Raw genomic sequence first — 54458 nt, forward strand, 5'->3', positions numbered from 1 at the left:
TGAGGGGCTGAGCCATGGGTCCATGGGCCAACCGGGGGGGCCTCCGGCGGCCTGGCAGGGGCCTGATAGATCAACAGCCAGAAACCAGTTCACCAACCGCCTCACACACAGAAATACTGACAGCCCCACCTTGACGCACACCGCGCTGCCCGCGGGCGCATGCCGGTCGGCGTTGGCCACGAGGTTGCGCAGGGCGATGCGCAGCAGTCCGACGTCGGTGACGAAACCTTTGGCGGCATCCTCGTCCATGTGATACGTCACTCGCCCGGGGGGGAACTCTCCCGCCAGTCCTTCCAGCAGCGGCGGGAGGTCGCACGGGGCCGGCCGCAGTTCGGTGCGTGGTTCGCGCATGCGGTCCTCGGTGAGGTAGTCGTCCACCAGGGCCAGCAGGCGCTGGGCGGCGCCGCGGATGTTGCCGCAGCGCGCCAGGGTCTTCTCGGCGGGCGCCGACAGGTTGCGTGCCAGCTGCTGGGCCGAGGTCGTGATGACGGCCAACGGCGTGCGGAATTCATGCGAGACCAAGGCGACGAAGTCGCGCTGCTCGGAATGCACCTGCCGTTCATGGGCGAGCACGGCACGCAGTTCCACTTCGAGTTGCTCGCGCCGCACGATTTCGGCCCGCAGCTCGGCGGTGCGGTTCTCGACTTCCGTTTCCAGCCGCTGGCTGTGCTGGCGTTGCAGTTCCAGGGTTCTGCGGTCCTGGGCGCGCTCGCGCAGGCGGCGCCGGCGCTCATGGCTGCCGACGATCCACAGGCTCAGCAGAACCATGTGGATCATGGTGCCCAGGGCCGATGCATGCTGCGTCCAGGCGTTGAAGGCAAGGACATCCAGGTTGCGCAGAAAGCCGACCATCACTCCCAGGTAGAACACGCCGAAGACCGAAAGAAACAGCCGCGCCGGCCGCCAGCCCTGGCAGGCCAGCCGGCCGCCGGCCAAGCCGGTGAGCATCACGATGAGCAGCAGCGACAGCAGTTGCATCGGCAGCATGGCCCAGGCGTGGTGGAGGCCGGCCAGCAGCATGCAGGCGATGGCGGCTGTCCAGGCCGCGCGGACGAGCGTGCGCGCCAGCCGCGGCTGGAAGGAGGCCAGCGCCATCTGGCGGCAGCTGATCTGCACGGCGACGCCGAGGCTGGCCGACATGCTCAGGCCTTGCAGCAGATCGCTCCAGTGGCCGGGTATGCCGGTGATCTGCTGGACCAGGCCCAGGCCGATGGCCTCGTTGAAGACGCAGCCGCCGAGATAAGCCAGGGACAGGCCGCTGCCTGGCGCGCTCGTGACGCGCCAGAACAGGCTGTGCAGACAGATGAGCAGCAGGTAAAAACCGAAGTACAGGCCAAAGAACAGGCCCTCGCGTCGCGACTGGTTGTCGAAAGCGAGCCGGGGCCAGACCGTCAGCCGGCTGGCCAGATTGTTGCGGCTCTGCAGCCGCACGAGCAGGTCATGGCGGCCATTGGCCGGCAGCGAGAATTCGAAGGCCGGGCTCCGGTCGTCCACCGGCCAGTCGCTGCGCGGCACATCCTCGCCGCTCGTGCCCAGCCATTGTCAGGCGCCATCCTCCCCGCGAACGTAGACGCGAACATCGTCGAGCATCGCGTTGCTCAGGCTGAGGATCCAGCCCCCCGGCGATGCGGCCTGCACGTCCAGCGACAGGCGCCGCCAGGCGCCCGCTCCTAAGCTGCGCGTGCCTGCCACTGCGGCAGGCCGGCTCCGCGATGGTGCGGTGCCGTGCGACCACGACAGGAGTTGCTTGCCATGTACGGAATTTCCGCAGTACGCAGGAACGGCAGCCGCAGCGGCCGCATCGACGAGGTGCTGATGGGAATGCTGGCGCGCGACGCACGCGGCTGGGACATGGAGCCCACGCCCGCGCCGGTCAAGGAGGTCATCGACCGCATCCTCAACGGCGACGCGGTGGTGGCCGTGGTGCCGGCCGGCGACGGCTCGCTGGTGCACGGTCCGCGCGCGCAGGTCCGCCTGGTCGAGGAGGGGCCGGTGGAGGAGGAGTCCATCGCCTTCCCCGAAGCGCCGGGATCGCCGCGGCTCGACGAACTGTCGCGGTATTGAAGACAACTCCCCGAGCGGCTGCGCCGCTCTCCCTTCTCTCTCCGCGCTACGGAAAGGGGCGCCCCAAGCGGCTTGGCGAAGCCAGCTCCTCGGGGCCGCTGGCCTGGGGCCGCGCCAGTTCCATGGGCCGCGGGCAGTGCTTAACGCCATATGGATCACCGAAATGACGAACCCTGCCGGCATCCCCTCCGCGCCCCCCGCGCCCGATGACGACTCCGCCGCGGGCGAGGAAGACCCCGGCGCGGCGCTCGACCCGTCGGTGGACCGGCCGTTGCCGGTGCCGCCGCCCGCGCCCTGGGAGGACGAGCGCCAAAGAAAAAGGCCGCCGGAGCAATCCGGCGGCCCCGGGTGAGCCGCGCTGACCGACAGCGCGGCGGCCTGCGTTCAGGCGACCGCGGCGTCCTTGAGCTTCTTGAGCGCGCGCGACTTCACGCGCACCGTGGCGGGCTTGGCGTCGAACCAGCGCTCCTGCTTGGTGAATGGGTCGGTGCCGAAGCGGCGCTTGGTGGCGGGCACCTTCTGCGACGTGATCTTCAGCAGGCCGGGCAGGGTGAACTCGCCCAGGCCCTTCTTGTTGAGCGAGGCGACGATGGTCGCTTCGAGCGAGGCCAGCACGGCCTTGACGGCCTTGGGCTCGACGCCGCTGTGCTCGGCCAGGTGCGTGGCCAGGGCCGCCTTGGTGAAGCTGGCCTTGATCGGCTTGAGCGCGGCCGGTGCGGCGGCGGCCGCCTTCGGTGCGGCGGCGGCCTTCTTCGGAGCAGCAGCCTTCGCAGGTGCCGCGGCCTTGGGAGCGGCCTTCTTTGCGGGGGCCTGGTTCGGTGCTTTCTTTGCAGTTGCCATGTCGATGGAATCCCTCAATACGCGTGGATATTCGGTGACGGGTGTGCGCAGCGAATCGCGCGCGCGACCATTCTATGCCGCAGGTCGCGCCGCGGCTCGTTCATGCGGTGCATAAGCAAGCGTGGCGCGTTGCATCAACCCTGGGCCGTGTGGTACTGCGTGACGCGCTCGACCTCGTTCTTGGAGCCCAGCACCACGCTCACGCGCTCGTGCAGCTTCGACGGCTGGATGCCGAGGATGCGCTCGCGGCCGTTGGTGGCCGCGCCGCCGGCCTGCTCGACGAGCCAGGCCATCGGGTTGGCCTCGTACAACAGGCGCAGCTTGCCGGGCTTCTCGGGCTCGCGCTTGTCCCAGGGGTAGAGGAAGATGCCGCCGCGCGTGAGGATGCGGTGCACGTCGGCCACCATGCTCGCGATCCAGCGCATGCTGAAGTCCTTGCCGCGCGGGCCGTCCTTGCCCTGCAGGCATTCGTCGATGTAGCGGCGCACCGGCGTGTCCCAGTGGCGCTGGTTGCTCATGTTGATCGCGAATTCCTTCGTGTCCTCGGGAATGCGGATGTCCTCCTGCGTGAGCACGAAGCTGCCCTGCTCGCGGTCGAGCGTGAAGGCGGCCACGCCGTCGCCCACGGTCAGCACCAGCGTGGTCTGCGGGCCGTAGACGCAGTAGCCGGCGGCGACCTGCTGGCTGCCGGGCTGGAGGAAGTCCGCTTCCTGCACGCCCGGGTGGCCCTCGGGCTTCTTCAGTACGCTGAAGATGGTGCCGATGCTGACGTTGACGTCGATGTTCGACGAGCCGTCCAGCGGATCGAAGAGCAGCAGGTATTCGCCCTGCGGATAGCGGCTGGGAATGAGGTGGATGCTGTCCATCTCCTCGCTGGCGAGCGCGGCGAGGTGGCCGCCCCATTCGTTGGCCTCGATGAGGACGTCGTTGGAGATGATGTCGAGCTTCTTCTGCACCTCGCCCTGCACATTCTCGCTGCCGGCGGTGCCGAGCACGCCGCCGAGCGCGCCCTTGTTGACTGCGTGGCTGATGCCCTTGCAGGCACGCGCGACGACTTCGAGCAGCAGCCGCAGCTGCGCGGGGATGTGGCCGGTGGTGCGCTCCTTCTCGACGAGGTAGCGGGTGAGGCTGACGCGGGTGGTCATGGGAACTCCTTTTGTTCTGCGAGGGCGCGGGTCACGACCTCGCGCACGTCGTTGGAAAGGCCCGGCTTCGCCGCGACGCGCGCGATGGCTTCGCGCGCCGCGTCGCGGTAGGGCGCGGCCAGCTTCTTCCAGCGGTCCAGCGCGCGCGCGAGGCGGGCGGCGACCTGCGGGTTGATGGCGTCCAGCTCGATGACGCGGTCGGCCCAGAACTGGTAGCCGGCGCCGTCGGCGCGGTGAAAGGCGCCGGGGTTGGCGCTGGCGTAGCTGAAGATCACGCTGCGCGCGCGGTTCGGGTTCTTGATGTTGAAGTCCGGGTGGGCCAGCAGCTTCCTGACCGCCGGCAGCACCTGGCCGCCGCGGTCGGTGGCACCGGCCTGCAGCGCGAACCACTTGTCGAGTACCAGGGCCTCGTCCTTGAACAGCGCGTGGAAGCGTTCCAGCGCCTGTGCGGCCAGCGCGTGGTCGGCGCCGACCAGGGCCGACAGGGCATGGAAGCGGTCGGTCATGTTGCCGGCGTCCTTGAAGCGCTGGAGCGCCTTGCCGGGCCAGACGGTGTCGCCGCTGCGGCGCGCATCGAGCACCAGGAAGGCCAGGGCCAGGCCGGCGAGCGCGCGGCGGCCCGACGACACCGGGTCGGGCGAATAGGCACCCGTGTCCTCGTGCGCATCCCAGGCCCACTTCCAGTCCTCGTGCAGGGCCCGGGCGAGCTGCTCGCGCGCAGCCTCGCGCACCGCGTGGATGCGCTGCGGATCGACCACGTCGAGCTGTTCGGCGATGTAGGTCTCGCCGGGCAGCGTGAGCACCAGTTCCTTGAAGGCCGCGTCGAGCGACGGGTCGCGCAGCACGCCGCGCAGCGCGTCGACAGCGGCCGTACCGAGCACGTCGGCGGGCACGTCACCTTCGGCTTTCACCGCGGCCAGCGCGGCGCGCAGCGCGAGGCGCTGGGCGGCCTCCCAGCGGTTGAACGGGTCGCTGTCGTGGGCCAGCAGCGCGAGCAGCTGGGCGTCGCTGTAGTCGAAGTCGAGGATGACCGGCGCACTGAAGCCGCGCAGAATCGAGGGCACCGGCTCGGCGTCGACGCCGACGAAGGTGAAGCTCTCGCGCTCCTGCGTGAGCACCAGCGTGCGCGTGCCGCCCGCGACCGTGTCCTCGCCGAGCAGCTGCAGCGGCAGCTCGCGGCCGTGGGCGCCGAGCAGGCCCACGCGCACCGGGATCACGAACGGCTCCTTGGCCGGCTGGCCGGGCGTGGCCGGCGTGCGCTGAGTGAAGGTGAGGGTATAGGTGCGCGCGGCGGCGTCGAACGCGGCCTCGGCACGGACCTGCGGCGTGCCGGCCTGGCTGTACCAGCGCTTGAACTGCGGCAGCAGGCGGGCCAGGTCGCTGCCGGGGTTGGCGTCGGCGATCGCCTGGGCGAAGTCGCCGCAGGTCACGGCCTGGCCGTCGTGGCGCTGGAAGTACAGGTCCAGCCCCTTGCGGAAGCCGTCGCGCCCGACGAGGGCCTGCTGCATGCGCACGACCTCCGAGCCCTTCTCGTAGATCGTGACGGTGTAGAAGTTGTTGATCTCGATGTAGCTGTCGGGCCGCACCGGGTGGGCCATCGGGCCGGCGTCTTCGGGGAACTGGGCGCTGCGCAGCACGCGCACGTCCTCAATGCGCTTGACCGCACGCGCACTCGGCGTGCCGGCCATGTCCATGCTGAACTCCTGGTCGCGGAAGACCGTGAGGCCCTCCTTGAGGCTCAGCTGGAACCAGTCGCGGCAGGTGACGCGGTCGCCCGTCCAGTTGTGGAAGTACTCGTGGCCGACGACGGACTCGATGTTGGCGTAGTCCACGTCGGTCGCGGTGGCCGGGTTGGCCAGCACGTACTTGGTGTTGAAGATGTTGAGGCCCTTGTTCTCCATCGCGCCCATGTTGAAGTCGCTGGTGGCGACGATCATGAAGCGCTCCAGGTCCAGCGGCAGGCCGAAGCGGGTCTCGTCCCAGGCGATCGCATGGACCAGCGAGTTCATCGCATGCTCGGTCTTGTCGAGGTCGCCGGCGCGCACGAAGACCTGGAGCAGATGGTCCTGGCCCGAGCGCGCGCGGATGCGCTGCTCGCGCGCGACGAGCCTGCCGGCCACCAGCGCGAACAGGTAGCTGGGCTTGCGGAACGGATCGACCCACTTGGCGAAGTGGCGGCCTTCGGGCAGCTCGCCTGCGTCCACGAGGTTGCCGTTGGACAGCAGCACCGGGTAGGCATCCTTGTCGGCGCGGATGGTGACGGTGTAGCTCGCCATCACGTCCGGCCGGTCGAGGAAGTAGGTGATGCGGCGAAAGCCCTCCGCTTCGCACTGGGTGAAGAACGTGTCCTCGCTCACGAACAGGCCCATGAGCTTGGTGTTCTTCGCCGGCGACGTGGTGGTGAAGATCTCCAGCGCGAACGGCTCGGTGCCCTCGGGCAGGTTCTCCAGCACCAGCCGGCCGCCGTCGAGCTTGAACGAGCTGCCCTGGCCGTTGACCAGCACGCGCGCGAGGTTCAGTTCCTCGCCGTCGAGGCGCAGCGGCTGCGCCGGCACGTCGGGATTGCGGCGCAGCGTCATACGGTTGAGCACGCGCGTCTTGGCCAGGTCGAGGTCGAAGGTCAGGTCGACGGTGTCGATCCAGTAGGCCGGGGCGGTGTAGTCCTCGCGCCGGACGACCGGCGGGGAGATGTCTGCGTCGCGCAGTGGCTGCATCGGTTGCTCCTGGGTATTCCCGTAGGGGTATAGGCTGGAGGCGGGCGCACAGCGCCCGCCGTGGGGTCATACTCCCTGCTTGAGGGAGGCTTCGATGAAGGCGTCGAGGTCGCCGTCGAGCACCTTCTGCGTGGCCGAGATCTCGACGCCGGTGCGCAGGTCCTTGATGCGGCTGTTGTCCAGCACATACGAGCGGATCTGGTGGCCCCAGCCCACGTCGATCTTGGTGTCCTCGAGCTTCTGCTGCGCCTCCTGGCGCTTTCGCATCTCGAAGTCGTAGAGGCGCGAGCGCAGGCGCTGCCAGGCGACGTCGCGGTTGCTGTGCTGGCTGCGGCCGTCCTGGCACTGCACCACGATGCCGGTGGGGATGTGCGTCAGGCGCACGGCCGAGTCGGTCTTGTTGATGTGCTGGCCGCCGGCGCCCGATGCGCGGAAGGTGTCGGTGCGCACGTCGGCCGGGTTGATGTTGATCTCGATGGAGTCGTCGATCTCGGGGTAAACGAAGACGCTCGCGAAGCTCGTGTGGCGGCCGCCGGCGCTGTCGAACGGCGATTTGCGCACGAGGCGGTGCACGCCGGTCTCGGTGCGCAGCAGGCCGAAGGCGTATTCGCCCTCGATCTTGATCGTGGCGCTCTTGATGCCGGCCACGTCGCCGGGCGTCTCGTCCTCGACCGTGGCCTTGAAGCCCTTGCGCTCGGCGTACTTGAGGTACTGGCGCAGCAGCATGCCGGCCCAGTCGCAGGCCTCAGTGCCGCCGGCGCCGGCCTGGATGTCGAGGAACGCGTTGAGCGGGTCGGCCTCGTTGCTGAACATGCGGCGGAATTCGAGCGCCTCGACGTCGGCGCGCAGCGCGGCCGCGTCGGCTTCGATCGATTCGAGGCTGGCGAAGTCCTGCTCCTCCTTGGCCATCTCGTAGAGCTCGCCGCTGTCGGCCAGCTCGCGGTCCAGGCGCTCCAGCGTGAGCACCACGCCGTCGAGCGTCTTCTTTTCCTTGCCGAGTTCCTGGGCCTTCTTCGGGTCGTTCCAGACGCCCGGGTCTTCGAGCGATGCGTTGACGGTCCTCAGGCGGTCGGCCTTGGCATCGTAGTCAAAGATACCCCCGTAGCTCGCGCGTGCGCGCGGCGAGGTCGGAGAGGGTGTTGCCGATGAGATTGACGCGTTCTGCTTCCATGGTGATGAGTCCGGTGGTGTTTCCGTGGTGAACCGCCGATTTTCTCATGCGGGCGCCAGCGGCAGGCGCACCACGAAGGCCGCGCCCTGGCCCGGCGTGCTCTGCACCGCGATGCTGCCGCCGTGGGCCGCGGCGATCTCGCGGGCCAGGTACAGCCCCAGGCCCAGGCCGGGGCCGGCCTGCTCGCCGGCGGCGCGCTCGAACTGGCCGAAGATGCGCTCCTGGTCGGCCGGGTCCACGCCCGGCCCCTGGTCGCGCACGACCAGCTCGGCCTGGCCGTCGGCCCGGTAGGCCGCGATGGTGACCGGCGTGGCGCCGCCGTGGCGCAGCGCGTTGTCCAGCAGGTTGGTCAGCAGCTGCTCGATGCGGAAGGTGTCCCAGGCACCCTGCACCGGCTCGGTCGCATCGACCCGCACGGCCACGCCGGCCTCGCTGGCGCGTAGCGCATGGGCGTCGGCCACGCGGCGCACCAGGGCCGACAGGTCGGTCGGCCGGGTGCGCAGCGGCAGGCGGCCGTGGCGCAGGCGGGCCACGTCGAGCATGTCGTCGATCAGCCGCACCATGGCCTGGATCTGGCGCTGGTCGCTCTCGATGGTGGCGCGCGGGTCCAGCCCGGCGCCGCCGTCGCGCTCCAGGTGCAGCTTGCGGGCCTGCGTTTCGAGGAAGAGGGCGTTGAGCGGCGTGCGCAGTTCGTGGGAAACCAGCGACATGAAGTCGTCGCGCATGCGCACGGCGCGCTCCAGCGCCACCTGGGCCACGCGCAACTCCTCCAGCAGGGCCTCCTGCCGGCGGCGGGCCGCCTCCAGCGCTTCGAGCTGCAGGCGGATCGCATTGCGCTGCTGGTAGAGGTCGACGAACACGCTGACCTTGCTGCGCACCGCGTGGATGTCGAGCGGCTTGTGCAGGAAGTCCACCGCGCCGGTCTCGTAGCCCTTGAAGGCGTAGTTCAGGTCCTGGCCGGCGGCGGTGACGAAGATGATCGGGATGTGGCGCGTGCGCTCGGTGCCGCGCATCAGCTCGGCCAGCTCGAAGCCGTTCATGCCGGGCATCTGCACGTCGAGGATGGCCAGCGCGAACTCGTGCTGCAGCAGCAGCGCCAGCGCCTCCTCGCCCGAGCGGGCCTGGAAGATCGCACGGCCGTCCTGGCGGATCAGCGCATCGAGCGCCAGCAGGTTCTCCTGCAGGTCGTCGACGATCAGGATGTTGGCGGGGGCGTCAGGAGGAAGGGGCATGGTTCGGGTCCAGCGCGGCGATGAGTTGATGGATGTCGGCCAGGCGCAGGATGTGGTCCGGCGCCTGGCGCGCGATGGCGGCTTCGGGCATGACGGCGATCTGGGCTTCGGCCGGGTCCTGCACCACGGTCAGGCCGCCGGCGGCATGCACCGCGGCCAGGCCTTCCGCACCGTCCTCGTTGGCGCCGGTGAGCAGGATGGCCGCCAGCCGGGGGCCGTAGGCGGCGGCGCCCGAATCGAACAGCACGTCGATCGACGGGCGCGAGTAGTGGACCTCGGCCTCGCAGCTCAGCGACACGCTGGCGTCGGCCTCGATCAGCAGATGGTAGCCCGGCGGGCCGAAGTAGATGGTGCCGGGCGCGAGCCGCTCCTTGTCGGCCGCTTCGTGGGCGCGCAGCGGCGTGCGCGCGGCGAAGACATCGGCCAGCACGCTGTCGCCCTGCGGCGGCAGGTGCAGCACCGCGACGATCGGCAGGCCGAAGCCTTCCGGCAGGCCGCCCAGCAGCTGCAGCAGCGCGTCCACGCCGCCGGCCGACGCGCCGATGGCGATCAGCTCGATGCCGCTGGCGCGGGCTGGGGGGCGAGGCCCTTCGGACGGCCGGTCGGTGTTCATGCGGTCTTGCGGAAGATGCGCTCGCGGTGGGCCAGGCGTTCGAACTTCGAGGCCCACTGCGAGAAGTCCACCGTCTCCTTGGTGCCCAGGCCCAGGAAGCCGCGGTGGCACAGCGAGTCGTGGAACAGGCCGAAGGCCCGGTCCTGCAGTTCGCGGTTGAAGTAGATCAGCACGTTGCGGCATGACACCAGGTGGGTCTCGGCGAACACGCTGTCGGTCGACAGGCTGTGGTCGGCGAAGGTGATGTTCTCGCGCAGCGAGCGGTCGAACAGCGCGCCGTCGTAGGCGGCGGTGTAGTAGTCGGAGAACGCCTTCATGCCGCCGGCGGCCTGGTAGTTGGCGGTGTAGGCCTGCAGCTGCGCGAGCGGGAAGATGCCCTGGCGCGCGCGGTCGAGCGAGACCGGGTTGATGTCGGTCGCGTAGATGATGGTGCGGTCGAGCAGGCCTTCCTCGCGCAGCAGGATGGCCATGGACCAGACCTCCTCGCCGGTGCTGCAGCCGGCGATCCAGACCTTGATCGACGGGTAGGTGCGCAGCACCGGCATCACCTGCCGGCGCAGCGCGAGGAAGTACTCGGGGTCGCGGAACATGCCGCTCACGGGAATGGTGAGCACCTGCAGCAGCTGGGCGAACGCGGCCGGATCGTGCAGCACGCGGGCCTGCAGCGCCGAGATGGTGTCGCAGCCGAAATGGTTGAGCGCCACCTTCACGCGGCGGCGCAGCGAGGCCGGCGAGTAGTTGCGGAAGTCGTAGCTGTAGCGCAGGTAGAGCGCATCGATCAGCAGGCGCAGCTCGATGTCTTCGACGGAGAAGGTCGGCAGTCCGGGCGCCACGCTCAGAGCCGCTCCATCTTGGGCATCCACACGCGCAGCAGCGAGAACAGGCGGTCCAGGTCGATCGGCTTGGCCAGGTAGTCGTTGGCGCCGGCGCGCATGCACTGCTCCCGGTCGTCCTTCATGGCCTTGGCGGTCACGGCGATGATCGGCAGCTTCTTCCAGCGCGCGTCGGTGCGGATGCGGCGCGTGGCCTCCAGGCCGTCCATGCCGGGCATCATCACGTCCATCAGCACGATGTCGGTGTCGGCATGGCGGTCGAGCTGGTCGATCGCCTCCTGGCCGTTGCGGGCCACCTCGATGACCGCGCCCTTCTGTTCGAGCGTGCTGGTCAGCGCGAACAGGTTGCGCACGTCGTCGTCCACCAGCAGGATCTTGCGGCCCTCGAACACCTTGTCGCGGCTGCGGGCGGCGCGCAGCATGCTGCGCCGCTCGCTGGAGAGGCCGCTTTCCACCTTGTGCAGGAACAGCGTCACCTCGTCGAGCAGCCGCTCGGGCGAGCGCGCGCCCTTGATGATAATGGAGCGCGAGTAGCGCAGCAGCGCCGCCTCCTCGTCGCGCGTGAGGTTGCGGCCGGTGTGCACGATGACCGGCGGGAAGGAGCAGATCTCGCCCACCGACATGCGCGCCAGCAGCTCGCTGCCGCTCATGTCGGGCAGCTTGAGGTCGATGATCATGCAGTCGTAGACATTGCGGCCCAGCAGCTCCAGCGCCTCGGCGCCAGTGGCCACGGCGGTGATGTCCACGTCGTCGTCGCGGATGAGCGCGACCACGCTCTCGCGCTGGAGGTCGTCGTCCTCCACCACCAGCACGCGCTTGACGGTCTGGTCCAGCCGCGCCTCGACCTTCTCGAACACCTGCTTCAACTGCTCGCGCGTGGCCGGCTTGATCGCATAGCCGACGGCGCCCAGGTGCAGCGCGGCTTCGGACTGGTCGTCCACCGAGACGATGTGCACCGGGATGTGGCGGGTGCGCGGCTCGTCCTTGAGCTGCTGCAGCACGGTCAGCCCCGAGCCGTCGGGCAGGCGCATGTCGAGCAGGATGGCGTCGGGCACGTACTCGGTCGCGAGGCCGAAGCCCTCCTCGATGCCGTGGGCCACCAGGCAGCGGTAGCCGCGCTCGTGGGCCAGGTCGTAGAGGATGCCGGCGAACTGCGGCTCGTCCTCGATCACCAGCACGCAGCGGCCGGCCGCGTCGCGCGGCGCGGCGCGGTCGTCGGCCACGTGCGGCGCGGCTGAGGGCGCCGGCGCGCCCGCGCCCGGCGGCGGCACGCGCGGCGCATGGGCCACGGGCGCGGGCAGCGGCGTGGGCGCGGCCTGGGCCGTGGCCTCGTCGTATTCGCGCGGCAGGTCGAGCGTGAAGCGCGAACCCTGGCCCGGCTGGCTCTGCACGTGGATGTCGCCGCCGAGCAGCCGCGCCAGGTTGCGCGAGATCGACAGGCCCAGGCCGGTGCCGCCGTAGCGCCGGCTGGTGCTGCCGTCGGCCTGGCGGAAGGCTTCGAAGATGGTCTCGTGCTGGTCGCTGCGGATGCCGATGCCCGAGTCCTGCACGGTGAAGGCGATGCGCCCGCCTGCGGCCGGCGCGATCTGCAGGGCGACGCGGCCGGCGTCGGTGAACTTGATCGCGTTGGACAGCAGGTTCTTCAGGATCTGCTCGATGCGCTGCACGTCGGTATACACGGTGGCCGGCGCGTTTGCGGCGATCTCGATGGCGAACTCCAGGCCCTTCTGGCGGGTCTGGGGCTCGAACAGCATGCGCAGCGACTCGCCCAGGCGCGCCAGCGGGATCTCCTGCGGATGCACTTCGAGCTTGCCGGCCTCGACCTTGGAGATGTCGAGGATGTCGTTGATCAGCGCCAGCAGGTCGCGGCCGGCGGCGTGGATCGACTCGGCGAAGCGGATCTGCTCGGCGTCGAGGTTTCCGCGCGGGTTGTCGGCCAGCAGGCGTGCCAGGATCAGCGTGCTGTTGAGCGGTGTGCGCAGCTCGTGCGACATGTTGGCCAGGAACTCGGACTTGTAGCGGCTGGCGCGCTGCAGCTCCTCGGCGTGCTGCTCCAGCTCTTCCTGTGCGATGTTGAGGGCGGCATTGCGCTGGTCGAGGAGCTGCGCCTGCTCGGAGAGCTGCTCGTTGGTCTGCTCCAGCTCGGCCTGCTGGCCTTCGAGCTGGGCCTGCGACTCCTTGAGAGCGCGCGACTGTTCCTCCAGTTCCTCGTTGGCGGTGCGCAGCTCTTCCTGCTGCACCTGCAGTTCCTCGTTGAGCTGCTGGGTCTCGGCCAGCGCGTCCTGCAGGCGGGCGCGGTAGCGGGCGGCCTCGATCGAGGCGCCGAGCGAGCCGGATGCGGCCTCCAGCAGTTCCACGTCGCGGTCCTGGAGCGGGCGCAGGAAGCCCAGTTCGATCACGCCGGTCACCTGGCCCTCGTGGAAGACCGGCGCCAGCAGCACGCCCTGCGGCGTGCCGTCGCCCAGGCCGGTGACCACCTTGAGAAAGCCTTCGGGCACGCTGTCGAGCCGCATGACGCGGCGGGCCAGCACCGCCTGCGCCACCAGGCCGCGGGCCTGGTCGTCCTGGCCCAGCGCCTCGTCGGCGTTCTGCGCGGTGCGCGCGAGACCGTAGGTGGCGATGCGGCGCAGGCCGCCGTGGTCGTCGCGCACGTAGAGCGCGCCCACCTTGCTGCGCAGGTAGCTGCCGAACTCCTCCAGCACGCGGCGGCCCAGGTCGGCGAGCGACTGGCTGCCGACCTGGGCCTCGGACAGCCGGTTCTGGCCGGTGCGCAGCCAGGCCTGGTGGGCCGTCGCCTCGGCATGGCGGGCCTGTTCGTCGAGCAGGCTGCCGTAGGTCGCGGAGAGGTTGACCAGTTCGCGCCGGCCGAACAGCGCGATGACGCCGCTAAACAGCAGGCTGACCACGACATAGACGGCGACGACGGCGACGGTGGCGTTGGTGGCCGTGTTGCCGCGCTCGAAGCGCAGGTTCTCCTCGACCTGGAGGAATTCGCCGAATTCGCGCCGGATGTCGTCCACCAGCCGCTTGCTGCAGCCCGAGCCGACCACGCTGGTGAAGTCCGCGCCGGTGCGGCGCTGCGCGATCAGGTTCTCGGCGCGCTCCTTCCACTGGCGCTGCAGGTCGATGATGCGCTGCACCCGGTCGACCTGGGCCCGGTTGTCGCTCACGAGCTGCTGCAGCGCAAGCAGGTTGCGCTCGATGTGCGCGCGCGCGTCCTCGTAGGGCTGCAGGAAGCTGTCGTCGCCGGTGATGAGGAAGCCGCGCATGCCGGTCTCCAGCTCGATGCTCTCGCGCGCGGCGGCGTTGGCGCGCGCCATGACCAGGTCGGTGTGCTCGACCCAGCGCATCACCGACAGCAGGTAGGCCACCAGGGCCACGAAGAGCACCGCGCCGAGCACGCCCAGGCCGAGGGGCAGGGCGACGTTGCGGGTCAGGATGCGGCGAAAGCTGCTTTGGTCCATGAGGCGGGGTCGGTCGTTCCGGTTCGTCGTTCGGCGCAGGCGGTGCCGTCGCCGCCGTCCTCCGTCCTCCGTCCTCCGTCCGCCCCGCCGCCGGCCTCGTGCCGGCTTCCGGGCTCGGCGGCTTCCCTCAGGCTGTCTCGACCAGGCCCCGTCCTCGCAACCGTGGGAGTGTGCCGGAAAGACCGCGCCCGCCGGGGCATGCCCGTAGCGGGTCGCGCAGAAATGGATGCCGTCCTACAGAGGCGGCCGCGGCACGCGCCGCGCTGCCGGCGCTTTCATCCGCGGGAGTATAGGCCCACAGTGCGATGGCTATATACGCTGTGAGCCTATACTGGCAGGTTCACAGGGCTTTGCCGCCGCGCCACAGGGCGGGGCCGTACAGTTCGTCGCCGAAGTCCGGCGGCACGTGCGCGCGGATGCGCTGCTCGTGCAGGTCGAGGTCGGCCAGCACCAGGTCGCGGCTGATGCGCGCGACCAGCGCCGGCACGTCGCGCCGCAGGCTGGGGACGTCGCCCAGCGGCAGGCCGACGCTGGCGAAGCCGGCCGGGTTGTAGATGTGGATGGCGCCGAGCCAGGGTGCGGTGCCGGGCGTCTTCTCCAGGTATTCGAGTCCGCTGCCGAGGTAGGGCGAGGCGGCCAGGTCGTCGTCGCGCTCGTCGGCTGGCGCGTCGTAGCGGTCGCGCCAGCGGGCGATGAGCGGCGCGATGTCGGCCAGCTCGGCGCGGTCGGCCGGGTCGGTGGTGTAGCCGGTGCCGGCGATCACGAAGTCGAAGCGGAAGTCCTCCCCGCCGACGGTGGTGGCGACCTGCCTGCCCTCGGTGCGCGCGGCGTCCCAGGGCGCCGACAGGTGCAGATGGAAGTGCGGGAAGGCCAGCACGCGCTTGACCGAGTCGGCCGGCGGCGTGGAGCCCGCGCGGCGGTAGCGCACGGCCTGGTGCCAGCGCGTGGCATCGGGCAGGGCGGTGTAGTTGTCGTAGATGCCGGGGTAGGACCGCACGCGGATCACCGGCGTGGACGGGATGTGGGCGCGCCGCGCGAACAGGTGCACGGATGCGGCGCCGGCCTCCAGCGCCGTCGCTGCCGCATCGAAGGCCGAGGCCGCGCCGCCGACCACGGCGACCGTCCTGCCTGCGAGCGCTGCGAAGTCGATCGTGTCGGCCGTGTGGGCGCCCAGGCCGGCGGCCAGCGCCGGGCGCAGCGCCTCGGGCACGAAGGGCTTGCCGTTGTCGGCCACGCCGTTGGCCAGCACCAGCTTGCGCGCGGTCTCCACGCGCGGCTGGCCGTCCACCTCCAGGTGCAGGCGCAGGTGCGGCACCGGCGCATCCGCGGGCGACGGCTCGATGCGCACCAGGCGCGTGCCGTAGCGCACCGCGATGCCGAGGAAGCTGCGGTACCAGTCGAGGTAGTCGGCCCAGACGGTGCGCGGGATGCGGTCCAGCGCGGCATAGGCCGCGCGGCCATGGCGCGCCTCGTACCAGGCCTGGAAGCCCAGCGCGGTGATGCCGAGTTCGGGTCCGACCAGGCTCTTGACGGTGCGCAGCTGCGTCATGCGCGCGCGGTTGCGCCAGACGCCGGCCTTCTCCTGCGTGGGCGCGGCGTCGATCACCGAGGTGCGTGTGATGCCGGCGCGGCGCAGCGCGAAGGCGATGGCGCTGCCGGTCTGGCCGCCGCCGACGATGAGGACGTCGTGGTCGATGCCGTCGTGCGCCGGCACCCAGTTGTCGGGCTGCGCGCCGAGCAGGCGTAGGGTCTCGCGGGCGAAGGCGTCGGGGTCGGGGGTGGTGGTGTCTGTCATGGTTTGTGGTCGTTTCACTTCAGGAGCGCAGCGTGGCGGTCAGGCGCCTGGGATGCAGCAGCAGGTCCAGCGCGACGGTGGCGCCGGGTGCCACGGCGTGCGCGCTCGCCAGCGTCTCGAAGGCCGCGCCTTCGCCTTGCAGCAGCGCGATGCCCAGCGCGGCGGAACGCAGCAGCAGCCGGTCGTTGCGTCCGTTGCCGAAGGCCGCGACGCGATCCGCGCCCAGCTTCAGCGCCAGCGCGCGCTTGGCCTCGGCCTGGCCTTCGGGCGCCAGGATCGAGAGCTCGACCGGCAGGCCGGCCAGCTCGCCCGCGGCCACGCCGAACGTGTCGGCCGTGACGACGTGGATGTGCAGATGCTGCGACAGCGTGTGCAGCCGCTCGGTCACGCCCGGCAGCAGCCGGCCGTCCACGGCGAGCGTGCCGTTGTAGTCCGATACGAGATGGTCGAGCTGGAGCCGGCCGAAGCCGGGAATGGTGATGTCGAGGCTCATACGAGTTAAGAAGGGAGGGTCGCGGCGCTTGGCCGGCGCGCGGCCCAGGCCAGCGGACGCAGCCTTGGGCCGCCCCGCAGCGCCCGCGTCGCCCCCCTTCCCGCAGCGCGGCAGCGCGGAGAGAGAAGGGGGGAGCGGCGCAGCCGCTCGGGGGGTGTTCTCAGTGCACCTTCGGGAAGCCGTGGCGCTCGGCCAGCAGGTCGAGGATGCGTCGCGTGTCGGTCACGAAGCGCTTGTCGCCCAGCGTCTGCGCATCGGCCGGCGCGGGCTGCTCGCTGCCGAAGATCAGCACCGGCAGGCCCTGGTGCTCCTCGTCGAGCGCGGCGATCACGGCCTGGCGCGGGCGTTCGAAAGGCACGCGCTGCACATCGAGCCGGCCGGCGCGCGGCGGGTCGCTGGCCAGGAGGCCCTCGATCGGGTTGCAGTCGGGGCAGACGAAGCGCTCGCCGGGGTGCTTGGAATCGGTGAAGCCCGGCTGCAGCAGCAGGAGACGGTCGCGGCTCATGGAGGAGGTCTTTCTTGCGGGGGAGGGAGATGGCACGCCGTGGGCGGCCGCGGAAGCTCGCAATCTAGGTGGCGGCTGCGCTGCCGCGGAAAGAATGTTTCCGCGCATCGATATGTCGAGGGTGCATGAACTGCGCAGGCCGTCGTGCCGCCGGCTGCACGATCGTGCGGCGGTTTGTACACTCGCCCGGCAGCCCCGCGCCGCTGTGCCGGCCCTTCCTTCACCCCTGTGCCTCCGCACATCCCAATGGATACCATCGCCCTCGGCCGCAGCGACCTGCGCGTCACCCCGATCTGCCTCGGCACCATGACCTTCGGCGAGCAGGTCGACGAGGCCACGGCCCACGCCATCCTCGACCGCGCGCTGGAGCGCGGCATCGATTTCCTCGACACGGCCGAGATGTACTCGGTGCCGCCGCGGCCCGAGACCTACGGCGCCACCGAGACCATCCTCGGCCGCTGGTTCGCGAGCCGCCCCGGCGCGCGTGGGAAAGTCGTGCTGGCCACCAAGGTCGCCGGCCCCTCGCGCGACGGCCGCGGCTGGATCCGCGGCGGCAGCCCGAACCTCACGGCCGAGGACATCGTGCGCGCCGCCGACGACAGCCTGCGCCGCCTGCAGACCGACGTGATCGATCTCTACCAGCTGCACTGGCCGGTGCGCAACGTGCCGGCCTTCGGCGCCATCTACTACGACCCGGCCAGGGAGAAGGAGGGTCTGTCGTCCATCCACGAGCAGCTCGAAGGCTTCTCGCGGCTGGTCAAGGCGGGCAAGGTGCGCGCGATCGGACTGTCCAACGAGACGCCCTACGGCGTGCACGAATTCGTGCGTCTGGCCGAGCAGCACGGCCTGCCGCGCGTGGCCACGGTGCAGAACGTCTACTGCCTTGTGAGCCGCGCGGTCGACAACGGCCTCGACGAGACGCTGCACCGCCTGGGCGTCCCGCTGCTGGCCTATTCGCCGCTGGCCTTCGGCCTGCTGACCGGCAAGTACGATGCATCGGGCATCGCAGGGCCGGACGCGCCGAAGGGCGCGCGCATTGCGAGCTACGAATCGGTGCGCCAGCAGCGCTGGGGCCGGCCCGACGCGCTCGCGGCCGCGCGCCGCTACAACGCGCTCGCGCGCGACCACGGCCTCACGCCCACGCAACTCGCGCTGGCCTTCTGCTACACGCGCTGGAGCGTGGCCAGCACCATCATCGGCGTGACCTCGGTCGCGCAGCTCGACGAGGACATCGACGCCTGGGGCACGCAGCTCTCGCCCGAGGTGCTGGCCGAGATCGACCGCATCCGCTGGGAAAACCGCGACCCGGCGGCCTGAGGGCGGCGCATCAGCGCGCGCAGCGGCCCGCCAGGGCGTCATGCGCCAGGAACGGCAGGTTGAGCAGGCCGCGCGAGCTGCCGGGATGGCCGCCTTCGCCACCGTGCAGGCAATTGCCATGTGCCGCGCTCCGTATGGCGTTGGCCAGCGATGATGGCTCCTGCGCGCCTTGCATGGGAGCCAGCTGCCTGCGTGCGCGCTCTGCCAGCGATGGAATGGCCGCCTCCGTGCCGCGTGTCCGGGGCAGATCCAGGCGCAGCGCCGGCGACTCGCCGGCCGCGGCCGCCGGTAGTGGGCGCGGGGCCGCCTCGGCGTTGCCGGGGCCGGCGGCCGGCAGGGGCTGTGGCGCCGCGCGTCGGGGAGAGGGCCTGGCCGGCGGCCTTGGTGCCGTAGCAGCCGTGTCCGGCGGGGCTGCGGCCGGAGGCTGGATGGGGCGCGTCGGCACCACCAGCAGCATGGCCTCGCGCGGCCGGGCAGGCGCAGCGGAGCGCGGCGGCTCGTGCAGTAACAGCCAGAGCACGATTGCGTGCAGGGCCGTGACGGCCGCCAGCACCCGGATCACCGGCCGCCGCATAGAACAGGTTTACCGCCACGCAGCGCTCGCCCGGTGGATTGCCCAGGCTGGCCGCCACCGACATGAGTGCGCGCGTCAGGGGCAGCGCCAGCGCCAGTCCGCACACCGCGCGGGAGAAGCGCAGCAGTGCCCGCTACGCATGGCTTGACGGCAGCCTGCCGCAGGACGGTAGAATCGTCTTACCGCTGTCTTACCGGAAAGTCGCCATGCCCGCCGCTGCCACCACCATCCGTCTGTCCAGCAAGGGCCAGGTCGTGCTGCCGCACAGCATCCGCCGTGCGCACCAGTGGCACGCGGGCACCGAGTTCGCGGTGCAGGAGACGCCCGAGGGCCTGCTGTTGCGCCCGCTGGGACCGGGCGCCGATGCCGGCCTGCGCGTCGAAGACGTGGCCGGCTGCCTCAAGCCGCGCCGCCCGGGCGCCGTGAGCCTGGCCGACATGGACGCGGCGGTCGCGCGCGAGGCCCGGGCGCGCCGCGCCCAGGGCCGCTACTGACGGGCCTGCGGTCGTCCATGCTCGCGGTCGATACCAACGTCGTCGTCCGTTTCCTGGTGGACGACGAGCCGGCCCAGCACCGGCGCGCCGTGGCCATGCTGAGCGGGCATGTCGTCTGGCTGTCCAGGACGGTGCTGCTCGAAACCGAATGGGTGCTGCGCGGCGCCTTCGGCTTCGAGCCGGGCGAAATCGCCGCAGCGCTGCGCCAGCTGACGCGCCTGTCCGGCGTGCGCTGCGAGGACGCCGCCGCCGTCGATGCGGCCATCGGCGCGCTGGAGGCCGGCATGGATTTCGCCGATGCCCTGCATTTCGCGGCCAGCGCATCGGCCGACGAGGGCTTCGCCACCTTCGACGCACGCTTCGTCCGGCGCGCCCGCAAGCACTGGCCCGGGGCCAAGCTGGTCACGCCCTGAATCGGCAGACAGGCATGGCCAGGAAGAACGCCTCCATCAGCGAAACGCCCGCCACCGCCTTTTTGAAGGCGCACAGGGTGGAGTTCGCCGGCCTGCCCTACGAGTACCTGGAGCACGGCGGCGCCCAGCACAGCGCGGCCGCGCTGGGGCGCGACCCGTACGGCGTGGTCAAGACGCTGGTGATGCAGGACCAGGAGGCCAAGCCGCTGATCGTGCTGATGCACGGCAACCGCAAGGTCTCGACCAAGAACCTCGCGCGGCAGATCGGCGCCCAGTCGGTGGAGCCCTGTGCGCCCGAGGTCGCCCACCGCCACAGCGGCTACTTCGTGGGCGGCACCTCGCCGTTCGGCACGCGGCGGCGGATGCCGGTCTACATCGAGGAGACCATCCTCGGCCTGCCGAAGATCTGCATCAACGGCGGGCGGCGCGGCTTTCTCGTCGAGATCGCGCCGCAGGTCTGCGTGGACCTTCTGGGCGCGAAGCCGGTGCGGTGCGCGATCGACCTCGACTAGCAGCGAAGCGCCCTCGCAGCGGGAGGTCTGTCTGCTGCACCACGCGCGCCATCGCCGGCCGGGCGAGCCGTTGCGCGCTGGCAGAATGGCCGCCGCCCCTTCACGGGGGCGCTTTCCAAGGAAATTTCGCCGTGCTGCCCACCGTCCTCGCCACCGTCGCCGCCTACCTGATCGGCTCCCTCTCGTTTGCCGTGCTGGTGAGCCGTGTGCTCGGCCTGTCCGATCCGCGCAGCTACGGCAGCGGCAATCCGGGCGCGACCAACGTGCTGCGCTCGGGCAGCAAGCTGGCGGCGGCGCTGACGCTGCTGCTGGACGCTGCCAAGGGCTGGCTGCCGGTCGCGGTGGCCGCGACCTATGGACCGCAGTGGGGCCTGGGCGCGGGTGCCGTGGCGCTCGTGGGCCTGGCGGCCTTCCTCGGGCATCTCTATCCGGTGTTCTTCCGCTTCCAGGGCGGCAAGGGCGTGGCGACGGCGCTCGGCGTGCTGCTGGGCATCAGCGGCTGGCTGGCGCTGGCGACGGCGGCGACCTGGCTGGTCATCGCGGTCTTCCTGCGCTATTCGTCGCTGGCGTCGCTGGTGGCGGCCGTGTTCGCACCGGCCTTTTACTTCTTCGGCGGCGGCATCGGCTGGGACTGCGACGCGCGCATCCTGGCGGCCGTCGTCGCCATGTCGCTGCTGCTGGCATGGCGCCACCGCGCCAACATCGCGCGCCTGCTGGCGGGCACGGAATCGCGGCTGGGCAGGAAGAAGGCGGCCTGAATACCCCTGGGGGTTGGTGGCCAAAGCGGTCGTGGGGAAACGCCTGGAGGCTATACTCCTAGATTTGACAGAGTCCCGTGTCCGGCGGCTCGATGCCGTCGGCATGCAGCGCGGCATAGCGGCCCAGGCGCAGCATGGTGCGGTGGTCGGGCTCGGTGCGCAGGGCCGGGCGGGCCAGGGCGGCGCGGATGCGCGGCGTGCCTTCGGCCGTCGCATGCAGGCGCGGCTGGGGCAGGGGCTCGCCGCGGCGGTCGAGCAGGCTGGCGACGATCGGCAGGTTGGGCACGGCGCCGCGGCGCAGCACCAGGGCGGTCTGGCCGTTGTCGAGCAGGACGAAGGTGCCGGGCGGGCACAGGCCCACGGCGCGCACCAGGGCATAGCCGATCTCGTCGCGCGGCGCATTGCCGCCCATGATGGCGCGCATGCCGTCGGCCGCGCTGCGGCCGGGGCGCGACTTGCGCGGACTGATGACGGCCGCATAGCGGTCGATGGCGCCGAGCAGCCGCACCAGCCGCAGCGCCGGGGCCGGGCGCTGCGCCGCGGCCAGTCCGGCGGCGTCCGCATGGTGGTTGCCCACGGCGTCGAGCCAGAGCGGGTTGGCGATGCCCAGCAGCCGCAGCATCTCCTGGCCTTCGATCGCGTGGCGGCGGATGGCATCCCGCTGCGCGGCGCTGGGGCGTTCGTATTGCAGCGCGAGCTGGTCCTGCAAGGCGGTCATGGCGACGTTCATCGTCATGGCGGCGGGCACCAGCGCGTCGCGCTCCGCGGCCGGCAGGCCGAGCTCGGCCGCGGCGATGTGGGCCAGCGTGGCGCAGACCAGGGCGTGCGACGCGCTGTAGCCCACGGTGGAGGTGCCGGCGAGCTGGAACATGAGATAGAGCGCGGCGTCGGTGTCCTGCTGCACCAGGCTGCGCAGCCAGCGGTCGAGCTGGGCGATCTTGGCCGGGAACTCGCGCACCCGCTGCGGATGGGCCAGCACCATCGACAGGCTGGCCTCCAGGTCGAGCCAGAGGCCGAACAGCTCCTCGTAGCCGCCGTCGGCGTCCGTCTGCGGCGCGCCGCCGGGGGCGGACGCGGCAAGGCTCATGGCCCCAGCTCCAGGACCATCCGGTCCCGCTGGCGCGTCATGTGGAACTGGTTGAGGAAGGTGTTGCCCAGCAGCATGAAGGACAGTTCCTGCGCGGTGACGATGGCGTCCACGCCATGCACGTCCACGTCGGCCACGCGCACCGTGTCGAGTCGCACGCGCCAGCCCTGCGCGACGCCGTTGGCGGTGCCCACGCGCACCGCTTCGCCGCCGCGGTAGTCCAGGCCCAGGCGGTCGGCTTCGGCCGCGCCGAGCGCGACCGCGGTGGCGCCGGTGTCGACCAGGAACGGGACCGCGCGGCCGTTGATCAGCGCCGAGCCCAGGAAGTGGCCGCGCGCGTCGGCCAGCAGCACGATGCGCCTGGGGCCGCCGCGGCCGGCCACGCTGACCGGCGATTCGCCCAGCCGCAGCGTGCGGCGCTGGCCGGCGATCTCGACCACGGCCTCGTCGCCGGCCACCGACAGCACGCGCACGCCGCGGTGGCTCTCGCCCGCGGCCACGCCGCGCGGCGCGGCGCCGTCGACCACCAGCAGCGCCTTGTTGCCGAGCACCCCGGCCAGCGCCGCCGTCTGCGCCGCCGCGGCCAGCGGCGCCAGCTCGAGCAGGGCCGCCAAGAGGCGGGCGCAGGCAGGGGCGCGCATCGGCAGGGCGGGAAGGGCGGCGGTCAGTCGCGGAAGTTGTTGAAGGTCAGCGGCACGTCGGCCACGTCCTTCTTCAGCAGCGCGATGGCGGCCTGCAGGTCGTCGCGCTTGGGCGCGCTCACGCGCACCGTGTCGCCCTGGATGGAAGCCTGCACCTTGAGCTTGCTGTCCTTCAGGGCCTTCTGAAGCTTCTTGGCGAGCTCGGCCTCGATGCCGTTCTTGACGGTGACGACCTGCTTGACCTTGTCGCCGCCGATCTTCTGGGCCTTGCCCACGTCGAGGTAGCGGACGTCCACGTTGCGCTTGGTGAGCTTGCCGCGCAGGATGTCTTCGACCTGCTGGAGCTGGAACTCGGCGTCGCCGAACAGGGTGATCTCCCTGTCCTTGAGCTCGATGGCCGCCGAGGTGCCCTTGAAGTCGAAGCGCGTGCCGATTTCCTTGGCGCTGTTCTCGACGGCGTTTTTCACTTCGACGAGATCGGCTTCGCAAACAATGTCAAAAGAAGGCATGGTGAATGGGTCCTGGAGATGTGGGTGTCGTCGGGCCACGGCGCGGGGCCGGCCCGGTGGGCTGGTTCATGGTAGTCGAGAAATCCGGCCGCGCACGGCAGCGCGCGGGCTGCGCCGGATCAGCCGGGCCGTGCGCCGCGCGCACCTGGAATCCAGTACGCCAGCGAGCCCGCGGCCGCGAAGGCGATGAGCCCGATGGCGGCGATCCCCGTGGCCAGCGACAGGCTGCCGGCCAGGAAGGACAGCAGCGCCGGCCCGCACGAGGAGCCGATGTCCGACATCAGGCGCCACACGCCGAGGAAGTGCGCGCGCCCGTGCCGCGGCGCGTTGTCCGCGCCCAGCGTCATGATCATTCCCGAGCCGATGCCGTTGCCGAAGCCGATGGCCAGCGATACCAGCAGCAGCGTGCCCAGGCCCGCGGTGAGCGGCATCAGCAGCATGCCCGCGCCCATGATGAGCATCGACGGAACCACGACCCAGCGCCGGCCCTTGCGGTCCATCACCTGGCCGGCCGGGTAGAAGACCAGCATGTCGATGCCGCCGGCCAGGCCGTAGACCAGCGACGCCAGCGCCGGCGCCAGCATCAGGTGGTCGGCCCACAGCGGAATGACGACCTGGCGCGAAGCCCGCACGGCGCTGACCAGCACGACGCCCACGCCCAGCGTGAAAAAGACGCGGCGGTGGTCGCGCAGCGTCGAGACGATGGTGACCGAGGCGTGCCGGCTCTGGCCGGGCGGCAGCGCAGGCGGCTCCAGGTCCGGCACGCGCGCGCCGACCGCGGCCGCGCCCAGCACGGCCGCGATGCCGATGCCGAAGGCCGCGGTCAGACCGAAGGCATGGACGGCCGCGGCCCCGAGGAAGGGGCCGCAGAACATGCCGATGCGCATCACCCCGCCCAGGGTCGACAGCGCCCGCGCCCGGAAGGCCAGCGGTACCGCTTCGGTCATGTAGCTCTGGCGCGCGAGGTTGTAGACGGCCTGCGACATGCCCACCATGAAGCAGCCCGCGGCGAACAGCCCCAGGTGCGAGGTCAGTATGCACAGCGCCATGCCCAGGCCGCTCCAGATGCCCGCGGCCACAATGGCCCAGCGCTCGCCCCAGCGCGTGGTGATCAGCGACGCCGGGATGTTGTTGAGCAGCGAGCCGATGCTGATCAGCGCAACGACGAACGCGGCCGTCGGCACCGAGGCGCCCAGGTCGCGCGCCAGCAGCGGAATGACCGGGAGAACGGCGCCTTCGCCGAGCCCGAAGAGCAGCGAGGGACCGAAGGCCGGGACGGCGATCCGCCGGAGGGAGAACTCGGGTACGGGGGAGGATGCGGACATGGCAGGCAGGTGCGGACGAATGGAACGGGCCGCGGCCAAGGCGGCCGGCGCGCCGGGGGACATGGTCCCTCCCCCGGGCCGGTCCCGTCAGGACGGCCGGATGAGAAAATGACCGCCGTGCAAGTCGAACACCAAGCCCCCCTTCAACGCTACAACACCTTCGGCATCGTCGCCAAGGCGCAGCGGCTCGCGCGCATTCGCAGCGCGGCGGACATCCTGGCCGTCCTGGCCGATGCGGAACTGGCCGCGCTGCCGAAGTTCGTCCTCGGCGGCGGCAGCAACATCGTGCTGACCGGCGACCTGCGCGCCGTCGTGCTCAAGGTGGAAATCCGCGGGCTGCGGCTGGTCGAGGAAACCGACCGCGCCTGGATCGTCGAGGCCGGCGCCGGCGAGCGCTGGCACGATGCGGTGCAATGGACGGTGGACCACGGCTACCCGGGCCTGGAGAACCTCGCGCTGATCCCCGGCACCGTGGGCGCCGCGCCGGTGCAGAACATCGGCGCCTACGGCATCGAGCTGCAGGACCGCTTCGAGTCGCTCGACGCGGTGGACCTGCAGACCGGCCAGCCGTTCACGCTCAACGCGGCGCAGTGCGCCTTCGGCTACCGCGACTCGGTCTTCAAGCACCCAGCGGCCGGACCGAACGACCTGGGGCTGGCCGGCCGGGCCGTCGTCACCCATGTGCGCTTTCGCCTGCCCCGGCCGTGGAAGCCCGAACTGGACTATGCCGACCTGGCGCGCCGCCAGGCCGAGAACAGCGGCGTGCCGACGCCGCGCCAGATCTTCGACTGGGTCTGCGAGATCCGCCGCGCCAAGCTGCCCGACCCCGGCGTGGTCGGCAACGCCGGCAGCTTCTTCAAGAACCCGACCGTCTCGCCGGAGCAGTGCGCCGACATCATCGCGCGCGAGCCGCGCATCGTGCACTACCCGCTGCCCGACGGGCGCATCAAGCTCGCCGCGGGCTGGCTCATCGACGCCTGCGGCTGGAAGGGCAAGTCGGTCGGCAAGGCCGGCGTCTACGAGAAGCAGGCCCTGGTGCTGGTCAACCGCGGCCAGGGCGCCGACAGCGTGACCGGCGGCGAGGTGATGACGCTGGCCCGGGCGATCCAGACCAGCGTGTACGAGCGCTTCGGCATCCGGCTGGAGCCGGAGCCGGTCGTGGTCTGAAGGCGATGGTCCGGGGGTATAGGCTGGCAGCGCTTGCCCGGCAAGCGCTACAGGCTATTACTCCCCGATGTTTGTACCGTCTTTGAGTTGCGGCAGTGCCGCGTCGGTGCCGCGCGCGAGCAGCCCGGCCTGGGTGTAGATGCCGAGCTTGGCGCGCGTGTCCACGATGTCGAGGTTGCGCATCGTCAGCTGGCCGATGCGGTCGGCCGGCGAGAACGGCGCGTCCTCCACCTTCTCCATCGACAGCCGCTCGGGCGCGTAGGTCAGGTTGGGCGACTCGGTGTTCAGGATCGAATAGTCGTTGCCGCGGCGCAGCTCCAGCGTGACCTCGCCGGTGACCGCCCTGGCCACCCAGCGCTGGGCGGTCTCGCGCAGCATGATGGCCTGTGGGTCGAACCAGCGGCCCTGGTAGAGCAGGCGGCCGAGCTTCCTGCCGTTGACGCGGTACTGCTCGATCGTGTCCTCGTTGTGGATGCCGGTCACCAGCCGCTCGTAGGCCGCGAACAGCAGCGCCAGGCCTGGGGCTTCGTAGATGCCGCGGCTCTTGGCCTCGATGATGCGGTTCTCGATCTGGTCGCTCATGCCCAGGCCGTGGCGCCCGCCGATGCGGTTGGCCTCCAGGAACAGCGACACCAGATCCGGGTACTCCACGCCGTTGAGCGCGACCGGGCGGCCTTCCTCGAAGCGCACGGTGACTTCCTCGGCCTTGACCGCGACCTCTTCCTTCCAGAAGGCCACGCCCATGATCGGGTTCACGATGCGGATGCCGGAGCCGAGGCTTTCCAGGTCCTTGGCCTCGTGCGTCGCGCCGAGCATGTTGCTGTCGGTGCTGTAGGCCTTCTCGGCGCTCATCTTGTAGCCGAAGCCGTTGGCCGTCATGAAGGCCGACATCTCCGAGCGGCCGCCCAGCTCGTCGATGAAAGTCTGGTCGAGCCAGGGCTTGTAGATCTTGAGCAGCGGGTTGGTCAGCAGGCCGTAGCGGTAGAAGCGCTCGATGTCGTTGCCCTTGAAGGTCGAGCCGTCGCCCCAGATGTGGACGTCGTCCTCCTTCATCGCGGCCACGAGCAGGGTGCCGGTCACGGCGCGGCCCAGCGGCGTGGTGTTGAAGTAGGTCACGCCGGCCGTGGAGATGTGGAAGGCGCCGGCCTGCAGTGCGGCGATGCCTTCGGCGGCCAGCTGCTGGCGGCAGTCGATCAGGCGGGCCAGCTCGGCGCCGTAGGCCAGGGCCTTGCGCGGGATCTCGTCGTAGTCGGGCTCGTCGGGCTGGCCGAGGTTGGCGGTGTAGGCATAGGGCAGGGCGCCCTTCTGCTTCATCCAGAGCAGGGCCGCGCTGGTGTCGAGGCCGCCCGAGAAGGCGATGCCGACCTTCTGGCCGACGGGAACGTTTTGCAGGATGGTGCTGGACATGATGGCGTGCGCTTTTTTCCTGCTCAGGCGTAGTGGCAGATGTAGTGGTACGCCTCGTCCACGCGGATGTCGAACGACGAGTGGGCCGGGACGCTGAACTTGTCGCCCGGGCCCGAGCGCAGCCATTCATCGGTGCCGGCCAGCTTGTATTCGCAGGAGCCGCCCACGCATTCCATGATCTCGGCCGCGGCGGTGCCGAAGGTCAGCGTGGCCGGCAGCACCACGCCCACGCTCTTCTTCGTGCCGTCGGCGAGGGTGAAGCCGTGGCTCACGCACTTGCCGTCGAAGTAGACATTGGCACGGGTCGTCAGGTCGACGTTGGCGATTTTCTCGGTGGTCATGGAGGAATAGGCAAAGAGAGGGAGGTGCGGTGCGCCCCGGGCGCGGAGCCCGCGATTTTAAGCAGGCATGAAAATGCCCCCCTCCACGCTCCCTGCTTCGCGAGGTCCGCTGCCCCCTGCGGGGCGCTTTTCATCTTGGGCCGGCCCGACGATGAAAAAGGAGCCCCGCAGGGCTCCCGATGCAGCGACAGTCGCGGGGAGCGGCTCAGCGCCAGTGGCGGTGGCCGCCGCCGATGTAGCCCAGGCCGATCGAGAAGCTGATCGGCGAGACGCCGTAGTAGTAGGGCGACTGCGGGTAGTAGACCGGCTCCGCTGGAGCATACACCACGGAGGATGGGTCGTAGGCGCCAACCACGACTCCAGGCTCGGCGTATACCCCCTGGGTTGTGCTGGAATATGACTGCGCCGGCGCGGCATTGGCCGGGCCGACCTGGATCGGGATGTAGGAGCCCGGGTCGTTGGCCATCTGCGTGGTGTACTGGCGGCCCGCGTATTCGTAGGTCACGTTGTAGCCCACGGTGCGGTTCTGGTAGGTGGTCTGCGTGCCGCAGCGCTGCACGTTCTGGTAGTAGGGCTGGTTCGGCGCCTCCGCGCTGTCGCCCAGGGCCGCGCCGCCGACCACGCCGAGCGCGGTGGCCGCCGCCCGGCCGCCGCCGTGGCCGATCGCGTTGCCGACCACGCCGCCGGCTACGGCACCCAGCAGTGCGCCGACGCCGCTCTTGGGCTGCTGCACCGCGACAGTCTCGTTGCCGCAGACCTGCTGCGGTACGGCGACCTGCTGCACGATGGGTGTGGAGGAAAGCACCCGCCCCTGTTCCTGTTGGGCGAGCGCCGCGAGCGATGCGCCCGCGAGGACGGTAAATACGACGAGTTTCTTCATGGAAATAACCTCTTTCAGGATGGCTGCATAACGCGCCAGCCTGTGGAAAAGTTTATCGGGCCCGTGTAAAGAGCCCGGCCAGGCGGCGTAAGGCCATGTAACTTGGAGCCGTCAGCGCGCCGCAAGTTCCGCCCACCGTTCGGCCGAGAAGCCGACCGTGACCGGGCCGCCTTCGCTCCATTCGACGACCGGGCGCTTGATCACGCTGGGCTGCTGCCGGGCCAGGTCGGCCGCACCGGCCGGGCCGTCGACGGCGGCCTGCGCCTCGGGCGCCAGCCTGCGCCAGGTCGTGCCCTGCCGGTTGATGAGTTTCTCCCAGCCGACCTCGGCAAGCCAGCGCCGCAGGTGGTCGGCCGGCACGCCTTCCTTCTTGAGGTCGTGGAAGCGGTGGTTGATGCCCTGCGCCGCGAGCCAGGCGCGGGCCTTCTTCACGGTGTCGCAGTTGGGAATGCCGTAGACGGTGATGGTGGTGCTGCGCATGCCTGCATCATGCCGCAGCCTCGTGGGCGACAATCGCCGCACCATGGAAACGACCGACCCGCACACGCTGGAAGACTGGCTCGCCTACTGCGAGCGGCTGCATCCGAAGAACATCGAACTCGGTCTGGAGCGCGTGCGGGAAGTGGCCGAGCGGCTGGCGTTGCGCTTCGACTGCCCGGTCATCACCGTGGCCGGCACCAACGGTAAGGGCTCGACCTGCGCCATGCTCGAGGCCATCGCCGAGCAGGCCGGCTGGCGCACCGGCGTCTTTACCTCGCCGCACCTGGTGCGTTTCGAGGAGCGCTGCCGGGTGCGCGGCGCCACCGTGGCGGCGGCCGACCTGCTGCCGCACTTCGCCGCGGTCGAGGCCGCGCGGCGCGCGCCCACGCCGGTCGCGCTCACGTATTTCGAATTCACCACGCTCGCCATCCTGCGGCTGCTGGCCAAGGCCGGGCTCGACGTCGCGATCCTGGAGGTGGGTCTGGGCGGCCGGCTCGACGCCACCAACATCATCGATACCGACTGCGCCGTCATCACCAGCATCGACATCGACCATGCCGAATTCCTCGGCAACGACCGCGAGAGCATCGGCCGCGAGAAGGCCGGCATCATGCGCCCCGGCCGGCCTGCCATTGTGGGCGACCCGGTGCCGCCGCAGAGCGTGCTCGACCATGCCGCGGCGATTGGCGCCGACCTCTGGCGGTTCGGCCGCGACTTCAACTTCTCGGGCGACCGCCAGCAGTGGGGCTGGGCCGGCCGCGGCCGGCGCTATGCGGGCCTGGCATATCCGTCGCTGCGCGGCGCCAACCAGCTCATCAACGCTTCCGGCGTGCTGGCCGCGCTGGAAGCGCTGCGCGACCGGCTGCCGGTCACCGCCCAGGCGGTGCGCGCCGGGCTCGGCCTGGTCGAACTGCCGGGCCGCTTCCAGATCGTGCCGGGCCAGCCGGTGCTGGTGCTCGACGTGGCCCACAACCCGCATTCGGTCGCGGCGCTCACGGCCAACCTCGACGCGATGGGCTTCTATCCGGTCACGCATGCGGTCTTCGGCGCCATGGCCGACAAGGACCTCGGGCCGATGCTCGCCAAGATCCAGCCGCTGATCGACCGCTGGTACTTCACCGACCTGCCGACGCCGCGCGCGGAGACCGCCTCGGGCCTGCAGCAGAAATGGAACGCGCTCCAGATCGTGGCCGGCGGCCGGCGCGACGTGGTCTCGGCCACCTTCCCCAACCCCCAGGCCGCGCTCGACGCCGCGGTCGCCGCCGCGGGGCCGGCTGATAGAATCGTCGTCTTTGGCTCGTTCTTCACGGTGGGCGGCGTGCTGCAAAACGGTGTGCCCCGCCTGCATGCCGAGCACGTCGGCGCCTGACACGCTCGTCACTCCGCTCCCCCATGGCATTCTTCAAGATCCGCTGGCCCGGCTCCCAGGAGCCCGACAAGCAGGCGCCGGCCGGCAGGTCGCGCAAGTCGGCACCTGCCGAAAGCGTCGAGGCCATGCGCCGCCGCGCACGCCACCGCCTCGTGGGCGCGGCCGTCCTGGTCCTGCTCGGCGTGGTGGGCTTCCCGCTGCTGTTCGACACCCAGCCCCGCCCGGTGGCGGTGGACATCCCGATCGAGATTCCCGACCGCAACAAGGCTGCGCCGCTGCCGGCGCCGGTGCCGGCGCCTGCTGCGTCGGCCGCCGCGCCGGCAGCGCCCGCGCCTTCGGTGGCCGGCCTCGACGCCGGTGAAGAGGTTGTTGCCTCGACCCGCCCGGCGCAACCGCACCCTGCTGCGGCCGCGGCGCCCGCGGTCGTGCCGCCGCCCGCGCCGGCTGCGGTACCGCCGGCACGCACGCCGCCGCGGCCCGAGCCGCCCAAGTCGGCCGAAATATCCCGTCACGACACGGCGCGCCACGATCCTCCCGCGCGGCCCGAGCCCAAGCCCGAATCCCCGCGCGCAGAGCAGGTCGCCAAGGTCGACGACGCGGCCCGGGCCCGCGCGCTGCTCGAAGGCAGGACACCGGCCGCCGCGGCGCCTGCCACGGCTGCGGACGGCCGCTTCATCGTGCAGGTCGGCGCTTTCGGCGACGACGGCAAGGCCCGCGAGGTGCGCGCCAAGCTCGAACGCGCCGGCCTCAAGACCTATACCCAGACCGTGGACACCAAGGACGGCAAACGCATCCGCGTGCGCGTTGGCCCGTTCGCCGGCAAGGCCGAGGCCGACAAGGCTGCGGCGCGGATCAAGGGCCTGGATTTGCCGGCGGCCGTCCTCACGTTGTAAGACGGGTTCCGGGCCGAGATGGCAACGCTGGATTGGGTGTTCGCGAGCGTCCTCGTGGCCTCCACGATGGTCGGAGCGTGGCGGGGGCTCGTGTTCGAGCTGATGTCGCTGCTCGGCTGGGTGTTCGCCTGGTTCGCGGCCCGCTGGTTCGCGGTGGACGCGGGGCACTGGCTGCCGATCGACACGGCCGACGAGACGATCCGCTTCGTCACCGGTTTCGCTGTGGTCTTCATTGCCGCGCTGTTCGCCTGGGGCGTGGTCTCCTGGCTGGCGCGGCGGCTGGTGGAAGCCGTAGGCGTTCGCCCGGTGGATCGGGCGTTGGGGGCCGTCTTCGGCCTGGCGCGCGGACTGCTGCTGCTGCTGGTGGCCGCGGCGGTCGTGCAGGGCATGGCCTGGGAGGCCACCCCGTGGTGGCGGGCGTCGCAGGGTGCGCCGCTGCTGGCCCGGGGGCTGGAACAGTTGAAGCCGGCATTGCCGGAAGGCTGGGGAAGGCATCTTCCTTCGCCGCCGTCGTCGTCTTTGAGTCTTTGAATTCTTGTCGGCCCCGACACGGGCCGGTGATGGGGCATCTCTATGTGTGGAATCGTCGGCGTCGTCAGCAATGCGCCTGTCAACCAGCTGATCTATGACGCGCTGCTGCTGTTGCAGCACCGCGGCCAGGACGCTGCGGGCATCGTGACGCAGCAGGAACGCAAGTTCTTCATGCACAAGGCCAAGGGCATGGTGCGCGACGTGTTCCGCACGCGCAACATGCGCGCGCTGCCGGGCAACGTCGGCCTGGGCCAGGTCCGCTATCCCACGGCCGGCAATGCCTTCAGCGAGGAAGAGGCCCAGCCCTTCTATGTGAACGCACCGTTCGGCATCGTGCTGGTGCACAACGGCAACCTGACCAACGCCTATTCGCTGCGGTCCGAGCTGTTCCTGACCGACCACCGCCACACCAACACCGAAAGCGACTCCGAGGTGCTGCTCAACGTGTTCGCCCACGAACTGGAGCGAGCCACCCGCGACGTCTCGCTGCACGTCGACAACGTGTTCGATGCGGTGGGCGCGGTGCACAAGCGCATCAAGGGTTCGTATGCCGTGATCGCCCTGATCGCCGGCCACGGCCTGCTGGCCTTCCGCGATCCGTACGGCATCCGCCCGCTGTCGATCGGCCGCGCCGCCGACGGCAGCGCGATGGTGGCCAGCGAGTCGGTCACGCTCGAAGGCACCGGCCACGCGTTCGAGCGCGACCTGCTGCCGGGCGAGGCGGTCTTCATCGACCTGCAGGGCCAACTGCATTCGCGCCAGTGCGCGCAGTCGAGTTCGCTGCACCCCTGCATCTTCGAATTCGTCTACCTGGCCCGCCCGGACTCGGTGATGGACGGGATCTCGGTCTACCAGGCCCGCCTGAACCTTGGCGAGTCGCTGGCCAAGCGCGTGATCTCCACGCTGCCGCCGACCGAGATCGACGTGGTGATCCCGATCCCCGAATCGAGCCGCCCGAGCGCCACGCAGCTCGCGCACCTGCTCGGCATCCCGTACCGCGAGGCTTTCGTCAAGAACCGCTACGTCGGCCGCACCTTCATCATGCCGGGCCAGGGCGTGCGCAAGAAGTCGGTGCGCCAGAAGCTCAACGTGATCGCCAGCGAGTTCAAGGGTCGCAACGTGCTGCTCGTGGACGACTCCATCGTGCGCGGCACCACCAGCCGCGAGATCGTGCAGATGGCCCGCGACGCCGGCGCCAGCAAGGTCTACCTCGCCAGCGCCGCGCCGCCGGTGCGCTACCCCAACGTGTACGGCATCGACATGCCCACGCCGTCCGAACTGGTGGCCCACGGCCGCACGGTGGAAGAAGTGCGCCAGATCATCGGCTGCGACGCGCTGATCTACCAGGACGTCGAGGGCATGAAGAAGGCCATCCATTCGCTCAATCCGTCGCTGGCCGGCTTCGATGCCTCGTGCTTCGACGGCGTGTACGTGACCGGCGACATCGACGCCGACCGCATCGCCGCCATCAACGAAGGCCGCGCGAGCGTGACCGAGGACAGCGAGGACACTTCACGCCTCGCCCTGCCGAATTCGCAGGAAGCCTGATCCGCCCCGCTGCACCTCCAGAACGACCACGCCGCATGACCACCGCTCCCGCCAGGACCCGCACCCGCTTCGCCCCGTCGCCCACGGGCTTCATCCACCTCGGCAACATCCGCTCGGCGCTCTATCCCTGGGCGTTCGCGCGGTCGACCGGTGGCGACTTCATCCTGCGCATCGAGGACACCGACCTCAAACGCTCGACGCAGGCCGCGGTGGACGTGATTCTCGAAGGCATGCAGTGGCTGGGCCTGGACCATGACGAAGGGCCGTACTACCAGATGCAGCGCATGGACCGCTACAAGGCGGTGCTGGCCGACCTGCAGGCGCAGGGCCTGGTCTATCCGTGCTACATGAGCGTGGCCGAACTGGATGCGCTGCGCGAGCGCCAAATGGCCACCAAACAGAAGCCGCGCTACGACGGCACCTGGCGTCCGGAGCCCGGCAAGACGCTGCCGGCCATTCCCCACGGCGTGCAGCCAGTGCTGCGCTTCCGCAACCCGGCCGACGGTGTCGTCGCCTGGGACGACAAGGTCAAGGGCCGCATCGAGATCCGCAACGAAGAACTCGACGACCTAGTGATCGCGCGGCCCGACGGCACGCCCACCTACAACTTCTGCGTGGTGGTCGACGACATCGACATGGCCATCACCCACGTGATCCGCGGCGACGACCACGTCAACAACACGCCGCGCCAGATCAACATCTTCCGCGCGCTCGGCAAGGAGCCGCCGGTCTACGCCCACCTGCCCACCGTGCTCAACGAGCAGGGCGAGAAGATGAGCAAGCGCAACGGTGCCAAGCCGGTTACGCAGTACCGCGACGAGGGCTACCTGCCCGACGCCATGGTCAACTACCTGGCCCGCCTGGGCTGGAGCCACGGCGACGACGAGATCTTCAGCCGCGCCCAGTTCCTGCAATGGTTCGACCTGGACCACCTCGGCAAGAGCGCCGCGCAGTTCGACGAGGCCAAGCTGCGCTGGGTCAACGCCCAGCACCTCAAGGCGACGGACGACGAAACGCTCGCGCGGCTGGTCGCGCCGCGGCTCGCGGAACACGGCATCTCCGCTGACGAGCTGGCCGACGGACGCCTGCCGCGCATCGCTGCGCTGTTCAAGGACCGCTGCGACACGCTGGTCGCGCTGGCCGACTGGGCCTATGCGCTGTACCGCGACGTCGAGGCGTCGCAGGAAGAGCGCGCCAGGCACCTGACGCCGGCCATCGCACCGGCCATCGACGCGCTGGCCGAAAGGCTGTCGGCCACCGCATGGGACAAGGCATCGATCGCCCTGGCCTTCAAGGAGGTGCTTGCGGCGCAGGGCCTCAAGATGCCGCAGCTGGCGATGCCGGTGCGCGTGCTGGTGGCCGGCACGGCGCACACGCCGTCGGTCGACGCGGTGCTCGAGTTGGCGGGACGGCAAAAAATCCTCAGGAATTTGCGAAACCGTTCATAAACGCCCTATAATCCAAGGCTCAGCAGTTGACGGCGCCGAGCGAGAAATCGCGCAGCGCAGGATGCAGATCGGGGGTATAGCTCAGCTGGGAGAGCGCTTGCATGGCATGCAAGAGGTCATCGGTTCGATCCCGTTTACCTCCACCAGATCTGTTGCTGGGATTGAACGGAAGTTCTTAGGTTGTGACCCTATCGTCTAGAGGCCTAGGACATCACCCTTTCACGGTGAGTACCGGGGTTCGAATCCCCGTAGGGTCGCCAAGTCATAGCGCTTGGCCTGTGTCGAAGATGCAGGCGAAAGCTATCTGCCAGGAGTGGTAGTTCAGTTGGTTAGAATACCGGCCTGTCACGCCGGGGGTCGCGGGTTCGAGTCCCGTCCACTCCGCCAGATCCAACGGGTTGCAGTGCAAGCTGTAGCCCGTTTTTGTTGAGAAGCAAGTCGGGGGTATAGCTCAGCTGGGAGAGCGCTTGCATGGCATGCAAGAGGTCAGCAGTTCGATCCTGCTTACCTCCACCAGACTTGCTGAAGCAGTTTGAACGGAAGTTCTTAGGTTGTGACCCTATCGTCTAGAGGCCTAGGACATCACCCTTTCACGGTGAGTACCGGGGTTCGAATCCCCGTAGGGTCGCCAAGTCATAGCGCTTGGCCTGTGTCGAAGATGCAGGCGAAAGCGATCTGCCAGGAGTGGTAGTTCAGTTGGTTAGAATACTGGCCTGTCACGCCGGGGGTCGCGGGTTCGAGTCCCGTCCACTCCGCCAGTGTCTCGAAAGAAAGGACCTGATCCACCGCGATCCGGTCCTTTTTTTCTGCCCGCCGGCAACACTAGGTCCAGGACATTGCGCACAGGTCGTTGACCGCGACCGGCATGTCCTTCCACAGCCCCTTGATCCCCTTGTCCGCGATGGTGAGCGCCTGGGGCTGGAAGAGGAAGCCATGCACCGCCTCCTCGGCCAGCAGGCGCTGGATGTCGCCGAGCAGCCGCGCGCGGTCGGCCGGCCGGGGGGTGCGTTGCAGTTCACCCCACAGCGCATCGAACCGGCCGGACCGGTAGCCCCAGTAGTAGCCAGGCTTGGCGAAGTTGCCCAGGTCGAACGGCTCGACGTGCGAGATCAGCGTCAGGTCGTAGTCGCCGCGGCCGTAGGTTCCGCTGAGCCACTGGGCCCATTCGACATTGCGCGGGCGCGCCGTGATGCCGGCCTGCGCAAGCTGGGCGATGACGATCTCGCCCCCCTGGCGTGCATACGACGGCGGCGGCAGCGTGAGGTCGAGCGTCAGGTTCTTCACGCCCGCTTCGGCCAGCAGGCGCCTGGCCTTGGGCAGGTCGTGAGGGTTCACGCCGGTGGTGTCCACGTAGCCGAAGGCGCCGGGCACGTAGTGGCTGCCGATCGGCACGCCCAGGCCGTCGGCCGCTCCGTCGATGAGTGCGCGGCGGTCGAGCGCCGCGCAGATCGCCCGGCGCACGCGGATGTCCTGCAATGCCTTGCGGCGGTGGTTGAAGGCTAGGATGGTCTTGGCGCGTGAGCCGCCTGCCAGCGTCTGGTAGCGCGCGTCGGCTTTGAACTGCGGCAGGCTGCGCGGGGCCGCGCGGGCGAATACATCCACGTCGCCTGCGAGCAGCGCGGCCACCTGTGCCGCAGCATCCGGGATGAAAAGGAAGGTCGCCTGCCTGATTGCCAGCCGGCCGGCATCGCGGTGGCCGGGCCAGGCTGCCAGCGTGAGCGATGCGCCGCGACGCCAACTGCCGAGCCGGTACGGGCCGCTGCCCACCGGCTTGCTCGCGTTGGTGGCGGCGCTGCCGGGTTCGACGATGGCGGCGGTCGCCTGGCCGAGCAGGAAAGGAAGGTCCGGCTCGATCTGCGCGTGGGTCACGGCCACGGTCAGCGAGTCCGCCACACGGGTCGTGAGGTTGGCAAAGGTGGCGCGGTCCTTGTTGGCGCTCTTCTCGCCCCCGGCGCGGTCGAACGAGAACTTCACGGCTTGTGCGTCGAGCGCCTTGCCGTCCTGGAATTTCACGCCCGGCCGCAGCCTGAAGGTGGTGGTGCGCAGGTCCGCCGAAGTCTCCCAACTCTGCGCCAGCAGCGGGCCGACGCTGCCGTCCTCGTTGATGCGGGTGAGCGTCTCGAACACGTTGTAGAGCACGATCTCGCCGATGGCCGAGGCGGCACCGGTGGTCGGATCCAGGGCCGGTGGCTCCAGCGCCATGCCGAGCGCCAGGCGGTCGCTGCGGCGGTCGCGGGCGATGGCCGGCAGGTCGGTGAGCGCGCCGGATGCGGCGGCGAGAGAGGTCAGGACATGGCGGCGCGAAGGCATGGCGGTGGCAGGAAAGTGGGATCTTGCGCAGTGTGCGGCGGTTTTTCCGAGGCTTTGTCGAAAACCGTATTTCCAAGCGACGAGTCCGTCTTTGTCATGGTTGTAGCCGTCGGTAACATCCTTCGTATCGACCGGTGCCGGGCTGGAGCCGGACGGACCGATTCATCCAAGAAACCGAGGATTCCACGCCATGACCCTTCCTACATCCATGCGCACGGCACTGCGCGCCACGGCGGCGGCAGCTGCCATCACCGTGCTGCTCGCCGGCGTGGCCCAGGCGCAGTCATCGGCCCCGGCCGACACCGCACCGCAGGCCGCCACGGCCGATCTCGGCACCGTGGTCATCACTTCCCAACGCCGTGAAGAAAAGGCGCAGGACGTGGGCATCGCCCTCAGCGTGGTCTCGGGCGACAGCCTGGCCGAGCGCGGCATCCAGAAGGTCTTCGATTTGCAGTATTCCGCGCCCAACGTCGAGATCGACCCGCTGTACGGCAGCGACAACGTGCAGTTCCGCATCCGCGGCGTGGGCCTGCGGGACTACGCGAGCAACAACACCGCCACCGTCGGCGTCTACGTGGACGACGTGGCCTACCCGTTTCCGGTGCAGACGCAGGGCCTGCTGTTCGACGTCGATCGCGTGGAGATCCTGCGCGGCCCGCAGGGCACACTCTACGGCCGCAACAGCACGGGCGGCGCAGTGAACTACGTGACCAAGCGCCCGACGAAGCAGTTCGAGGGCTTCGTCACCGGCACCTGGGGCTCCTACAACGCCAAGACGGCCGAGGGCTACATCTCCGGCCCGTTCAGCGAGACGCTGCGCGGCCGCCTCGCCTTCGCCACCCAGCAGGACGGCGCCTGGCAGCGCAACCGCGTCACCGGCGAGAAGCTCGGCGACCAAGACACTCTCGCGCTGCGCGGCCAGCTCGAACTCGACGCCACGCGCGACCTGAACCTGCGCCTCGCGTTCCACCACGGCTACGACAAGTCCGACAGCCGCGGCCTGCGGCTCTACCAGGGCCTGACGCCTGCGGCCGCGGGCCGCGCTTACTCCGGCACGATCGCGCCCGACACCGACTACGCCGCCACCGGCTGGAGCCTCTCGCCACGCTTCGCGGCGCTCACGGGCCTGTCCGTGGGCGACAAGCCGCACAAGGACAATACCTCCGACGGCGTTTCGCTGCACGTCGATTGGGACCTCGGCGCCGTCAAGCTCACGAGCATCACGTCCAAGGAGAAGTTCGACCGCTTCGAGTTCATCGACTGGGACGGCTCGATCATTCCGCAGTCCGACGAAGTGTTCAAAAGCAAGATCAACGTCTTTTCGCAGGAACTGCGCCTGTCCTCGCGCGGCGGCGAGCGGCTGAACTGGGTGGGCGGCTTCTACTATTCCGACGAAAAGCTCGACGAGAAGTTCTACTCCGACTTCACCGGCAACGGCGGCTACGGCACGCTTACGCAATACGGCCAGAAGGCCCGCGCCGAGGCCCTGTTCGGCCAGGCCGACTATGCGCTGGCCGAGCGCTTCAAGCTCGTGGCCGGCCTGCGGCAGGAGCACGAGAAGCGCAACCTCAACAACTTTACGAGCGGCTATACCTTCAACGACAACAACGCGGCGCTGGCCAACACCCAGTTCTTCAGCACGCCGCAGAACCGCCAACTCTCGACCACCGAAACCTCGGGCAAGCTAGCGCTCGAATACAAGCCCGAGGCCGACAAGCTGGTCTATGCCAGCATCAGCCGGGGCGTGAAGTCCGGCGGTTTCACGGTCTACAACTCGCCCTACACCTACCAGGTCGATCCGTTCAATCCTGAGAAGCTCCTTGCCTACGAGCTCGGCTTCAAGGCCGACTTCGGCCGCAGCCTGCGCGTCAACGGCGCGGCCTTCTACTACGACTACCGCGACCAGCAGGTGCTCGACAGCGTGTGGATCCCGAGCCAGACCGGCGGCGCCGGCCAACGCGTGGGCCGGATCGTGAACGCGCCCAAGTCCGAGATCAAGGGCGTGGAACTGGAGCTCGACTGGCGCCTGACCTCGCAACTGCAGGTCACGCAGCTTCTGGGCTACAAGGAAGGCAAATACAAGGAGTTCTACGGCCTCAACGCCAGCGCCACCACCGCAGCCAACGCGGCCGTGTATTCCGACTATTCCGGCACCGACCTCGCCATCCCCAAGATCAGCTATGGCGGCAGCATCCGCTACACCTGGACGGCCGGCAGCTACCGCCTCGCGGCGCAGGGCGACTACGTGTTCCGCGACAAGATCGTCAACACCTCCGACCCGACGCGCACGACCAAGAGCTACTGGCTCGCCAACGCCCGCCTCGAACTTTCGCCGCTCAACGCCCCCTGGACGGTCGCCCTGTGGGCGCGCAACCTGTTCGACCGCAAGTACGACGTGCATCACGGCTCGTTCCTGACCAACGCGCAGATCGCCACCTCGGGCCTGCCGCGCACCATCGGCATCCAGGGCAGCTACGCGTTCTGATCCCGGCTTCGCGCCCCTGCGGTCGGCCTGCGCCCGGAGGGCGCGGGCCTTTTTCTTTGTACGGCGCACCCACCCGATTTCCGAGGAGACCCATGTCCCGACGACCCCTCGCGCGCCGCTCTTCGCCGCGCTTGCCCTGGCCTGCGGCGCCGACCGCGCGCCGGGGCGTCGTGGCCGAGGGCGTGGACGGCGTGTTCCCCACGCTGACCTACCCCTCGCACACCACGCTGGCCAAGGGCGTTGCGCCGGCGCGCCGCGGCATCGTCTACAACACGCGCTTCAACGTGGCGCAGGCCACGCCGCCGGGGCTGTTCGAGGAGGTGCAGCGCAGCGCCACGGGCACGCTCGCGACGCGCGACGTCTATTACAAATACCCGGCCATCACCGCGACAACGCCCGCGCGCTGGCCTACCTCATCAAGACCCACAGGCCGAATCTCGCGGCGATCCACGTCGTCTTCGCCGATTCGGCCCAGCACCAGCACGGTTGCAAGGGCGAGGCCGTGCGCGAGGCGGTCGCCCACGCTCGGAAAGGTGCGGGCGCTGCTCGACGCGCTGCCGCCGGGCACGAAGCGGTTGTTCCGCGTGTTCGACCACGACGCGCTGGCGCGCGTGGGCGCCGATCCGCGCGCCGCGCTTGCGGCCGAGCCGGGCATCGTCTTCACGTGCGCCGAGCGCGGCGCTGCGCTGCGGTCCGCGCGCGGCGGCGCGCACGGCTACTATCCGGACTTCGCCGAGCTCCGCACCGGCTTCGTCGCCGCCGGCGCCGGCATCGCCCGGTCCGACACGCTGCCGCGCCTGCAACTGGAGGGCGTGGCGCCCGCCGTGGCCGCGCTGCTCGGCGTGCCGCTGCCCTCGGCCGAGGGGGTCGCGCTGCCCGGAATCGTCGCAAGGAGTTCACCGCCATGACCCGCCGCACCGGCCAGCTCAAGCTCGGCTGCTTCCTGTCCAACAGCGGCCACCATGTTGCGGCCTGGCGCCATCCGCTGGCGCAGGCCGATGCGAGCATGGACTTCGCCCACTTCCGCCACCTCGCGCAGACCGCCGAGCGCGGCCTGTTCGACGCGGTCTTCATCGCCGACGTGGTCGCACTCTGGGGCCATCATCTCGATGCGCTCTCGCGCACCGCGCGCGGCGAGCACTTCGAGCCGCTCACGCTGATGGCCGCGCTGTCGTCGGTCACCACGCACATTGGCCTGATTGCCACCGCGACCACGAGCTACAACGAGCCCTACCACATTGCCCGCAAGTTCGCGTCGCTCGACCATTTGAGCGGCGGCCGCGCGGCCTGGAACCTCGTGACCTCGGTCGTCTCCGACGAGGCCTGGAACTTCGGCCGCGAGGCCCACATCGACCATGCCGGCCGCTACCGCCGCGCCGAGGAATTCCATGACGTGGTCCAGGCCCTGTGGGACAGCTGGGACGACGACGCCTTCGTGCGCGACCGGGCCGCGGGCGTCTATTTCGACCCGGCGAAGCTGCACGTGCTGAACCACACGGGCGAGCACTTCCGTGTGCGCGGCCCGCTCAACGTGGCCCGGCCGCCGCAGGGCCATCCGGTCATCGTGCAGGCCGGCGCATCGGAGCCCGGCCGCCGGCTCGCCGCGCGCGTGGCCGAGCTGATCTTCGCGGCCGGCGAATCGCTCGAAGGCGCGCAGGCGTTCTACGCCGACATCAAGGCCCGCGCCGCTGCGCTCGGGCGCGAGCCGGACCACGTCAAGATCCTGCCGGGCATCACGCCCTTCATCGGCCGCACGCGCGGGCAGGCGCAGGCGCTGTTCGACGAGTTCCAGGCGCTGATCGACCCGGTGCTCGGCCTGCGCCTGCTGGCCGACACGCTCGGCGACGACATCGACCTCTCCGGCCATCCGCTCGACGGCCCGCTGCCGCCCACGCCGGTGGGTCAGCGCGGCAGCCGGCGCGACCGGGTGCTGGAGCTGGCCGCGCGCGAGAACCTGACGATCCGCCAGCTCTACCTGCGGCTGGCCGGCGGCAACCCCGCCATCGGCACGCCCGCGGACATCGCCGACATCTTCGAGGAATGGTTCGAAGGCCGTGCGGCCGACGGCTTCAATGTGTTCTTCCCGTACTTCCCCGGTGCGCTGGAACAGTTCGTCGACCAGGTCGTGCCCGAGCTGCAGCGCCGCGGCCTGTTCCGCACCGCCTATGCCGGTCGCACGCTGCGCGACAACCTCGGCCTGCCCCGGCCGGCCTCGCGCTACGCGGGGGCGGCATGACGGCAGGGACCTGGCGGCTCGGCTTCCTGAGCCGCAGCTACAGCCCGGACGCACCGGCGCAGGCGCTGCACGACACGCTCGCGCTGTTTGCCGCGGCCGAGTCCTGGGGCTACGACAGCGGCTGGGTCGCGCAGCACCATTTCGGCGTGGAGTCGGGCCGGCTGCCGTCGCCGCTGGTGCTGCTGGCCGCGGCGGCCGAGCGCACGCGCCGATTGCGGCTGGGCACGGCCGTGGTCGTGCTGCCGCTGGAGCAGCCACTGCGGCTGGCGGAGGACGCGGCCGTGGTCGATGCGCTGTCCGACGGGCGGCTCGAACTGGGGCTGGGCGCGGGCTTCGACCCGGACGTGTTCGCCGCCTTCGGCCAGCGGCTGGAAGACCGGCATGCCGCGCACGACGCCGCGCTGGCCGCGCTGCGGGCGGCGCTGGCCGGCCGCCCGCTGCCGGGCGCGCCCGGCCTCGCGCTGCAGCCGCCCGCGCCGGGCCTGGCCGGGCGCCTCTGGCAGGCCACCACGGGCGACGTGGAAGCCGTGGCGCGCCGCGGCCACGGCCTGATCGTGGCGCGCACGCGGCCCGGCGGGCCACCGGAGACGGAACTCGCCCGGCGCTACCGCGCAGCGCATGCTGCCGCCTGGGGCACCGACGGCCCGCCGCCGCGCCTGGCCCTGGTGCGTGCTGTGGTGCCGGGCGACAGTGCGGCGGCGGTGGAGGCCGAGCTGGCGCCGGACATCCTGCGCTACGTGCAGCGGCTGGCCCGGGCCACCGGCGGCGCGCCGCCGCAGCAGATCGACACGGCCGCGGCGCTCGACCAGCTGGGCGTAGTGTATGGGCCCGCAGCACGCATCACACGTGCGCTGCAGGAGGATACTACCCTCCCTTTGGCAACGGACTTCATCGTGCAGGTGCAGACCGAGAGCACCTCGCGCCTGCAGGCGCTGACGCGGCTGGCCGAGGTGGCGCGCATCGTCGCAGCAAGCTAGGCCGGCGGCGGCGCGCGGGGACTTCAGGCGAGTTCGAAGCGGCCGGGCTCGGGCTCGCGCAGCTGGCCGCTGTCCAGCAGCCGGCGCAGCGTGAAGCCGATCGATCCGAGCGAGATGTCGGCGCCACGGGCGATGGCCGCGCGCGACAGCGGTGCGGTGCGGGTCTGTCCGGCTTCGAGCCGGGCCGCGACGAAGTCCAGCACCCGGCGCGCGTTGTTCCCGGGTCGGTGGATGACCCGGGTCGCGCTCGCGGCGGGCCGGCGCGCGGCCGGTGTGCCGCGGCGTCGGGCGCGGTCAGCGCGAGCGGCGCGCGCGCCGGCGGGGCGGCCGCGTCGAGCAGCTGCCCGCCGTGCCCGTTGCCGAGCGTGCCGGCAGCCGCGAAGTGGCCGCGCAGTTCCTGCTCGACCTGGTCGAGCTGCAACGCCAGCCGGCTCAGCGTCTTCAGGTCCTGGAAGGCGGATTCGGCGGCCGGGTGGAACGGGTTGGTCTGAAGGCCGTCGAGCAGGGCGGCCTGCTGGGCCTCGCGCGCACGGCGCACGACATCGAGCGCGCCATAGACGGCTTCTCCGGCCTGCTGCACGGCGGCGACGACGGTACGGGGGTCAAAGGTCATGGTGGATGGAAGCGTTGGACAAACGGCCGCAGTCTACGCGGATGGCGCGCCGCCGCGGTTTTTCAGCCGGCCCAGGACAGGGCTGCGAGGTCGTTGGCGAAGATCGGTGCGTCCTTCCACAGGCCGCGCAGCTCCCTGCGGGCCACGGTGATGAATTGCGGCTGGAACAGGTAGACGTTGGCTGCGTCCTCGGCCAGCAGGCGCTGGGCCTCGCCGAGCCAGCGGGCGCGGTCGGCCGGGCGCGCGCTGTTGCGCACCCTGGCGAACAGCTCGTTGAACTTCGGCGACTGGTAGCCCCAGTAGTAGTCGGGCCGGGTGTAGTTGACCAGGTCGAACGGCTCGACGTGCAGGATCAGCGACAGGTCGAAGTTGTGCTTGCCGTAGACGTTGCCGATCCACTGCGCCCACTCGACGTTCTGGATCTTTGCGATGATGCCGACCTTGGCCAGCTGCGCGGCGATCACCTCGCCGCCCTGGCGCGCATAGGAGGGCGGCGGCAGCACCAGGCTCAGCTCCAGCGGTGCCTTCACGCCCGCCTCGGCCAGCAGCCGCATGGCCTTCTCGGGGTCGTAGGGGTTGATGCCGGTGGTGTCGATGTAGCCGAAGGCGCCGGGCACGTAGTGGCTGCCGATCGGCACGCCGCGGCCGTCGGCGGCTGCGCTGATGATGGCCCTGCGGTCGATCGCGGCCGCGATCGCGCGGCGCACGCGCACGTCGTCCAGCGGCTTGTTGCGGTGGTTGATCGCCAGGATGGCCTTGCCGGGCGAGGCGTTGAACAGGATCTGGAAGCGCCTGTCGCGCTGGAACTGGTCGAGGCTGCGCGAGACGGCCGCATGCGGGAACAGGTCCACGTCGCCGGCCAGCAGCGCCGCCACCTGCGCGGCCGGCTCGGAGATGAAGCGGAACGTCACGCGCGGTATCGCCTGCGGCAGCGGGCTGCGGTAGCCGCCCCAGCGCGTGAGCGTGATGGCCGAGCCGCGGCTCCAGCCGTCGAGCCGGTAAGGTCCGGTGCCCACGGGTTTCGTGCCGTTCGTGGCCACGCTGGCCGGCTCGACGATCACGGCCGAGGCCTCGCCGAGCTGGAACAGCAGGTCCGGATCGATCTCCTTGTTGATGACGACGACCGTGAGGTCGTCCACCACCCGCGTCGTGAGGTTGGCGAAGAAGCGCCGGTCCTTGTTGGTGCTCCTGTCGACCTTGGCCCGGTCGAACGAGAACTGCACCGCCTTCGCGTCGAACGGCTGGCCGTTGTGGAACGTCACGCCGGGGCGCAGGCGGAAGGTGACGGTGCGCAGATCGGGCGAGACTTCCCAGCTCTGCGCCAGCAGCGGCGTGACGCTGCCGTCGCCGTTGACCTTGGTGAGCGTCTCGAAGATGTTGTAGAGCACGACCTCGGAAATCTCGGCACCGGCCTTGGCCGTCGGATCGAGCGTGGTCGGCTCCAGCGACAGCGCGACAGTGAGGGCGGATTTGCGGCTCTGCGCGAACGCGGGCAGAGTGGCGGCCAGCAGCGGGCTGGCCAACACGGTACGGCGGGTGGGCACGGGATCGTCCTTCGGGCGGTCGGAAAAAGCAGTGGGCAGCATGCCCGACGAAGACCCGGGACGCAAGCGCTTGCTTATTACCTTTTCGGATGAAGTGCAGGAGTATGCGTCTAAAGCGTTTGTTATTCCTGCGCTCGGCGATCTAAGGGGTGGGGGTATCCGTCACCGCCGACGCGCAAGCCGCGGATCGAGCAGGTCGCGCAACCCGTCGCCCAGCAGGTTGAGCCCGAGCACCGCGAGCGCGATTGCCACGCCGGGGAACACCGCCAGCAGCGGCGCGCGAAACAGCAGCGTCTGCGCCTCGCTGAGCATGCGGCCCCAGGACGCATCGGGCGGCTGCGTGCCCAGGCCCAGGTACGACAGCGCCGCCTCGGCCAGGATCGCGCCTGCGAACTGGATCGTGCCCTGCACGATGAGGATCGGCGCGATGTTGGGCAGCACGTGTACGAAGGTGATGGCCCAGCCGCCACGGCCGGCCGCGCGCGCAGCCAGGATGAACTCGCGCGCCCAGACCGCCCGCGCCGAGGCGCGCGCGATGCGGATGAAGCTGGGTATCGCCGCGATGCCGATCGCGATGATGGCGTTGACGATGCCGGGGCCGAAGACCGCGGCCATCATGATCGCCAGCAGGATCGCTGGGAACGCGATGGCGAAGTCGGCCGCGCGCAGGACCAGTTCCTCCACCCAGCCGCGCCGCGCCGCGGCCAGCAGGCCGATGGCGGTGCCTGCGGTCAGGCTGATCGACACGGCGATCACGCCGACCAGGATGGAATTGCGCGCGCCCACGAGCAGCAGTGAGGCCACGTCGCGCCCGAACGCGTCGGTGCCGAGCCAGTGCGCGGCCGAGGGCGGCAGCAGCTTGTCGTCGAGCACGATCTCGTAGGGCGGCCAGGGCGTCCAGACCAGCGACAGCAGGGCGGCGGCGATCAGCAGCAGCGTGAGCGCGCCGCCGAGGGCGAAGCTGCGGTGGCCGAGGGCGCGGCGGAGAAAAGCGATCATCGCTGCTTCACCCGGGGATCGATCCAGGCGTAGAGCACGTCCACGACGAAGTTCATGACGACGACCATGCCGGCCAGCAGCATCACGCAGTTGCGCACCACGATCAGGTCGCGGTTGGCGATCGACTGGAACACCAGCCGGCCGAGCCCCGGCAGGTAGAACACGTTCTCCACCACGATGGTGCCCGCGAGCAGGTTGGCGAACTGCAGCGCCATCACCGTCACCACCGGGATCAGCGCGCTGCGCAGCGCATGGCGCCAGAGGACGGCGCGCTCCGACAGGCCCTTGGCCCGCGCGGTGCGCACGAAGTCCTCGCGCAGCACCTCCAGCACGGCCGAGCGGGTGATGCGCGCCAGGATCGCCGCCTGCACCGCGGCCAGCGACAGGGCCGGCAGCAGCAGGCTTTTCAGCGAGCCCAGCGGATCGTCGGCCCAGCCCGGAAAGCCGCCGGCCGAGAACCATTGCAGCTTCACCGAGAACAGCAGGATCAGCAGGATGGCGAACCAGAAGTTCGGCACCGCGATGCCGATCTGCGCCAGCGCCATCATGCCGACGTCGCCCGCGCGGTTGTGCCGGGAGGCGGCGAAGATGCCGGCGGCCAGCGCCAGCACGGCGGTCAGCAGCATGGCGAGCAGCGCCAGCGGCACGGTGAGCGCCAGGCGCTCGGCGATCAGCCCAGCCACCGGTGTGCCGTAGGCGTGACTCTCGCCCATGTCGCCCTGGAGCAGGCCGGCGATCCACTGGCCGTAGCGCACGGGCGCGGGACGATCCAGGCCCAGCTCCTGGGCCAGCGCGGCCACGGCTTCGGGCGAGGCGTCGGGGCCCATCATCACCTGCGCGGCATTGCCCGGCAGGATGTCCAACACGACGAACACGACCAGCGACGCGGCCGCAAGCGTGACAAGCAGCAGGGCGCAGCGTTGGACGAGAAAGCGGCTCATGCGTGGGCGAAGGGCGGGGGCGCCGCATTATCGGCGGGGCGGCCGGGGTCTTGTCCGCAGCGGGATAATCAGGCCCATGCCGTGCCGCCGTCCATCGTCCATCCCTGCCGTCCGGGAGATGCCCGCATGGCGCTGATGATCACCGAGGAGTGCATCAACTGCGACGTCTGCGAGCCCGAGTGCCCGAACGACGCGATCCACCCGGGCGAGCTGATCTACGAGATCGATCCGCACCGCTGCACCGAATGCGTGGGCCACTTCGACGAGCCGCAGTGTGTGCAGATCTGCCCCGTGGCCTGCATCCCGGTCAACCCGGAATGCGTCGAGAGCCGCGAGACGCTGTGGCAGCGCTTCGAGCGCCTGCGGCGGCTCAAGGAGCAGCAGGCGGCTCCTGCCCCGTAGGAGCGGCCTGCGCGGCCGCCGGCTTGGGCCGCGGCGGCTTGCTCGTGTGGATCTGCTGCGTGGCCTTGTCCATGTCGCCGGCGATCAGCGCCGGCACGGCCTTCAGCGTGCGGTCGATCGCCTGCTCGATGCCGATGCGGTGGTCGGGCGAGGGCTTCCTGAGCACCCAGTTCAGCACTTCGGACTTCACGCCCGGGTGGCCGATGCCCAGGCGCAGCCGCCAGTAGTCGGCCGTGCCGAGCTGGGCATGGATGTCGCGCAGGCCGTTGTGGCCCGCATGGCCGCCGCCGCGCTTGAGCTTGGCCTCGCCCGGCACCACGTCGAGCTCGTCGTGCACGACGAGGATCTCTCCGGGCGCGATCTTGTAGAAGCGGGCCAGCGCCGCGACCGACTTGCCCGACAGGTTCATGAAGGTCTGCGGCTCCAGCAGCCAGACGGTGTGGCCGTCGACACTGGCGCGGGCCGTCAAACCGTGGTAGCCGCGGTCGTGCACCAGGTTCAGCTTGAACTGGCGGGCCAGTGCGTCGATCCACCAGAAGCCGGCGTTGTGGCGCGTGCCTTCGTACTCCGGCCCCGGATTGCCGAGGCCCACGAACAGTTTGATCATCGGGCGATTATCCGTGCGCTTCTCCCATGAAAAACGGCCCGCGCAGGGCGGGCCGTTCGAACCGGCGGGAGCGAAGAATTACTTCTTCTTGCCCTTGCCCTTGGCGGGCTCGGCAGCCGGAGCGGCAGCCGCTTCCGGCGCCGGCTCTTCGGCAGCCGGCGCGACGGCCGAGGCCACCACCGGGTTCACCTTGCCATGGCTGACCCACTTCGCGCCCTTGGGCAACTTGAGGTCGTTGACATGCACGGTGCCACCGTTCTTCAGACCCGACAGGTCGACTTCGATGAATTCGGGCAGTTCGGCCGGGAACACGCTGATTTCCAGCTCGGTCAGGGTGTGGTTGACCAGGTTGTGATCGAGCTTGACGGCGTCGGACTCTTCCTCGCCCTTGAAGTGCAGGGGCACCTTCACGGTCAGGCGGGTGCGGGCATCCACGCGCTGGAAGTCCACGTGCTGGATCTGCTGCTTGTACGGGTGGTACTGCACGTCGCGCAGCACGACCTTGGTGGTCGTCTCGCCGACGGTCAGGTCGAGCACGCTGGAGTGGAACACTTCCTTCTTCAGGGCGTGCCACAGTGTGTTGTGGTCCAGTTCGATGCGCTGGGGCTCGGCGGAGCCGCCGTAGATGATGCCGGGGGTCTTGCCGGCGTTGCGCAGACGGCGGCTCGCACCCGTACCTTGCGTGCCGCGATCGAATGCGACGATGGAAACAGTCATGTTGAACTCCTGGTGGAGCCGACCGCGACCAGTGCGGCTCCGGGTTGAAAAAGGCCCTCCGGCGGAGGGCCCGGCTCGTCCTTCGACGCGAACGCTGCTGCTTAGAACAGGTTGTTCTGGTCGGAGAACAGACTCATCACCGAATCGCCGCGGGCGATGCGCTGAATGGTTTCCGCGATGAGCGGCGCGACGCTGAGCTGGCGGATCTTGCTGCAGCCCTGCGCGTTGTCGTTCAGCGGGATAGTGTTGGTGACGACGACTTCGTCGAGCGCCGAACCCTCGATGCGGCCGATGGCCGGGCCCGAGAAGATCGGGTGCGTACAGTACGCATAGACCTTCCTGGCGCCGCGCTCCTTGAGCACTTCGGCCGCCTTCACGAGCGTGCCGGCGGTGTCGATCATGTCGTCCATGATCACGCAGTTGCGGCCGTCGATCTCGCCGATGACGTGCATTACCTCGGACTCGTTGGCCTTCGGGCGGCGCTTGTCGATGATCGCCAGGTCGGTGCCCAGCTGCTTGGCCAGCGCCCGGGCGCGCACCACGCCGCCGACGTCGGGCGACACGACGATCAGGTCGTCGTAGTTCTTCTGGCGCAGGTCGCCCAGCAGGACGGGCGATGCGTAGATGTTGTCGACCGGGATGTCGAAGAAGCCCTGGATCTGGTCGGCGTGCAGGTCCATGGTCAGCACGCGGGCCACGCCCACGGTCTGCAGCAGGTTGGCGACGACCTTGGCCGTGATCGGCACGCGGGTGGAGCGCACGCGGCGGTCCTGGCGGGCGTAGCCGAAGTAGGGGATCACGGCGCTGATGCGCTCGGCCGACGAACGCTTGAGCGCGTCGACCATGATCAGCAGTTCCATCAGGTTCTCGTTGGTCGGCGCGCAGGTCGACTGCACCACGAAGACGTCGCGGGCACGGACGTTCTGGGTGATCTCGACCGTCACTTCTCCGTCGGAGAAGCGGCCCACGTTGGCGGAGCCGAGCGTCGTGCCCAGGTGCTGGGCGATCTCCGAGGCAAGGGCCGGATTGGCATTGCCGGTGAAGACGAGGAAATCGGGGTGTTGAACCTGCTGCATAGAGCCCCAGCGAGCTGTGTGGATTGCCTTGAGCGTCTGCCTGTACGTGGCAAGCGTATTTGGCAGGGGAAGAAGGATTCGAACCTTCGCATGCCGGAATCAAAATCCGGTGCCTTAACCAACTTGGCGACTCCCCTACACAGGTCGATGCCTGCGTTCAGACACCCACCTCGAACTTTATCCGCTCACCCATCCCGCCAGGGGATGGACAGCCAGATTGCTGCACTGCCGAACCTGCCAGCCCTGCGGGGCCTGGAGCAGCTGCGACCGCTGCGGCAGATGCGCAAATACTGCACTGCCGGATCCTGTCATCCTTGCCTGCAGCCCCTGCGATTCTAGCCAATGAATGGCTTGGTCCACATCGGGGCAGAGGATGCGTGCAACAGGCTGCAAATCGTTTCGGCCGTAGCTGAAACCGTTATGTTTCAGCGATTCAGCGAAGCCTTCGATTATAGACATGGAATTATCCCGTCGAAGCAGATTCGACGAAAAAATTTCCGCGGTGCCGACCCCCGCCGGCGGCTTGGCGACGATGAAACGCGCCGCAGGAAGCTCCAGCGGCGTGATCGCCTCGCCGATGCCTTCGACCCAGGCATTGCGTCCGCGCAGGAAGAAGGGTACGTCGGCGCCCAGCGCCAAGCCGATCTCCAGCAGCCGGGCCAGCGGCAGGTCGAGCCGCCAGAGCCGGTTGAGCGCGAGCAGGCAGGCCGCCGCGTCGGACGAGCCGCCACCCATGCCGGCCTGCGACGGGATGCGCTTGTCCACCGCGATGTGCGCGCCCTGGCCGCAGCCTGTGGCCTGCTGCAGCGCCCGGGCGGCGCGCAGGACCAGGTCGTCGGGTGGCAGCGGCGTGCCGATGTCCTCGCGGCTCAGCGCGCCGCCGCCGCGGCGCTCGAAATGCAGGATGTCGCACCAGTCGATCAGCATGAAGGCCGACTGCAGCGTGTGGTAGCCGTCGGGCCGCCGGCCGGTGACGTGCAGGAACAGGTTGAGCTTGGCCGGCGCCGGCACGTCGTAGAGGGCCCGCATGGCGGGGCTTAGCGGTCGAGCACGACGCGCAGCACGGCCGGCGGCAGCGGGTCTTCTCGGTAGGCCGTGAGCCGGCCGGTGCCGGCTTGGCTCAGGTCGGCGCGCCAGCCCGGCACGACGGCCTGCTGACCATCGAGCCAGCGGAACAGGGCCGGCACCGGCAGCGGCGTGCCGGTCACGTGGCGCACCAGCGCGTCGAGCGATTCGAAGCTGCGCGCACCGTCGTCGGTATGCAGCGTGGCGGCGTCCGGCGCCCATTCCAGCCGGGCGACGGTGCTGCCCAGCGGCGTGAAGAAGCTCAGTTCGCCGCGCTCGGGCGAGCCGCGCAGGTCGAACGTGGCCGAGAAGGACTGCGATTGCGCGTCTTCGACCTGCAGGGCCAGCCGGCCGCTCCAGCGCGCGCCGCCGTGCGACGCGGCTGCGATGCGCGGCGGCTGCTGAGCGCAGCCGGCGAGCAGCAGCGCGCCCAGGCCGCAGAGCAGCAGCCGGCGCGGCACGCGAGCCGCGCCGCTCACAGCTTCACCTTGAGGCGCCTGAGGGTGGACTGCAGCGTCTCGTTCGCGGCGTCCTGCTGCTGGGCCTCGCGCCAGACCTTCGTCGCTTCGTCCCGCTGGCCGGCGGTCCACAGCACTTCGCCGTAGTGGGCGCCGATCTCGGGATCGGGCCGGGCCTTGTAGGCCTCGCCCAGGATGCGCAGGGCCTCCGGCAGGTTGCCGAGGCGGAACTCGACCCAGCCCAGGCTGTCGCTGATGAACGGGTCGCCCGGCGCGTATTCGAGCGCCTTCCTGATCAGCTCGCGGGCCTCGGGCAGGCGCTGGCCGCGATCGGCGAGGGAGTAGCCGAGCGCGTTGTAGGCATGGTGGTAGTCGGGCCTGCGGGCGATCAGCGTGCGCAGCAGCTCCTCCATCTTGCCGAGGTTGCCGAGCTTCTCGGCCAGCATGGCCTGGTCGTAGAGCAGGTCGGCATCGTCGGGCGACTGCTGCGCGGCCTTTTCCAGCAGCGCGTAGGCGCCCTGGTAGTCCTTGGCGTCGCGCAGCAGCTGTACCTCGGCGGTCAGCTTCATGCGCTGCTCGGCCTGGTTGCGCGCGGGCAGCTTGCGGATCAGCTCGCGCGCCTCGGGCAGCCGGCCCTGGCTCGCGAGGATGGACGCGCGTCGTGTCTGGGCCGCGAACAGCTCCTCGGCATTGTCGATGCGGGCCAGCCAGCCTTCGGCTGCGGCGAAGTCGCGGCGCTTCTCGGCCAGCTGCGCCATCAGCAGGTAAGCCTGCTGCAGGCCGCGGTCGCGCGTGGCCTGGTTGGCGCCGCCGGCCTGGGCCAGCGCGATGTAGCGCTGGAGCGATGCCTCGGCCGCGGCCACATCGTTGTTCTGGGCCTGCAGCGTGCCCTGGACCAGCCAGGCCTCGGCGTTGTCCGGCTTCTCGGCGGTGACCACCTGCAGCTGCTGCGTGGCCTCGGGATAGCGGCCGATGTCGATCAGCACACGCGCATAGGCCAGGCGCAGTTCCGGCAGCGGCTTGCCTTGCAGGTAGCGGGCCACGAGCGCGTCGCCGTCCTTGTTGCCGGCTTCGAGCAGTTCGAGGCCGAGCATCGCCGGGCCTTCGAAGGCCGGCTCCAGTGCCTGGGCGCGGTTGGCGGCCTCCAGGGCACCGGCGGCGTCGCCCGCAGCCAGCCGCATGCGACCGACCGTGGTCCAGGCCGCAGGGCCGGTAACGGGGCTTGCCAAGTCGGCGGCGATGGCCTGCTCGACGATGCCGGCGGCCAGCTTATTGTCAGGCGCGCGGGCGTAGAGCTGGGGAATGGCGGCCAGCGTGGCCGGTTTGTTGACCACCGGCGTGGCCGCCAGTTCGCGCTTGAGCGGCTCGGCGGATTCGGCGATGCGGTTGAGCGCGACCAGCACTTGCAGCAGCGCCCGGTTGGCCTCGCGCGACGCGGGCTCGGCGTTCCGCCAGGCCTGGGCCGCGGCCAGGGCGGGCTCGCCGGAATGCGCCTGCCAGGCGATCTCGACGGCGCGCTGGTAGAGCTGCGGGTCGTTGGACTTTCGCGCGGCGTCGAGGATGAGGGCATAGCCCGATCCCGGATCGCCGCCGCCGGTGGTGAGCTCGCCGAGGAAGACTTCGTAGAACAGTTCGGCGTCGCGCGCCGCGGTCGCGGAGGCCTGGTCGTCCCGCTGCGGTGCGGCTGGCGTGGTCTTGTGCTGCGGAACCGTGGCAGCGCCGGCGCCGCCGGCTGCCAGTGCCGCGATGGCGAGGGCCAGTGCGGCAAGACGGTGGGTTTTCATCATCGAACCATAATAGTCCAGCCAGGTAAATAACGTGTTTCCCCCTGCTGCCGCACCATGCCCGAACTGCCGGAAATCGAAGTCACCCGCCTCGGCCTGGCCGACCGCATCGCCGGGGCGCGCATCGAGGGCGTGCGCCTGGGCAAGCCGCTGCGCTGGCCGCTCGGCGTGGAGCCCGCATCGCTGATCGGCCGCACCGTGCTGCGGCTGCGGCGGCGCGGCAAGTACCTGCTGATGGACCTGGACGAGGGCCTGTTGCTGCTGCACCTGGGCATGTCTGGCAGCCTGAATTTCGGCGACGGCCCCTTGCCCGATCCAGGCGCGCACGACCACTTCGACCTCGCGACCACGCGCGGCGGTCTGCGGCTGCACGACCCGCGCCGCTTCGGCGCGGTGGTCCATGCCGCGTACGAGGACGACCCGGTCGCCCGCAGGCTGCTGGCGGGCCTGGGCGTCGAGCCGCTGACCGATGCGTTCGATGCGGCCGCCTTCCACGCGGGCTTGCGCAGGCGCGGCGCGCCGATCAAGCAGGTGCTGCTCGCGGGCGACCTGGTGGTCGGCGTGGGCAACATCTATGCGTCGGAGGCGCTGTTCCTCGCGGGCATCCGGCCGACCACCAGGGCCTCGCGCATCGGCGCGGGCCGGGCAATGAAGCTGCACGCGGCGATCCGGAACGTGCTGGCGCGCGCCGTGGCCCGGGGCGGCAGCACACTGCGCGACTTCGCCGGGCCGGGCGGCGAGTCGGGCTACTTCCAGCTGGAGGCCAACGTCTATGGCCGCGCCGGCCTGCCGTGCCGCGTCTGCGGCACGCCGGTGCGCATGCTGCGGCAGGGCCAGCGGGCGACCTTCTACTGTCCGCAGTGCCAGACCTAGCGCGGGCACCCGGCATTCGTGTGTGTAACTTGCTGCGCAAGCCGTCGTAGAGCACCGTAACCGAGTGCTATGTAGTCAGTCGGCCTCTCTCCACCGCCCCTCGACCCGCGCGCACTCCGACTGTGGCTCCACCTTCCTTCAACGAGAAATTCGATCAGCACGGCGCATGGCGCCGCGAATTCGCCTTGCGCCTGAAGCGGCTGGCCGAGTGGATGGAGAGCCACGAGCTGCTCGACGCGGCGGTGCAGGAGCGGCTGCGCCGGCTTGAGGAACAGGTGCGTTCCGACCTGGTCCGCGTCGCCTTCGTCGCCGAGTTCTCGCGCGGCAAGTCCGAGCTGATCAACGCCATCTTCTTCGCGGGCTACGGCCGGCGCATCATGCCGGCCGCGGCCGGGCGCACGACCATGTGCCCGACCGAGCTGGGCTACGACGCCGCGCTGCCGCCGAGCCTGCGCCTGCTGCCGATCGACACCCGCCTGCAGCCGCAGGGCCTGGCCGAATGGCGGCTCAATCCCGCGGCCTGGACCGAGATAGCGCTCGACGTGAACGACGCCGCCCAGCTGGCCGGCGCGATTGCCAAGGTGGCCGAGGTGCGCCGCGTGACCCAGGACGTGGCGCGCGCTCTCGGCTTCTGGCACGACGACATTCCCGAGGACAACCCGCTGGCCGATGCCGAGGGCCTGGTGGAGGTGCCGGCCTGGCGCCACGCGCTCATCAACATCGCCCATCCGCTGCTGCGGCAGGGCCTGGTCATCCTCGATACGCCCGGGCTCAACGCCGTGGGCGCCGAGCCGGAGCTGACGGTCAA

At 70.1% G+C, this 54458-nt stretch carries 54 protein-coding genes and 7 tRNA genes (1 of these 61 running past the window's edge); 27 read left to right on the plus strand and 34 right to left on the minus strand.

Annotated features, from left to right (window positions below):
- A partial coding sequence (locus GAK38_RS02745) for a sensor histidine kinase (RefSeq protein ID WP_325341235.1) occupies window positions 1-1515 on the minus strand: 1515 nt, incomplete at its 3' end.
- 237 nt (window positions 1516-1752) lie between these two features.
- Here GAK38_RS02745 and GAK38_RS02750 point away from each other — a divergent pair.
- Window positions 1753-2064 (plus strand): hypothetical protein, encoded by a 312-nt coding sequence (locus tag GAK38_RS02750; protein ID WP_325341237.1) that lies wholly within the window; start codon window positions 1753-1755, stop codon window positions 2062-2064.
- 163 nt (window positions 2065-2227) lie between these two features.
- The gene (locus GAK38_RS02755; RefSeq protein WP_325341239.1) at window positions 2228-2416 is read left to right on the plus strand and encodes a hypothetical protein; all 189 of its coding nucleotides are present in this window, start codon (window positions 2228-2230) and stop codon (window positions 2414-2416) included.
- A gap of 32 nt (window positions 2417-2448) precedes the next feature.
- Here the strand turns inward: GAK38_RS02755 and GAK38_RS02760 are convergent, their stop codons facing one another.
- The 12 genes from GAK38_RS02760 to GAK38_RS02815 form a co-directional block, all read right to left on the minus strand.
- Window positions 2449-2904: an HU family DNA-binding protein gene (locus tag GAK38_RS02760; RefSeq protein ID WP_325341241.1), complete on the minus strand. Its 456-nt coding sequence runs from the start codon at window positions 2902-2904 to the stop codon at window positions 2449-2451.
- 134 nt (window positions 2905-3038) lie between these two features.
- On the minus strand, window positions 3039-4049 hold the full coding sequence (locus GAK38_RS02765) for a class 1 fructose-bisphosphatase (RefSeq protein ID WP_325341243.1): 1011 nt from the start codon (window positions 4047-4049) through the stop codon (window positions 3039-3041).
- A complete protein-coding gene (gene pepN / locus GAK38_RS02770; protein ID WP_325341244.1) occupies window positions 4046-6763 on the minus strand; it encodes an aminopeptidase N in 2718 nt (905 codons plus the stop codon). Before pepN ends, GAK38_RS02765 begins: the two co-directional genes overlap by 4 nt.
- A gap of 66 nt (window positions 6764-6829) precedes the next feature.
- Window positions 6830-7858: a peptide chain release factor 2 gene (gene prfB / locus GAK38_RS02775; protein WP_325341498.1), complete on the minus strand. Its 1029-nt coding sequence runs from the start codon at window positions 7856-7858 to the stop codon at window positions 6830-6832.
- Complete coding sequence (locus GAK38_RS02780) at window positions 7851-7982, minus strand: hypothetical protein (RefSeq protein ID WP_325341246.1); 132 nt, start codon at window positions 7980-7982, stop codon at window positions 7851-7853. The genes prfB and GAK38_RS02780 overlap by 8 nt, the downstream gene beginning before the upstream one ends.
- A complete protein-coding gene (locus tag GAK38_RS02785) occupies window positions 7979-9166 on the minus strand; it encodes a hybrid sensor histidine kinase/response regulator (protein WP_325341248.1) in 1188 nt (395 codons plus the stop codon). The genes GAK38_RS02780 and GAK38_RS02785 overlap by 4 nt, the downstream gene beginning before the upstream one ends.
- A complete protein-coding gene (locus GAK38_RS02790; RefSeq protein WP_325341250.1) occupies window positions 9150-9779 on the minus strand; it encodes a chemotaxis protein CheB in 630 nt (209 codons plus the stop codon). The genes GAK38_RS02785 and GAK38_RS02790 overlap by 17 nt, the downstream gene beginning before the upstream one ends.
- Window positions 9776-10612, minus strand: coding sequence for a CheR family methyltransferase (locus GAK38_RS02795; protein WP_325341252.1), 837 nt, complete (start codon window positions 10610-10612; stop codon window positions 9776-9778). Before GAK38_RS02795 ends, GAK38_RS02790 begins: the two co-directional genes overlap by 4 nt.
- 2 nt (window positions 10613-10614) lie before the next feature.
- Window positions 10615-14076: a response regulator gene (locus GAK38_RS02800; RefSeq protein ID WP_325341254.1), complete on the minus strand. Its 3462-nt coding sequence runs from the start codon at window positions 14074-14076 to the stop codon at window positions 10615-10617.
- Between the two features lie 340 nt (window positions 14077-14416).
- Window positions 14417-15871 (minus strand): SidA/IucD/PvdA family monooxygenase, encoded by a 1455-nt coding sequence (locus GAK38_RS02805; RefSeq protein ID WP_325341256.1) that lies wholly within the window; start codon window positions 15869-15871, stop codon window positions 14417-14419.
- A 19-nt stretch (window positions 15872-15890) separates the two neighbouring features.
- Entirely contained in the window at window positions 15891-16364 is a 474-nt protein-coding gene (locus tag GAK38_RS02810; protein ID WP_325341258.1) for an HAD family hydrolase, read from the minus strand.
- Between the two features lie 160 nt (window positions 16365-16524).
- Window positions 16525-16869 carry a DUF3088 domain-containing protein gene (locus GAK38_RS02815; RefSeq protein ID WP_325341260.1) on the minus strand — a complete coding sequence of 115 codons (345 nt, stop codon included), beginning with the start codon at window positions 16867-16869 and terminating at the stop codon, window positions 16525-16527.
- A 246-nt stretch (window positions 16870-17115) separates the two neighbouring features.
- Between GAK38_RS02815 and GAK38_RS02820 the strand changes: the two genes are divergently transcribed.
- On the plus strand, window positions 17116-18186 hold the full coding sequence (locus GAK38_RS02820; protein WP_325341262.1) for an aldo/keto reductase: 1071 nt from the start codon (window positions 17116-17118) through the stop codon (window positions 18184-18186).
- A 10-nt stretch (window positions 18187-18196) separates the two neighbouring features.
- Here the strand turns inward: GAK38_RS02820 and GAK38_RS02825 are convergent, their stop codons facing one another.
- The gene (locus tag GAK38_RS02825; protein ID WP_325341263.1) at window positions 18197-18748 is read right to left on the minus strand and encodes a hypothetical protein; all 552 of its coding nucleotides are present in this window, start codon (window positions 18746-18748) and stop codon (window positions 18197-18199) included.
- A 218-nt stretch (window positions 18749-18966) separates the two neighbouring features.
- On the opposite strand from GAK38_RS02825, the gene GAK38_RS02830 reads away from it, so the two are divergent.
- The 4 genes from GAK38_RS02830 (at window position 18967) to plsY (ending at window position 20937) form a co-directional block, all read left to right on the plus strand.
- Window positions 18967-19254 carry an AbrB/MazE/SpoVT family DNA-binding domain-containing protein gene (locus GAK38_RS02830; protein ID WP_325341264.1) on the plus strand — a complete coding sequence of 96 codons (288 nt, stop codon included), beginning with the start codon at window positions 18967-18969 and terminating at the stop codon, window positions 19252-19254.
- 17 nt (window positions 19255-19271) lie between these two features.
- A complete protein-coding gene (locus tag GAK38_RS02835) occupies window positions 19272-19667 on the plus strand; it encodes a type II toxin-antitoxin system VapC family toxin (RefSeq protein ID WP_325341265.1) in 396 nt (131 codons plus the stop codon).
- Window positions 19668-19681: 14 nt separating this feature from the next.
- Window positions 19682-20179: an aminoacyl-tRNA deacylase gene (locus GAK38_RS02840; RefSeq protein WP_325341266.1), complete on the plus strand. Its 498-nt coding sequence runs from the start codon at window positions 19682-19684 to the stop codon at window positions 20177-20179.
- A gap of 131 nt (window positions 20180-20310) precedes the next feature.
- Complete coding sequence (gene plsY, locus GAK38_RS02845) at window positions 20311-20937, plus strand: glycerol-3-phosphate 1-O-acyltransferase PlsY (RefSeq protein WP_325341267.1); 627 nt, start codon at window positions 20311-20313, stop codon at window positions 20935-20937.
- 58 nt (window positions 20938-20995) lie between these two features.
- Here plsY and GAK38_RS02850 read toward each other — a convergent pair whose 3' ends face one another.
- The 4 genes from GAK38_RS02850 to GAK38_RS02865 all read right to left on the minus strand — a co-directional run bounded on the left by GAK38_RS02850 (window position 20996) and on the right by GAK38_RS02865 (window position 24499).
- Window positions 20996-22024 carry an HD-GYP domain-containing protein gene (locus tag GAK38_RS02850; RefSeq protein ID WP_325341269.1) on the minus strand — a complete coding sequence of 343 codons (1029 nt, stop codon included), beginning with the start codon at window positions 22022-22024 and terminating at the stop codon, window positions 20996-20998.
- On the minus strand, window positions 22021-22665 hold the full coding sequence (locus tag GAK38_RS02855; RefSeq protein ID WP_325341271.1) for a retropepsin-like aspartic protease family protein: 645 nt from the start codon (window positions 22663-22665) through the stop codon (window positions 22021-22023). Before GAK38_RS02855 ends, GAK38_RS02850 begins: the two co-directional genes overlap by 4 nt.
- A gap of 23 nt (window positions 22666-22688) precedes the next feature.
- The gene (locus tag GAK38_RS02860; RefSeq protein ID WP_325341273.1) at window positions 22689-23174 is read right to left on the minus strand and encodes a YajQ family cyclic di-GMP-binding protein; all 486 of its coding nucleotides are present in this window, start codon (window positions 23172-23174) and stop codon (window positions 22689-22691) included.
- A 119-nt stretch (window positions 23175-23293) separates the two neighbouring features.
- Window positions 23294-24499 carry an MFS transporter gene (locus GAK38_RS02865; protein ID WP_325341275.1) on the minus strand — a complete coding sequence of 402 codons (1206 nt, stop codon included), beginning with the start codon at window positions 24497-24499 and terminating at the stop codon, window positions 23294-23296.
- Between the two features lie 108 nt (window positions 24500-24607).
- On the opposite strand from GAK38_RS02865, the gene murB reads away from it, so the two are divergent.
- Window positions 24608-25666 (plus strand): UDP-N-acetylmuramate dehydrogenase, encoded by a 1059-nt coding sequence (gene murB / locus GAK38_RS02870; RefSeq protein ID WP_325341277.1) that lies wholly within the window; start codon window positions 24608-24610, stop codon window positions 25664-25666.
- A 57-nt stretch (window positions 25667-25723) separates the two neighbouring features.
- Here the strand turns inward: murB and argG are convergent, their stop codons facing one another.
- The 4 genes from argG to GAK38_RS02890 form a co-directional block, all read right to left on the minus strand.
- Complete coding sequence (gene argG / locus GAK38_RS02875; RefSeq protein ID WP_325341279.1) at window positions 25724-27073, minus strand: argininosuccinate synthase; 1350 nt, start codon at window positions 27071-27073, stop codon at window positions 25724-25726.
- Window positions 27074-27096: 23 nt separating this feature from the next.
- Complete coding sequence (ppnP, locus tag GAK38_RS02880) at window positions 27097-27414, minus strand: pyrimidine/purine nucleoside phosphorylase (RefSeq protein ID WP_325341280.1); 318 nt, start codon at window positions 27412-27414, stop codon at window positions 27097-27099.
- A gap of 205 nt (window positions 27415-27619) precedes the next feature.
- Window positions 27620-28294: a glycine zipper 2TM domain-containing protein gene (locus GAK38_RS02885; RefSeq protein ID WP_325341282.1), complete on the minus strand. Its 675-nt coding sequence runs from the start codon at window positions 28292-28294 to the stop codon at window positions 27620-27622.
- A 111-nt stretch (window positions 28295-28405) separates the two neighbouring features.
- Window positions 28406-28774, minus strand: a complete 369-nt coding sequence (locus tag GAK38_RS02890; protein ID WP_325341284.1) for an arsenate reductase — start codon at window positions 28772-28774, stop codon at window positions 28406-28408.
- Between the two features lie 43 nt (window positions 28775-28817).
- Between GAK38_RS02890 and folC the strand changes: the two genes are divergently transcribed.
- The 11 genes from folC (at window position 28818) to GAK38_RS02945 (ending at window position 35321) form a co-directional block, all read left to right on the plus strand.
- Complete coding sequence (gene folC, locus GAK38_RS02895; RefSeq protein ID WP_325341286.1) at window positions 28818-30143, plus strand: bifunctional tetrahydrofolate synthase/dihydrofolate synthase; 1326 nt, start codon at window positions 28818-28820, stop codon at window positions 30141-30143.
- A 23-nt stretch (window positions 30144-30166) separates the two neighbouring features.
- The gene (locus GAK38_RS02900; protein WP_325341288.1) at window positions 30167-31036 is read left to right on the plus strand and encodes an SPOR domain-containing protein; all 870 of its coding nucleotides are present in this window, start codon (window positions 30167-30169) and stop codon (window positions 31034-31036) included.
- 18 nt (window positions 31037-31054) lie between these two features.
- Window positions 31055-31567 (plus strand): CvpA family protein, encoded by a 513-nt coding sequence (locus GAK38_RS02905; protein WP_325341290.1) that lies wholly within the window; start codon window positions 31055-31057, stop codon window positions 31565-31567.
- 42 nt (window positions 31568-31609) lie between these two features.
- Window positions 31610-33115 carry an amidophosphoribosyltransferase gene (gene purF, locus GAK38_RS02910; RefSeq protein ID WP_325341292.1) on the plus strand — a complete coding sequence of 502 codons (1506 nt, stop codon included), beginning with the start codon at window positions 31610-31612 and terminating at the stop codon, window positions 33113-33115.
- Between the two features lie 35 nt (window positions 33116-33150).
- The gene (gene gltX / locus GAK38_RS02915) at window positions 33151-34563 is read left to right on the plus strand and encodes a glutamate--tRNA ligase (RefSeq protein WP_325341294.1); all 1413 of its coding nucleotides are present in this window, start codon (window positions 33151-33153) and stop codon (window positions 34561-34563) included.
- Between the two features lie 70 nt (window positions 34564-34633).
- Window positions 34634-34709: transfer RNA gene (locus GAK38_RS02920), tRNA-Ala, on the plus strand.
- A 38-nt stretch (window positions 34710-34747) separates the two neighbouring features.
- Window positions 34748-34823: transfer RNA gene (locus GAK38_RS02925), tRNA-Glu, on the plus strand.
- Between the two features lie 50 nt (window positions 34824-34873).
- A tRNA-Asp gene (locus GAK38_RS02930) sits at window positions 34874-34950 on the plus strand.
- A gap of 53 nt (window positions 34951-35003) precedes the next feature.
- Window positions 35004-35079, plus strand: a tRNA-Ala gene (locus GAK38_RS02935).
- 39 nt (window positions 35080-35118) lie between these two features.
- A tRNA-Glu gene (locus tag GAK38_RS02940) sits at window positions 35119-35194 on the plus strand.
- 50 nt (window positions 35195-35244) lie between these two features.
- Window positions 35245-35321: transfer RNA gene (locus GAK38_RS02945), tRNA-Asp, on the plus strand.
- 64 nt (window positions 35322-35385) lie between these two features.
- Here the strand turns inward: GAK38_RS02945 and GAK38_RS02950 are convergent.
- Complete coding sequence (locus tag GAK38_RS02950) at window positions 35386-36873, minus strand: ABC transporter substrate-binding protein (protein WP_325341295.1); 1488 nt, start codon at window positions 36871-36873, stop codon at window positions 35386-35388.
- 190 nt (window positions 36874-37063) lie between these two features.
- Here GAK38_RS02950 and GAK38_RS02955 point away from each other — a divergent pair, with 190 nt between their 5' ends.
- The 4 genes from GAK38_RS02955 to GAK38_RS02970 all read left to right on the plus strand — a co-directional run bounded on the left by GAK38_RS02955 (window position 37064) and on the right by GAK38_RS02970 (window position 42571).
- On the plus strand, window positions 37064-39358 hold the full coding sequence (locus GAK38_RS02955; RefSeq protein ID WP_325341297.1) for a TonB-dependent receptor: 2295 nt from the start codon (window positions 37064-37066) through the stop codon (window positions 39356-39358).
- A gap of 92 nt (window positions 39359-39450) precedes the next feature.
- Window positions 39451-40266: an alkaline phosphatase family protein gene (locus tag GAK38_RS02960; RefSeq protein ID WP_325341299.1), complete on the plus strand. Its 816-nt coding sequence runs from the start codon at window positions 39451-39453 to the stop codon at window positions 40264-40266.
- Window positions 40263-41594: an LLM class flavin-dependent oxidoreductase gene (locus tag GAK38_RS02965; protein WP_325341301.1), complete on the plus strand. Its 1332-nt coding sequence runs from the start codon at window positions 40263-40265 to the stop codon at window positions 41592-41594. The genes GAK38_RS02960 and GAK38_RS02965 overlap by 4 nt, the downstream gene beginning before the upstream one ends.
- Entirely contained in the window at window positions 41591-42571 is a 981-nt protein-coding gene (locus GAK38_RS02970) for an LLM class flavin-dependent oxidoreductase (RefSeq protein ID WP_325341302.1), read from the plus strand. The genes GAK38_RS02965 and GAK38_RS02970 overlap by 4 nt, the downstream gene beginning before the upstream one ends.
- A gap of 23 nt (window positions 42572-42594) precedes the next feature.
- Here GAK38_RS02970 and GAK38_RS02975 read toward each other — a convergent pair whose 3' ends face one another.
- Entirely contained in the window at window positions 42595-42774 is a 180-nt protein-coding gene (locus GAK38_RS02975; RefSeq protein WP_325341304.1) for a hypothetical protein, read from the minus strand.
- A gap of 146 nt (window positions 42775-42920) precedes the next feature.
- Between GAK38_RS02975 and GAK38_RS02980 the strand changes: the two genes are divergently transcribed.
- Window positions 42921-43358 (plus strand): hypothetical protein, encoded by a 438-nt coding sequence (locus GAK38_RS02980; protein ID WP_325341305.1) that lies wholly within the window; start codon window positions 42921-42923, stop codon window positions 43356-43358.
- Here GAK38_RS02980 and GAK38_RS02985 read toward each other — a convergent pair.
- From GAK38_RS02985 to GAK38_RS02995, 3 genes are all read right to left on the minus strand, one after another.
- Window positions 43247-44728 (minus strand): ABC transporter substrate-binding protein, encoded by a 1482-nt coding sequence (locus tag GAK38_RS02985; protein WP_325341307.1) that lies wholly within the window; start codon window positions 44726-44728, stop codon window positions 43247-43249. The genes GAK38_RS02980 and GAK38_RS02985 overlap by 112 nt on opposite strands.
- Window positions 44729-44890: 162 nt before the next feature.
- On the minus strand, window positions 44891-45727 hold the full coding sequence (locus tag GAK38_RS02990; RefSeq protein WP_325341309.1) for an ABC transporter permease: 837 nt from the start codon (window positions 45725-45727) through the stop codon (window positions 44891-44893).
- Entirely contained in the window at window positions 45724-46668 is a 945-nt protein-coding gene (locus tag GAK38_RS02995) for an ABC transporter permease (protein ID WP_325341311.1), read from the minus strand. The genes GAK38_RS02990 and GAK38_RS02995 overlap by 4 nt, the downstream gene beginning before the upstream one ends.
- Window positions 46669-46794: 126 nt before the next feature.
- Between GAK38_RS02995 and GAK38_RS03000 the strand changes: the two genes are divergently transcribed.
- The gene (locus tag GAK38_RS03000; RefSeq protein ID WP_325341313.1) at window positions 46795-47070 is read left to right on the plus strand and encodes a YfhL family 4Fe-4S dicluster ferredoxin; all 276 of its coding nucleotides are present in this window, start codon (window positions 46795-46797) and stop codon (window positions 47068-47070) included.
- Here the strand turns inward: GAK38_RS03000 and pth are convergent.
- From pth to GAK38_RS03035, 7 genes are all read right to left on the minus strand, one after another.
- On the minus strand, window positions 47039-47677 hold the full coding sequence (pth, locus tag GAK38_RS03005) for an aminoacyl-tRNA hydrolase (protein ID WP_325341315.1): 639 nt from the start codon (window positions 47675-47677) through the stop codon (window positions 47039-47041). The genes GAK38_RS03000 and pth overlap by 32 nt on opposite strands.
- Window positions 47678-47755: 78 nt before the next feature.
- Window positions 47756-48394, minus strand: coding sequence for a 50S ribosomal protein L25/general stress protein Ctc (locus tag GAK38_RS03010; RefSeq protein ID WP_325341317.1), 639 nt, complete (start codon window positions 48392-48394; stop codon window positions 47756-47758).
- Between the two features lie 101 nt (window positions 48395-48495).
- Entirely contained in the window at window positions 48496-49470 is a 975-nt protein-coding gene (locus tag GAK38_RS03015) for a ribose-phosphate pyrophosphokinase (RefSeq protein WP_325341319.1), read from the minus strand.
- Window positions 49471-49530: 60 nt separating this feature from the next.
- A tRNA-Gln gene (locus GAK38_RS03020) sits at window positions 49531-49607 on the minus strand.
- A 40-nt stretch (window positions 49608-49647) separates the two neighbouring features.
- Window positions 49648-50499, minus strand: a complete 852-nt coding sequence (ispE, locus tag GAK38_RS03025; RefSeq protein ID WP_325341321.1) for a 4-(cytidine 5'-diphospho)-2-C-methyl-D-erythritol kinase — start codon at window positions 50497-50499, stop codon at window positions 49648-49650.
- A gap of 8 nt (window positions 50500-50507) precedes the next feature.
- Window positions 50508-51014 carry an outer membrane lipoprotein LolB gene (locus GAK38_RS03030; RefSeq protein ID WP_325341323.1) on the minus strand — a complete coding sequence of 169 codons (507 nt, stop codon included), beginning with the start codon at window positions 51012-51014 and terminating at the stop codon, window positions 50508-50510.
- Window positions 51011-52777 carry a tetratricopeptide repeat protein gene (locus GAK38_RS03035; RefSeq protein ID WP_325341325.1) on the minus strand — a complete coding sequence of 589 codons (1767 nt, stop codon included), beginning with the start codon at window positions 52775-52777 and terminating at the stop codon, window positions 51011-51013. The genes GAK38_RS03030 and GAK38_RS03035 overlap by 4 nt, the downstream gene beginning before the upstream one ends.
- A gap of 57 nt (window positions 52778-52834) precedes the next feature.
- On the opposite strand from GAK38_RS03035, the gene mutM reads away from it, so the two are divergent.
- Together mutM and GAK38_RS03045 are read left to right on the plus strand one after the other, a co-directional pair.
- Window positions 52835-53650 (plus strand): bifunctional DNA-formamidopyrimidine glycosylase/DNA-(apurinic or apyrimidinic site) lyase, encoded by an 816-nt coding sequence (mutM, locus tag GAK38_RS03040; RefSeq protein WP_325341327.1) that lies wholly within the window; start codon window positions 52835-52837, stop codon window positions 53648-53650.
- Window positions 53651-53772: 122 nt separating this feature from the next.
- Window positions 53773-54458, plus strand: the start of a protein-coding gene (locus GAK38_RS03045) for a dynamin family protein (RefSeq protein ID WP_325341329.1). The gene runs 1270 nt beyond the window's last position; only the first 686 of its 1956 coding nucleotides appear in the window; its start codon is at window positions 53773-53775; its stop codon lies off the right edge, out of view.

Source organism: Xylophilus sp., from assembly GCA_009914555.1.
Taxonomy (GTDB): domain Bacteria; phylum Pseudomonadota; class Gammaproteobacteria; order Burkholderiales; family Burkholderiaceae_C; genus WNDY01.

What these genes read in the sequence shown, in the direction of transcription:
- GAK38_RS02750 (WP_325341237.1), top strand. Translation starts at nt 1,753, where the DNA reads ATGTACGGAATTTCCGCAGTACGCAGGAACGGCAGCCGCAGCGGCCGC.
- GAK38_RS02755 (WP_325341239.1), top strand. Translation starts at nt 2,228, where the DNA reads ATGACGAACCCTGCCGGCATCCCCTCCGCGCCCCCCGCGCCCGATGAC.
- GAK38_RS02760 (WP_325341241.1), bottom strand. Translation starts at nt 2,904, where the DNA reads ATGGCAACTGCAAAGAAAGCACCGAACCAGGCCCCCGCAAAGAAGGCC.
- GAK38_RS02765 (WP_325341243.1), bottom strand. Translation starts at nt 4,049, where the DNA reads ATGACCACCCGCGTCAGCCTCACCCGCTACCTCGTCGAGAAGGAGCGC.
- pepN (WP_325341244.1), bottom strand. Translation starts at nt 6,763, where the DNA reads ATGCAGCCACTGCGCGACGCAGACATCTCCCCGCCGGTCGTCCGGCGC.
- GAK38_RS02780 (WP_325341246.1), bottom strand. Translation starts at nt 7,982, where the DNA reads ATGAGAAAATCGGCGGTTCACCACGGAAACACCACCGGACTCATCACC.
- GAK38_RS02785 (WP_325341248.1), bottom strand. Translation starts at nt 9,166, where the DNA reads ATGCCCCTTCCTCCTGACGCCCCCGCCAACATCCTGATCGTCGACGAC.
- GAK38_RS02790 (WP_325341250.1), bottom strand. Translation starts at nt 9,779, where the DNA reads ATGAACACCGACCGGCCGTCCGAAGGGCCTCGCCCCCCAGCCCGCGCC.
- GAK38_RS02800 (WP_325341254.1), bottom strand. Translation starts at nt 14,076, where the DNA reads ATGGACCAAAGCAGCTTTCGCCGCATCCTGACCCGCAACGTCGCCCTG.
- GAK38_RS02805 (WP_325341256.1), bottom strand. Translation starts at nt 15,871, where the DNA reads ATGACAGACACCACCACCCCCGACCCCGACGCCTTCGCCCGCGAGACC.
- GAK38_RS02810 (WP_325341258.1), bottom strand. Translation starts at nt 16,364, where the DNA reads ATGAGCCTCGACATCACCATTCCCGGCTTCGGCCGGCTCCAGCTCGAC.
- GAK38_RS02815 (WP_325341260.1), bottom strand. Translation starts at nt 16,869, where the DNA reads ATGAGCCGCGACCGTCTCCTGCTGCTGCAGCCGGGCTTCACCGATTCC.
- GAK38_RS02820 (WP_325341262.1), top strand. Translation starts at nt 17,116, where the DNA reads ATGGATACCATCGCCCTCGGCCGCAGCGACCTGCGCGTCACCCCGATC.
- GAK38_RS02830 (WP_325341264.1), top strand. Translation starts at nt 18,967, where the DNA reads ATGCCCGCCGCTGCCACCACCATCCGTCTGTCCAGCAAGGGCCAGGTC.
- GAK38_RS02835 (WP_325341265.1), top strand. Translation starts at nt 19,272, where the DNA reads ATGCTCGCGGTCGATACCAACGTCGTCGTCCGTTTCCTGGTGGACGAC.
- GAK38_RS02840 (WP_325341266.1), top strand. Translation starts at nt 19,682, where the DNA reads ATGGCCAGGAAGAACGCCTCCATCAGCGAAACGCCCGCCACCGCCTTT.
- GAK38_RS02850 (WP_325341269.1), bottom strand. Translation starts at nt 22,024, where the DNA reads ATGAGCCTTGCCGCGTCCGCCCCCGGCGGCGCGCCGCAGACGGACGCC.
- GAK38_RS02855 (WP_325341271.1), bottom strand. Translation starts at nt 22,665, where the DNA reads ATGCGCGCCCCTGCCTGCGCCCGCCTCTTGGCGGCCCTGCTCGAGCTG.
- GAK38_RS02860 (WP_325341273.1), bottom strand. Translation starts at nt 23,174, where the DNA reads ATGCCTTCTTTTGACATTGTTTGCGAAGCCGATCTCGTCGAAGTGAAA.
- GAK38_RS02865 (WP_325341275.1), bottom strand. Translation starts at nt 24,499, where the DNA reads ATGTCCGCATCCTCCCCCGTACCCGAGTTCTCCCTCCGGCGGATCGCC.
- murB (WP_325341277.1), top strand. Translation starts at nt 24,608, where the DNA reads ATGACCGCCGTGCAAGTCGAACACCAAGCCCCCCTTCAACGCTACAAC.
- argG (WP_325341279.1), bottom strand. Translation starts at nt 27,073, where the DNA reads ATGTCCAGCACCATCCTGCAAAACGTTCCCGTCGGCCAGAAGGTCGGC.
- ppnP (WP_325341280.1), bottom strand. Translation starts at nt 27,414, where the DNA reads ATGACCACCGAGAAAATCGCCAACGTCGACCTGACGACCCGTGCCAAT.
- GAK38_RS02885 (WP_325341282.1), bottom strand. Translation starts at nt 28,294, where the DNA reads ATGAAGAAACTCGTCGTATTTACCGTCCTCGCGGGCGCATCGCTCGCG.
- GAK38_RS02890 (WP_325341284.1), bottom strand. Translation starts at nt 28,774, where the DNA reads ATGCGCAGCACCACCATCACCGTCTACGGCATTCCCAACTGCGACACC.
- folC (WP_325341286.1), top strand. Translation starts at nt 28,818, where the DNA reads ATGGAAACGACCGACCCGCACACGCTGGAAGACTGGCTCGCCTACTGC.
- GAK38_RS02900 (WP_325341288.1), top strand. Translation starts at nt 30,167, where the DNA reads ATGGCATTCTTCAAGATCCGCTGGCCCGGCTCCCAGGAGCCCGACAAG.
- GAK38_RS02905 (WP_325341290.1), top strand. Translation starts at nt 31,055, where the DNA reads ATGGCAACGCTGGATTGGGTGTTCGCGAGCGTCCTCGTGGCCTCCACG.
- purF (WP_325341292.1), top strand. Translation starts at nt 31,610, where the DNA reads ATGTGTGGAATCGTCGGCGTCGTCAGCAATGCGCCTGTCAACCAGCTG.
- gltX (WP_325341294.1), top strand. Translation starts at nt 33,151, where the DNA reads ATGACCACCGCTCCCGCCAGGACCCGCACCCGCTTCGCCCCGTCGCCC.
- GAK38_RS02950 (WP_325341295.1), bottom strand. Translation starts at nt 36,873, where the DNA reads ATGCCTTCGCGCCGCCATGTCCTGACCTCTCTCGCCGCCGCATCCGGC.
- GAK38_RS02955 (WP_325341297.1), top strand. Translation starts at nt 37,064, where the DNA reads ATGACCCTTCCTACATCCATGCGCACGGCACTGCGCGCCACGGCGGCG.
- GAK38_RS02960 (WP_325341299.1), top strand. Translation starts at nt 39,451, where the DNA reads ATGTCCCGACGACCCCTCGCGCGCCGCTCTTCGCCGCGCTTGCCCTGG.
- GAK38_RS02965 (WP_325341301.1), top strand. Translation starts at nt 40,263, where the DNA reads ATGACCCGCCGCACCGGCCAGCTCAAGCTCGGCTGCTTCCTGTCCAAC.
- GAK38_RS02970 (WP_325341302.1), top strand. Translation starts at nt 41,591, where the DNA reads ATGACGGCAGGGACCTGGCGGCTCGGCTTCCTGAGCCGCAGCTACAGC.
- GAK38_RS02990 (WP_325341309.1), bottom strand. Translation starts at nt 45,727, where the DNA reads ATGATCGCTTTTCTCCGCCGCGCCCTCGGCCACCGCAGCTTCGCCCTC.
- GAK38_RS02995 (WP_325341311.1), bottom strand. Translation starts at nt 46,668, where the DNA reads ATGAGCCGCTTTCTCGTCCAACGCTGCGCCCTGCTGCTTGTCACGCTT.
- GAK38_RS03000 (WP_325341313.1), top strand. Translation starts at nt 46,795, where the DNA reads ATGGCGCTGATGATCACCGAGGAGTGCATCAACTGCGACGTCTGCGAG.
- pth (WP_325341315.1), bottom strand. Translation starts at nt 47,677, where the DNA reads ATGATCAAACTGTTCGTGGGCCTCGGCAATCCGGGGCCGGAGTACGAA.
- GAK38_RS03010 (WP_325341317.1), bottom strand. Translation starts at nt 48,394, where the DNA reads ATGACTGTTTCCATCGTCGCATTCGATCGCGGCACGCAAGGTACGGGT.
- GAK38_RS03015 (WP_325341319.1), bottom strand. Translation starts at nt 49,470, where the DNA reads ATGCAGCAGGTTCAACACCCCGATTTCCTCGTCTTCACCGGCAATGCC.
- ispE (WP_325341321.1), bottom strand. Translation starts at nt 50,499, where the DNA reads ATGCGGGCCCTCTACGACGTGCCGGCGCCGGCCAAGCTCAACCTGTTC.
- GAK38_RS03035 (WP_325341325.1), bottom strand. Translation starts at nt 52,777, where the DNA reads ATGAAAACCCACCGTCTTGCCGCACTGGCCCTCGCCATCGCGGCACTG.
- mutM (WP_325341327.1), top strand. Translation starts at nt 52,835, where the DNA reads ATGCCCGAACTGCCGGAAATCGAAGTCACCCGCCTCGGCCTGGCCGAC.